Annotated in this window: 53 protein-coding genes and 1 pseudogene (2 of these 54 running past the window's edge); 19 read left to right on the forward strand and 35 right to left on the reverse strand. The window is 73.5% G+C overall.

What is annotated here, in order from left to right; translation table 11 throughout:
- From ACGFSH_RS20215 to ACGFSH_RS20225, 3 genes are all read left to right on the forward strand, one after another.
- Positions 1-575 carry the 3' portion of an MFS transporter gene (locus ACGFSH_RS20215; protein ID WP_393350376.1) on the forward strand. 937 nt of this gene lie to the left of the window's left edge, so 575 of the gene's 1,512 nt are visible here — the last part of the coding sequence; its start codon lies beyond the left edge, outside the window; it ends in the stop codon at positions 573-575.
- 357 nt (positions 576-932) lie between these two features.
- Positions 933-2,759 (forward strand): AMP-dependent synthetase/ligase, encoded by a 1,827-nt coding sequence (locus tag ACGFSH_RS20220; protein ID WP_393350378.1) that lies wholly within the window; start codon positions 933-935, stop codon positions 2,757-2,759.
- 159 nt (positions 2,760-2,918) lie between these two features.
- Positions 2,919-3,755: an aldo/keto reductase gene (locus tag ACGFSH_RS20225; RefSeq protein WP_393350380.1), complete on the forward strand. Its 837-nt coding sequence runs from the start codon at positions 2,919-2,921 to the stop codon at positions 3,753-3,755.
- A gap of 97 nt (positions 3,756-3,852) precedes the next feature.
- On the opposite strand, the gene ACGFSH_RS20230 is transcribed toward ACGFSH_RS20225, so the two are convergent.
- Entirely contained in the window at positions 3,853-4,635 is a 783-nt protein-coding gene (locus ACGFSH_RS20230) for an SDR family oxidoreductase (RefSeq protein WP_393350381.1), read from the reverse strand.
- Positions 4,636-4,761: 126 nt separating this feature from the next.
- The gene (locus ACGFSH_RS20235; RefSeq protein ID WP_393350383.1) at positions 4,762-5,712 is read right to left on the reverse strand and encodes a class I SAM-dependent methyltransferase; all 951 of its coding nucleotides are present in this window, start codon (positions 5,710-5,712) and stop codon (positions 4,762-4,764) included.
- A gap of 124 nt (positions 5,713-5,836) precedes the next feature.
- On the opposite strand from ACGFSH_RS20235, the gene ACGFSH_RS20240 reads away from it, so the two are divergent.
- On the forward strand, positions 5,837-6,607 hold the full coding sequence (locus ACGFSH_RS20240) for a phytanoyl-CoA dioxygenase family protein (RefSeq protein WP_393350385.1): 771 nt from the start codon (positions 5,837-5,839) through the stop codon (positions 6,605-6,607).
- A 130-nt stretch (positions 6,608-6,737) separates the two neighbouring features.
- Here ACGFSH_RS20240 and ACGFSH_RS20245 read toward each other — a convergent pair whose 3' ends face one another.
- Positions 6,738-8,471, reverse strand: coding sequence for a glycoside hydrolase family 6 protein (locus tag ACGFSH_RS20245; protein ID WP_393350387.1), 1,734 nt, complete (start codon positions 8,469-8,471; stop codon positions 6,738-6,740).
- A gap of 225 nt (positions 8,472-8,696) precedes the next feature.
- On the reverse strand, positions 8,697-10,232 hold the full coding sequence (locus tag ACGFSH_RS20250; RefSeq protein WP_393350389.1) for a cellulase family glycosylhydrolase: 1,536 nt from the start codon (positions 10,230-10,232) through the stop codon (positions 8,697-8,699).
- 262 nt (positions 10,233-10,494) lie between these two features.
- Here ACGFSH_RS20250 and ACGFSH_RS20255 point away from each other — a divergent pair, with 262 nt between their 5' ends.
- Positions 10,495-13,410, forward strand: a complete 2,916-nt coding sequence (locus tag ACGFSH_RS20255; protein WP_393350391.1) for a glycoside hydrolase family 48 protein — start codon at positions 10,495-10,497, stop codon at positions 13,408-13,410.
- Between the two features lie 312 nt (positions 13,411-13,722).
- Entirely contained in the window at positions 13,723-16,389 is a 2,667-nt protein-coding gene (locus ACGFSH_RS20260; RefSeq protein ID WP_393350394.1) for a cellulose binding domain-containing protein, read from the forward strand.
- 39 nt (positions 16,390-16,428) lie between these two features.
- Here ACGFSH_RS20260 and ACGFSH_RS20265 read toward each other — a convergent pair whose 3' ends face one another.
- Positions 16,429-17,205 (reverse strand): class I SAM-dependent methyltransferase, encoded by a 777-nt coding sequence (locus ACGFSH_RS20265; protein ID WP_393350397.1) that lies wholly within the window; start codon positions 17,203-17,205, stop codon positions 16,429-16,431.
- 95 nt (positions 17,206-17,300) lie between these two features.
- Entirely contained in the window at positions 17,301-17,606 is a 306-nt protein-coding gene (locus tag ACGFSH_RS20270; protein WP_393350400.1) for a 4a-hydroxytetrahydrobiopterin dehydratase, read from the reverse strand.
- A 162-nt stretch (positions 17,607-17,768) separates the two neighbouring features.
- Between ACGFSH_RS20270 and ACGFSH_RS20275 the strand changes: the two genes are divergently transcribed.
- The 4 genes from ACGFSH_RS20275 (at position 17,769) to ACGFSH_RS20290 (ending at position 21,894) form a co-directional block, all read left to right on the forward strand.
- Positions 17,769-18,662 (forward strand): helix-turn-helix domain-containing protein, encoded by an 894-nt coding sequence (locus ACGFSH_RS20275; protein WP_393350402.1) that lies wholly within the window; start codon positions 17,769-17,771, stop codon positions 18,660-18,662.
- A gap of 110 nt (positions 18,663-18,772) precedes the next feature.
- The gene (locus tag ACGFSH_RS20280; RefSeq protein ID WP_393350405.1) at positions 18,773-19,636 is read left to right on the forward strand and encodes a helix-turn-helix domain-containing protein; all 864 of its coding nucleotides are present in this window, start codon (positions 18,773-18,775) and stop codon (positions 19,634-19,636) included.
- Between the two features lie 135 nt (positions 19,637-19,771).
- Positions 19,772-21,490, forward strand: coding sequence for a right-handed parallel beta-helix repeat-containing protein (locus ACGFSH_RS20285; RefSeq protein WP_393350407.1), 1,719 nt, complete (start codon positions 19,772-19,774; stop codon positions 21,488-21,490).
- A complete protein-coding gene (locus ACGFSH_RS20290) occupies positions 21,487-21,894 on the forward strand; it encodes a hypothetical protein (protein WP_393350410.1) in 408 nt (135 codons plus the stop codon). The genes ACGFSH_RS20285 and ACGFSH_RS20290 overlap by 4 nt, the downstream gene beginning before the upstream one ends.
- Positions 21,895-22,015: 121 nt before the next feature.
- On the opposite strand, the gene ACGFSH_RS20295 is transcribed toward ACGFSH_RS20290, so the two are convergent.
- The 3 genes from ACGFSH_RS20295 to ACGFSH_RS20305 form a co-directional block, all read right to left on the reverse strand.
- Positions 22,016-22,444, reverse strand: coding sequence for an OsmC family protein (locus ACGFSH_RS20295; protein WP_329415193.1), 429 nt, complete (start codon positions 22,442-22,444; stop codon positions 22,016-22,018).
- A 94-nt stretch (positions 22,445-22,538) separates the two neighbouring features.
- Positions 22,539-24,743, reverse strand: a complete 2,205-nt coding sequence (locus ACGFSH_RS20300; protein WP_393350413.1) for a phage holin family protein — start codon at positions 24,741-24,743, stop codon at positions 22,539-22,541.
- Positions 24,744-24,773: 30 nt separating this feature from the next.
- Positions 24,774-25,184 (reverse strand): hypothetical protein, encoded by a 411-nt coding sequence (locus ACGFSH_RS20305; protein WP_393350416.1) that lies wholly within the window; start codon positions 25,182-25,184, stop codon positions 24,774-24,776.
- A gap of 84 nt (positions 25,185-25,268) precedes the next feature.
- Between ACGFSH_RS20305 and ACGFSH_RS20310 the strand changes: the two genes are divergently transcribed.
- Together ACGFSH_RS20310 and ACGFSH_RS20315 are read left to right on the forward strand one after the other, a co-directional pair.
- A complete protein-coding gene (locus tag ACGFSH_RS20310) occupies positions 25,269-26,042 on the forward strand; it encodes an MBL fold metallo-hydrolase (RefSeq protein ID WP_393350418.1) in 774 nt (257 codons plus the stop codon).
- Between the two features lie 2 nt (positions 26,043-26,044).
- A complete protein-coding gene (locus ACGFSH_RS20315; RefSeq protein ID WP_393350876.1) occupies positions 26,045-26,665 on the forward strand; it encodes a DedA family protein in 621 nt (206 codons plus the stop codon).
- A gap of 75 nt (positions 26,666-26,740) precedes the next feature.
- Here ACGFSH_RS20315 and ACGFSH_RS20320 read toward each other — a convergent pair whose 3' ends face one another.
- The 4 genes from ACGFSH_RS20320 to ACGFSH_RS20335 all read right to left on the reverse strand — a co-directional run bounded on the left by ACGFSH_RS20320 (position 26,741) and on the right by ACGFSH_RS20335 (position 31,235).
- The gene (locus ACGFSH_RS20320) at positions 26,741-27,880 is read right to left on the reverse strand and encodes an MBL fold metallo-hydrolase (RefSeq protein WP_393350420.1); all 1,140 of its coding nucleotides are present in this window, start codon (positions 27,878-27,880) and stop codon (positions 26,741-26,743) included.
- Complete coding sequence (locus ACGFSH_RS20325; protein WP_393350423.1) at positions 27,877-29,196, reverse strand: aminotransferase class I/II-fold pyridoxal phosphate-dependent enzyme; 1,320 nt, start codon at positions 29,194-29,196, stop codon at positions 27,877-27,879. Before ACGFSH_RS20325 ends, ACGFSH_RS20320 begins: the two co-directional genes overlap by 4 nt.
- A 247-nt stretch (positions 29,197-29,443) precedes the next feature.
- Complete coding sequence (locus ACGFSH_RS20330) at positions 29,444-30,217, reverse strand: hypothetical protein (protein ID WP_393350426.1); 774 nt, start codon at positions 30,215-30,217, stop codon at positions 29,444-29,446.
- A 223-nt stretch (positions 30,218-30,440) separates the two neighbouring features.
- Positions 30,441-31,235 carry an RNA polymerase sigma factor SigF gene (locus ACGFSH_RS20335; RefSeq protein WP_393350427.1) on the reverse strand — a complete coding sequence of 265 codons (795 nt, stop codon included), beginning with the start codon at positions 31,233-31,235 and terminating at the stop codon, positions 30,441-30,443.
- A 265-nt stretch (positions 31,236-31,500) separates the two neighbouring features.
- Between ACGFSH_RS20335 and ACGFSH_RS20340 the strand changes: the two genes are divergently transcribed.
- From ACGFSH_RS20340 to ACGFSH_RS20350, 3 genes are all read left to right on the forward strand, one after another.
- A complete protein-coding gene (locus ACGFSH_RS20340) occupies positions 31,501-33,339 on the forward strand; it encodes a thiamine pyrophosphate-binding protein (protein WP_393350429.1) in 1,839 nt (612 codons plus the stop codon).
- A 151-nt stretch (positions 33,340-33,490) separates the two neighbouring features.
- The gene (locus ACGFSH_RS20345) at positions 33,491-33,871 is read left to right on the forward strand and encodes a DUF2795 domain-containing protein (protein ID WP_393350431.1); all 381 of its coding nucleotides are present in this window, start codon (positions 33,491-33,493) and stop codon (positions 33,869-33,871) included.
- A 69-nt stretch (positions 33,872-33,940) separates the two neighbouring features.
- Entirely contained in the window at positions 33,941-34,483 is a 543-nt protein-coding gene (locus ACGFSH_RS20350; protein ID WP_393350433.1) for a type 1 glutamine amidotransferase domain-containing protein, read from the forward strand.
- 189 nt (positions 34,484-34,672) lie between these two features.
- On the opposite strand, the gene ACGFSH_RS20355 is transcribed toward ACGFSH_RS20350, so the two are convergent.
- From ACGFSH_RS20355 to ACGFSH_RS20365, 3 genes are all read right to left on the reverse strand, one after another.
- Positions 34,673-35,005, reverse strand: a complete 333-nt coding sequence (locus ACGFSH_RS20355) for a DUF6158 family protein (protein ID WP_393350436.1) — start codon at positions 35,003-35,005, stop codon at positions 34,673-34,675.
- A gap of 239 nt (positions 35,006-35,244) precedes the next feature.
- Positions 35,245-36,864 carry an ABC-F family ATP-binding cassette domain-containing protein gene (locus ACGFSH_RS20360; RefSeq protein ID WP_393350438.1) on the reverse strand — a complete coding sequence of 540 codons (1,620 nt, stop codon included), beginning with the start codon at positions 36,862-36,864 and terminating at the stop codon, positions 35,245-35,247.
- Between the two features lie 80 nt (positions 36,865-36,944).
- Positions 36,945-37,604, reverse strand: a complete 660-nt coding sequence (locus tag ACGFSH_RS20365; protein ID WP_393350440.1) for a histidine phosphatase family protein — start codon at positions 37,602-37,604, stop codon at positions 36,945-36,947.
- A 261-nt stretch (positions 37,605-37,865) separates the two neighbouring features.
- Here ACGFSH_RS20365 and ACGFSH_RS20370 point away from each other — a divergent pair, with 261 nt between their 5' ends.
- Entirely contained in the window at positions 37,866-38,747 is an 882-nt protein-coding gene (locus tag ACGFSH_RS20370) for a class I SAM-dependent methyltransferase (protein WP_393350443.1), read from the forward strand.
- Positions 38,748-38,772: 25 nt separating this feature from the next.
- Here ACGFSH_RS20370 and ACGFSH_RS20375 read toward each other — a convergent pair whose 3' ends face one another.
- From ACGFSH_RS20375 to ACGFSH_RS20440, 14 genes and pseudogenes are all read right to left on the reverse strand, one after another.
- Complete coding sequence (locus ACGFSH_RS20375) at positions 38,773-39,057, reverse strand: gas vesicle protein K (RefSeq protein WP_190151370.1); 285 nt, start codon at positions 39,055-39,057, stop codon at positions 38,773-38,775.
- Entirely contained in the window at positions 39,054-39,242 is a 189-nt protein-coding gene (locus ACGFSH_RS20380) for a gas vesicle protein (RefSeq protein ID WP_054241593.1), read from the reverse strand. The genes ACGFSH_RS20375 and ACGFSH_RS20380 overlap by 4 nt, the downstream gene beginning before the upstream one ends.
- A complete protein-coding gene (locus tag ACGFSH_RS20385; protein ID WP_393350445.1) occupies positions 39,239-40,069 on the reverse strand; it encodes a GvpL/GvpF family gas vesicle protein in 831 nt (276 codons plus the stop codon). The genes ACGFSH_RS20380 and ACGFSH_RS20385 overlap by 4 nt, the downstream gene beginning before the upstream one ends.
- The gene (locus ACGFSH_RS20390; protein ID WP_393350447.1) at positions 40,066-40,437 is read right to left on the reverse strand and encodes a gas vesicle protein; all 372 of its coding nucleotides are present in this window, start codon (positions 40,435-40,437) and stop codon (positions 40,066-40,068) included. Before ACGFSH_RS20390 ends, ACGFSH_RS20385 begins: the two co-directional genes overlap by 4 nt.
- Positions 40,434-41,633, reverse strand: coding sequence for an SRPBCC family protein (locus tag ACGFSH_RS20395; protein ID WP_393350449.1), 1,200 nt, complete (start codon positions 41,631-41,633; stop codon positions 40,434-40,436). The genes ACGFSH_RS20390 and ACGFSH_RS20395 overlap by 4 nt, the downstream gene beginning before the upstream one ends.
- Positions 41,630-42,388, reverse strand: a complete 759-nt coding sequence (locus ACGFSH_RS20400) for a DNA primase (RefSeq protein ID WP_393350451.1) — start codon at positions 42,386-42,388, stop codon at positions 41,630-41,632. The genes ACGFSH_RS20395 and ACGFSH_RS20400 overlap by 4 nt, the downstream gene beginning before the upstream one ends.
- Positions 42,385-42,648 (reverse strand): gas vesicle protein GvpG, encoded by a 264-nt coding sequence (locus ACGFSH_RS20405; protein ID WP_393350453.1) that lies wholly within the window; start codon positions 42,646-42,648, stop codon positions 42,385-42,387. The genes ACGFSH_RS20400 and ACGFSH_RS20405 overlap by 4 nt, the downstream gene beginning before the upstream one ends.
- A gap of 7 nt (positions 42,649-42,655) precedes the next feature.
- Positions 42,656-43,411, reverse strand: coding sequence for a GvpL/GvpF family gas vesicle protein (locus tag ACGFSH_RS20410; RefSeq protein WP_393350454.1), 756 nt, complete (start codon positions 43,409-43,411; stop codon positions 42,656-42,658).
- Positions 43,408-43,839 (reverse strand): gas vesicle structural protein GvpA, encoded by a 432-nt coding sequence (locus ACGFSH_RS20415; protein ID WP_393350456.1) that lies wholly within the window; start codon positions 43,837-43,839, stop codon positions 43,408-43,410. Before ACGFSH_RS20415 ends, ACGFSH_RS20410 begins: the two co-directional genes overlap by 4 nt.
- 76 nt (positions 43,840-43,915) lie before the next feature.
- Positions 43,916-44,188 (reverse strand): annotated as a pseudogene (locus ACGFSH_RS20420) (gas vesicle protein); the annotation flags it as partial.
- 504 nt (positions 44,189-44,692) lie between these two features.
- Positions 44,693-45,643, reverse strand: coding sequence for a non-homologous end-joining DNA ligase (gene ligD / locus ACGFSH_RS20425; protein WP_393350458.1), 951 nt, complete (start codon positions 45,641-45,643; stop codon positions 44,693-44,695).
- Complete coding sequence (locus tag ACGFSH_RS20430) at positions 45,640-47,487, reverse strand: transketolase (RefSeq protein WP_393350460.1); 1,848 nt, start codon at positions 47,485-47,487, stop codon at positions 45,640-45,642. The genes ligD and ACGFSH_RS20430 overlap by 4 nt, the downstream gene beginning before the upstream one ends.
- A gap of 4 nt (positions 47,488-47,491) precedes the next feature.
- On the reverse strand, positions 47,492-47,863 hold the full coding sequence (locus ACGFSH_RS20435; RefSeq protein WP_393350463.1) for a hypothetical protein: 372 nt from the start codon (positions 47,861-47,863) through the stop codon (positions 47,492-47,494).
- 5 nt (positions 47,864-47,868) lie between these two features.
- Positions 47,869-49,227, reverse strand: coding sequence for an NAD(P)/FAD-dependent oxidoreductase (locus tag ACGFSH_RS20440; protein WP_393350465.1), 1,359 nt, complete (start codon positions 49,225-49,227; stop codon positions 47,869-47,871).
- 145 nt (positions 49,228-49,372) lie between these two features.
- Here ACGFSH_RS20440 and ACGFSH_RS20445 point away from each other — a divergent pair, with 145 nt between their 5' ends.
- Complete coding sequence (locus ACGFSH_RS20445) at positions 49,373-50,326, forward strand: LLM class F420-dependent oxidoreductase (RefSeq protein WP_393350877.1); 954 nt, start codon at positions 49,373-49,375, stop codon at positions 50,324-50,326.
- A 92-nt stretch (positions 50,327-50,418) separates the two neighbouring features.
- On the opposite strand, the gene ACGFSH_RS20450 is transcribed toward ACGFSH_RS20445, so the two are convergent.
- The gene (locus ACGFSH_RS20450; RefSeq protein WP_393350467.1) at positions 50,419-50,898 is read right to left on the reverse strand and encodes a phage holin family protein; all 480 of its coding nucleotides are present in this window, start codon (positions 50,896-50,898) and stop codon (positions 50,419-50,421) included.
- Between the two features lie 121 nt (positions 50,899-51,019).
- Here ACGFSH_RS20450 and ACGFSH_RS20455 point away from each other — a divergent pair, with 121 nt between their 5' ends.
- Positions 51,020-51,370, forward strand: a complete 351-nt coding sequence (locus ACGFSH_RS20455; protein ID WP_393350469.1) for a VOC family protein — start codon at positions 51,020-51,022, stop codon at positions 51,368-51,370.
- Positions 51,371-51,459: 89 nt separating this feature from the next.
- A complete protein-coding gene (locus ACGFSH_RS20460; protein WP_393350472.1) occupies positions 51,460-51,807 on the forward strand; it encodes a DUF6204 family protein in 348 nt (115 codons plus the stop codon).
- Here ACGFSH_RS20460 and ACGFSH_RS20465 read toward each other — a convergent pair.
- The 4 genes from ACGFSH_RS20465 to ACGFSH_RS20480 form a co-directional block, all read right to left on the reverse strand.
- On the reverse strand, positions 51,779-52,330 hold the full coding sequence (locus tag ACGFSH_RS20465; RefSeq protein ID WP_393350475.1) for a GNAT family N-acetyltransferase: 552 nt from the start codon (positions 52,328-52,330) through the stop codon (positions 51,779-51,781). The genes ACGFSH_RS20460 and ACGFSH_RS20465 overlap by 29 nt on opposite strands.
- A 189-nt stretch (positions 52,331-52,519) precedes the next feature.
- A complete protein-coding gene (locus ACGFSH_RS20470; RefSeq protein ID WP_393350478.1) occupies positions 52,520-53,443 on the reverse strand; it encodes an LD-carboxypeptidase in 924 nt (307 codons plus the stop codon).
- A complete protein-coding gene (locus ACGFSH_RS20475) occupies positions 53,440-55,455 on the reverse strand; it encodes a S9 family peptidase (RefSeq protein ID WP_393350480.1) in 2,016 nt (671 codons plus the stop codon). The genes ACGFSH_RS20470 and ACGFSH_RS20475 overlap by 4 nt, the downstream gene beginning before the upstream one ends.
- Before the next feature lie 16 nt (positions 55,456-55,471).
- Positions 55,472-55,582, reverse strand: partial view of a M20/M25/M40 family metallo-hydrolase gene (locus ACGFSH_RS20480; protein WP_393350482.1) — the 3' end only. It continues 1,194 nt past the right edge of the window; the window shows 111 of its 1,305 coding nt (coding positions 1,195-1,305); its start codon lies beyond the right edge, outside the window; the stop codon is at positions 55,472-55,474.

A 55,582-nucleotide genomic window follows, 5' to 3' on the forward strand; every position in this document is an offset into this window, starting at 1 on the left:
TCGGCAGGCGGTTGCACGGCGCACCCGCCCGGCTGACCGTGGGCGGCGGGCTCCTGCTGATCGGCGCGGGCTGCTTCTGCCAGGCCGTGCTCGGGGCGGGCTCCAACTGGACGGCGCTGGTGCCCGGGTTCGTGCTGGTGGGCGTGGGAACCGGTTTCGTGGCCCCGACCCTGGCCGGCGCGGCGCTCGCCGCGGTCGAGCCCGCGCGGGCCGGGATGGCGGGCGGGGCGGTGAACGCCGTACGGCAGCTCGGGTACGCGCTCGGGGTGGCGGTCTTCGGCACCGTGGTCACCTCGCGGATGACCGGCGTCCTGCCGCGCGAGGCGTCGCACACGCTGGCGGGCGGCGGCGCGCAGGCGCTGCGCGGGACGTTCTCCGAGCACGCTCTGCGCTCCGCGTTCGCCTCGGGACTGGACGCGGCGCTGGTGGTCGCGGGCTGCACGGGCGTGGTCGCCGCCGCGCTCGTCCTCGTCCTCGTCAGGGAGCCGCGCGCCACGGCCCCGCGGACCGGGGAGCAGGCGGCCGCGCCGCACGCCTCCGGGCCGCCGCGGCAGCAGGCCGCCCCCCGGGCCTGACCCGGCCGGGGCCGGGCCGCGCCCCGGCCCCGACGCGGACGTGGGCGCGTGACCCCCTTCGGCGGGCGCGGGTTCCGTGCGGAGGGGCCGGTCTGCGTGGCGGCACGGAGGTGTGCGGCGGGGGCCGGGGCGGAGGGCGTGGAGGGCGTAAGCGGTGCGGGCAGATTCCGTGGAGATTACGGAACCGAAACTTACTCAACGGTCAGCTTTGTGTCCGACCCTTACCCATGTGCGCCCATTTTCCGCCACCGGCCGGCGCGGACGACAGCATCGGTCGCTTTGTGCCCCTCTCCCGCCCTGTCGCCACGTGGGGTAGCTTTCACGGCGCTGTGGGGGCATGAGAGAAGCGGGGTGCGTTTGCGCGAGTTCACCAACCCTCCGTTGGCGCTGGCGCCGCCGGTGGGCGGTCTGGCCGACGTCGTCTTCCGGCACGCCCAGGAGGACCCGCAGTACATCGCCCTCGGCCGCAAGGACGAGCAGGGCGAATGGCGCGACGTCACCAGCGGTGAGTTCCGCGACGAGGTCCTCGCGCTGGCCAAGGGCCTGCTCGCCCGGGGCATCCGGTTCGGCGACCGCGTCGCCGTCATGGCCCGCACCCGCTACGAGTGGACCCTGTTCGACTTCGCCCTGTGGACCGTCGGCGCGCAGGTGGTGCCGATCTATCCGACGTCCTCCGCCGAGCAGTGCTTCTGGATGCTCTACGACGCCGAGTGCACGGCCGCGGTGGTCGAGCACGAGGACCACGCGATGACGATCGCCACCGTCATAGACCGCCTGCCGCGGCTGCGGCAGCTGTGGCAGCTGGACTCGGGCTGTGTGCAGGAGCTGTACGACGCCGGGGCCGCCATCGAGGACGAGGTCGTGCACCGGCACCGCGAGGCGGTCACCCCCGACTCGACCGCGACGATCATCTACACCTCGGGCACCACGGGCCGCCCCAAGGGCTGCGTCGTCTCGCACGGCAACTTCATGTTCGAGGCGGACACCGTCATCGAGCGGTGGGAGCCGGTGTTCCACTCCAGGAAGGGCGACGAGGCGGCGACCCTGCTGTTCCTGCCGCTCGCGCACGTCTTCGGCCGGATGGTGCAGATCGCCGCGATCCGCGGCAAGGTCCGCTTCGGCCACCAGCCCGAGCTGCACGCGGCCGCCCTCCTGCCGGACCTGGCCGCCTTCCGGCCGACGTTCTTCCTGGCCGTGCCGTACATCTTCGAGAAGGTCTTCAACGCGGCCCGCCGCAAGGCGGAGCGCGAGGGCAGGTCCGGGCCGTTCGAGAAGGCCGTCGAGGTGGCCGTGAACTACGCCGAGGCCCTGGAGGCGAAGGCGTGGGGCATCGGCCCCGGCCCGTCGGCGGGGCTGCGCATGCAGCACCAGCTGTTCGACAAGCTCGTCTACTCCAAGGTGCGCGCCGCGATGGGCGGGCGCGTGCGGCACGCCATGTCGGGCGGCTCGGCCATGGACCGCCGGCTCGGCCTGTTCTTCGCGGGCGCGGGCGTGCTGATCTACGAGGGTTACGGCCTCACCGAGACGACGGCCGCGGCGACCGCCAACCCGCCCGGCCGCACCCGCTACGGCACCGTGGGCCAGGCGATCCCCGGCATGACCGTGCACATCGCGGACGACGGCGAGATCTGGCTGCGCGGCGACAACGTGTTCCAGGGGTACCTCAACAACCCCAAGGCCACCGACGAGGCCCTGCACGACGGCTGGCTGGCCACCGGCGACCTGGGCTCCCTCGACGAGGACGGCTACCTCACCATCACCGGCCGCAAGAAGGAGATCCTGGTCACGTCCGGCGGCAAGAGCGTCTCGCCGGGACTGCTGGAGGAGCGGGTGCGCGACCATCCGCTGGTCAACCAGTGCATCGTCGTCGGCAACGACCGGCCGTTCGTGGCCGCGCTGGTCACCCTCGACCAGGAGGCCGTCGAGCACTGGTTGCAGATGCGCGCCAAACCGCAGCTGACGCCCGTCGAGCTGGTGAGCGACCCCGACCTGGAGGCGGAGGTGCGCCGGGCCGTCGTCGCGGCGAACACGCTGGTGTCGCAGGCCGAGGCGATCCGCACCTTCCGCATCCTCGCCCAGCCCTTCACGGAGGAGCACGGTCTGCTCACCCCGTCGCTGAAGATGAAGCGCAAGGCGATCGAGGGCGCCTACGCGAAGGAAGTCGACGCCCTGTACCGCACATGATCCGGCGCAGGGAGGTGAAACGGTCGTCCGGCGGGCAGGAGAGGGGTCTGAGACAGACTCCTGCGGGAAACCGATCGGCGGGGGCAGGAATGCGGCGCCCGCCGTGATCGTTGACGATGGGAGTACCACTTTGACGGACAACCGAAGGATCAAGAGCTCGTGAGCAGCAAGGTCCCCCAGATCACCCTCAACAACGGCGTGGAGATGCCCCAGCTGGGCTTCGGTGTCTGGCAGGTGCCGGACGACGAGGCGGAGCAGGCGGTCTCCACCGCGCTGGAGGCCGGGTACCGCAGCATCGACACAGCGGCGATCTACGGCAACGAGGAGGGCACCGGCAAGGCCATCGCCTCCTCCGGCGTGCCCCGCAAGGACATCTTCGTCACCACCAAGCTCTGGAACGGCGACCAGGGGTACGACTCGACGCTCCGCGCGTTCGACACCTCCCTGGCCAAGCTCGGCCTGGACTACGTGGACCTGTATCTCATTCACTGGCCGCTCCCGGCCCGTGACCGTTACGTCGACACGTACAAGGCGTTCGAGAAGCTCCTCGCGGACGGCCGCGTGCGGGCCGTCGGCGTGTCCAACTTCCTGCCGGAGCACCTGGAGCGGCTGACCGGCGAGACCTCGGTGGTGCCGGCGGTCAACCAGATCGAGCTGCACCCGCACCTCCAGCAGCAGGCGTCCCGCGAGTTCCACGCGGCCCGCGGCATCGCCACCGAGGCCTGGTCCCCGCTGGGCCAGGGCAAGGGCCTCCTGGAGGTTCCGGCGATCGTCGCCATCGCCCGCAAGCACGAGCGCACCGCGGCCCAGGTCGTGCTGCGCTGGCACCTCCAGCTGGGCAACGTCGTGATCCCCAAGTCCGTGACGCCGTCGCGGATCCAGGAGAACATCGACGTGTTCGACTTCAGTCTGGACGACGAGGACCTCGCGGCCATCAGCGCCCTGAACGAGGATCGGCGCATCGGCCCCGACCCGGCGACGTTCGACGTCGCCTGAGCTGCGACGGGGGTGAACTCCCCCGTGTACATCGAGGGCGCCCCCTTTCCGCAGGGGGCGCCCTCGACGCGTCGGGCCGGCTGTCGGTCGGCAGTCGTCAGTTGGGCTGTCCGACCGGACGGACGACGACGGTGTTGACGTCGACCCCGGCCGGCTGCCGGATCGCCCACACGACGGAGTCGGCGATCTGGTCGGCGGTCAGCAGGGGCCCTAGCGGCAGGTTGCCGTTGCCGTCCCAGAACGGGGTCTCGACCCGGCCGGGCGCGATGAGCGTCACGCCGACGCCCCACTCGGTGACCTGGCGGCGGGTGTTCTCCGCCAGCCCCGTCACCGCCCACTTGGTCGCCCCGTAGAGGTTGCCCGGCGTGTGCACGAAGCCGGCCACGCTGCCGACCAGGACGATCCGCCCCTTCGTCCGCCTGAGGGCGTCGATCGACGCGCGGATGAGCAGGGCCGGTCCGAGCACGTTGGTCAGCACCATGTCGGTCCAGCCGGCCGGGTCGCCCTCCGCGACCGAGTCGTGCGTGGCGGTCCCCGCGTTGGCGACGACCGTGTCCAGCCGCCCGAACCCGTCGAGCGCCCGGTCGACCGCCGAGCGTACGCAGTCGTAGTCGGCGGCGTTTCCGGTGACCGTCAACAGCCCCTCGGGCTCGCCCAGTTCCTCGGCGAAGGCGCGCAGCCGCTTCTCCCCGCGGCCGGTGACGACGACCCGGTGCCCCGCCTCCAGCAGCCGGCGGGCGACGGCGGCGCCGATACCGCTGCCGCCGCCGGTGATCAGCGCGACCGGCGCGTCCGGCGCTGCCGGAACCTGCGGAGTGCCCGGCGCCTCCGGAGTGCTCGCGGCGCCCGAAGTGCCCGGAGTGGCGGATGTGTTGCTCATGACATACCCCCATGACGCTGCCCGCGCGGTCCGCGGTGCGCTGCGCAGTCCATCACTTGGAGCACTCTCCAAGTCAAGCCGAGACAAAGGGACTTGACCGCCCGAACTGAGCTCCGGTTCGGCCTCCTACACCGGCTTCACCGCGGTGTGCACCGTGTGCGCGGCGAGCACGAAGACGTCCGCCCTGCGGTGCACGCCCGCCTCGTCGGCCGGATCGAGCAGCCGGTCCAGCGTGGCGCGGTCGTCGGGGCCGAGGGAGTCGCCGAAGCCGTCCCGCAACCGGGTGAGGGTCTCGGCGATGTAGAAGCGGGCCCGCTCGGAGGCGGGTGCGGGCAGGTCGAGCAGGAAGCTGCGGCTGCGGGCATGGTGCAGACCGGCCGCGCCGAGCAGCGCCGCCCAGTCCTCGGTCTCGCCCACGGAACCGGGCAGGCCGGCCCGCATCCGCGCGAACCACTCCTCCTGGAGGGCGTCCAGCCGGGCTTCCAGTCCGGGCCGCCCGAACCCGAGGTCGCGCGGCAGGAACCGGGACGGCAGACCGCCTTCCATGATCGCCAGCGTGCCGCCGGGAGCGAGCCGCTCCGCGAAGGCGGCCAGGGCGGCACGCTGGTCGCCGAGGTGATGCAGGCTGCGGCCGGCCCACAGGAGGTCGGCCGGGTAGTCCAACTGCTGGAGCGCGCCCGGAAGTTCACCGGCCAGTGTGCCGAAGCGGTCGCCGTGACCGAGGCGTTCGGCGCGCTGCCGTGCGCGCTCCAGCAGCGGGGCGGAGCCGTCGACGGCCATGACCCGCGCGCCGGGAAACGTCTCGGCGAACAGGGTGGAGACGACGCCCGGACCGCTGCCCGCGTCCACGATCAGCCCCGGTTCCGTCACCTCCTTCCCGAGCCAGGACAGGGCCCGCTCGTACAGCGGGGTGAACAGCTCGGCCTGCGCTTCGAGGTGCGGGGCCATGTCGGCCCAGTCGATCTCGGTGTCGTGTCCGTGACCGTGGGCATGGCCGAGGGCGTGACCCTGGCCCGTGGGGTGGCCGTCGTCGGGGGTGTGCGGGTCGCTGTGGGATGCGTTCGGGGGGTGCGCCATGGTGGTCAGCCTCTCGTCCGTGGTGCCGCCAGGGTGCGCCGACGCACCGGGGCGGGGCCATTCCTGTTGCCGAGGCGGCAAAAAACCGGATGCGGACGGCAAGCCGGTTCACCAGGATGGCCCGATGGACGATGCACAGATCGAGCGCTTCCTGCGGGACGGATTCGTGCGGCTCGAGGGCGCCGTCCCCCGGCGGGTCGCCCAGGACTGCGCACGGCTGCTGTGGCGGGAGACGGGGTACGACGCGGACGACCCCGGCACCTGGAAGGAGCCGGTGGTCCGCGTCGGCGACATGGCGCAGGGCCCGTTCGCGGCCGCGGCCAACGCCACGGCGCTGCACGAGGCGTTCGACCTGCTGGTGGGCGAGGGCCGCTGGACGCCGCGCTACTCGCTGGGCACGTTCCCGCTGCGGTTCCCGCACGAGGCGGAGCCCGACGACGCGGGCTGGCACATCGACGGCAGCTATGTCCCGGACGGCGCGACCTGGCCCTGGGCCAATGTGCGCTCGCGGGACCGCGCGCTGCTGATGCTGTTCCTGTTCAGCGAGGTGGGCGAGGACGACGCCCCGACGCGGATCCGGGTGGGCTCGCATCTGGACGTGCCCCCGCTGCTGGAACCGTACGGCGAGCAGGGCGTCTCGATCCTGGAGATCGCGCCGCTGCTCGACCGGACCACGGCGCACCGTCCGGTCGCGTACGCCACCGGCCGTCCCGGGGACGTCTATCTCTGCCACCCGTTCCTGGTGCACGCGGCGCAGCCGCACCATGGGAAGCGTCCCCGTTTCCTGGCCCAGCCACCGCTGAGTCCGGCCGCCCCCTTGGAACTGGAGCGGCCGGACGGCGACTACTGCGCGGTCGAGTTCGCGATCCGCCGGGGGCTGGCCCGGGAGGGCTGAGCTCCCCGGCGGATCACCGTCGCCGTCCCTCGGACGCGGCCGCTTCGGACGCGGCCGCCCGCGGGCCCGGCAGGGGCCCCCGGCGGCGGACGGTCGTCGGCGCACCGCGGCCGGGGGCCGGCGCGGCGGCCTACAGCGGCGGGTAGGCGTTCTGCATCAGCTGCTGGAACTGGGCGGAGAACCAGTGTCCGGACAGCGGGGCGTTCGGCAGGGCGCCGGACATGCTGTTGCCGTTGCGCGCGTTGCCGGTGTAGGTCGGGTCGCACATCCGGTCGAAGCCCTTGCCCTCGTCGTTGGCGACGGCAGAGCTGGCGCCGTCCGACTCACCCGGCGGCTTCATCCACACGTAGGCGTCGATCCCGGCGGCCGGCGCCGCCTTGGGACGCTCACCGAGGCCCGCGCCGGACTGGTTGCACCAGTTGCCGACGTGGATCCGGCGGTCGTAGCGGCCGCCTTCGACATAGGTGTCCACGCTGGTCGAGGCGCCCGGGCCGGTGGGCCGGGCACTGCCGCCCCAGCCGTTGCGGGAGGTGTCGATCAGCATGCCGATGTTCGACCTGAAGCCGGTGGTCACCAGCTGGTTGCGGAAGGCCTGGGCGTACGACAGCTCGTCGACGTAGCGGTTCCAGTCCACCCACTTGGACTCACGGACCGACTTGCCGCCCACCGTGTCGTTGATGGTGAAGTTGTTCTCCTTCAGGGCGCTGTAGTTCGCCGTGTTGGTGATGAAGCCGTGCACGTCGTCGACGGTCGCGCCCTCGGAGGTGGCGGCCTGGTACATGATCTGGGCGGACGGTACGAAGTTGTCGTCCCAGCCGAGCCAGCCGTGGTGTCCGGCGTCGATGTAGTTGTAGACGTTGGGGATCGCGCCGAGCTTCTTCAGCGCGTAGCCGACGCCCTTCACGTAGTTGCCGTTGGCCTTCATGGTGTCGCACGCCGGGGTGGCGGTGGCCTTGCCGCCGGTGTTGGTGACGAGGTTGGGCAGGGAGTCGATCTCGACGGTGGTGACGATCCGCAGGCCCGCGTACTTGCTGTCCGCGAGGATGGCCGCGATGGGGTCGATGAACTGGGTCTTGTACTTGTCGATCTCCGTCGGGCCGAGCTCGCCGTTGGAGGCGAGGGCCGAGCAGTCACGTCCGGGAAGGTCGTAGACCACCAGCTGGACGACTTCCTCGCCGCTGCCCTTCTGGGCGAGGGCCGCGTCCAGGTGGGCGCGCAGACCCATGTGGCCGTTCGCGCCGTTGATGGCGGCGATGCGGTCGAGCCAGACGCCGGTGGGCTGGTTGGAGACCCGGCTGCCGCCCGGCTCCGCGGCGGCCAGCGCCGACCATTCCGGGTTCACGTACACCTTGGCGCCGGCGTAGGGGTTGTCGACCTTGGTGCCCGGGGTGCCGGGGTCGGTCGGGCCCGGGTCGGTGGGACCGGGATCCGTGGGACCGGTGCCGCCGTCGACGTTGCAGGTCACGCCGTCGAGGGTGAAGGTGGCCGGGACGGCGTTGGTGCCGCTGTAGGTGCCCTGGAACCCGAAGCTGACCGAACCGCCGGTCGCCAGCGTCCCGTTGTAGCTCTCGTTGGCGGCGGTGACGCCCGTCCCGGACTGGGTGACCTTGGCGTTCCAGGCGTTGGTGACCTTCTGGCTGCCGGCGTACGTCCACTTCACCGCCCAACTCGACTTGGCGGCCGAGTTGTTGGTGACGGTGACGGCCGCGGTGAATCCGGAGCCCCAGTCGTTCTGCACCTTGTAGTCGACGCTGCACGGGATGGCGGCGATGCCCGAATCGCCGGGGACGACCGCGAGCGCCGTCCCGGAGGCGCCGGCGACCAGCGCCAGCGCGGCGAGTACCGCTGTTCTGCTACGGCTCATGAGTGCGGGTTTCCTTCTTGGTTGCGGGATGCTGTCCGTTTCCTCGGTGGTTCGGTTCGGCGTCACCGGTCGACGATCCCGGCCGGCGTCCCCGAACCCGTGTCGCTGTGCGGTGTTTCGCATGCGGTGGTCCGCGTGCGGTGATCGTGCTGGGCGCACGTGTTCGGTGCGCGTGTTCGGTGTTGCCGCCGGTGGCCCCTCGTCGGCGGGTCCGGCTCGTGGCGCCTATCCCTGGAGTCGTCCCCGGAGTGCGCGCAGATGGTCGCGCAGCCCGGTGCCGTACGCCGTGGGGGTACCGTCGTACCCCTTGATCAGGGACGGCCCCGAAGAGCAGTCCCAGGTGTTCCACGTCCAGCCCAGATAGGACAGGCCGTGGTCGTCGAACCACTTCATGACCTGGTCGACGAAACCGTGCGAGCAGGTGTTCTCCCCGATCTCTCCCGCGACGAGCGGCACACGGGCGGCCACGGGCGCGAGCGTCGAGTTCCAGCAGCCGGCGTCGGCGCAGCTGTTGAAGTTGTAGACGTGGTACGCCGCCCCGAGATTGCCGGCCGGGTCGTCGGGGCGGTGGGCGAGCCACTGGGTGAGGTCGTTGGAGTAGGCGAGGCCGCCGGCCAGGATCACGTTCCGGGCGCCGGTCGCCCGTACCGAGTCGACGAGGTCCTGCATGCCGGCGACCTGGTACCCGATGCCGGGGCAGGTGCCTCCGTCGCGCCAGCACGTCCACGCCTGGGCGGCCGTGGCGGCGGCGCGGTCCGGGTAGGGCTCGTTGAACAGGTCGAACACGACGGCCGGGTCGTTCTTGAAGGTGTTCGCCACCGACGTCCAGAACGACGGTGTGTACCGCATGTCGGGCATCGGCTTCTGGCAGGTGGCGTGCACGTCGGGGCAGCCGGCCGAGTTGCCCGTGTACTGGCCGTAGGTCCAGTGCAGTTCGACGACGGGCGTCATGCCGTGCGCCTCGACGCGGGTCACGAGCTGCTTGACCGCGTCGACGTAGTTCGCTCCGCCGTAGGCGGGGTCGATGTTCGAAAGGCCCAGCCAGCACTCCTCGTTGAGCGGGATGCGGACGGTGTTCACCTGCCAGTCCGCGATCGCCGCGACGGCCGCGTCGTCGACCGGGCCGTCCCAGATGCCGCGTCCCTGGACGCACATGAACTCGCCGCCGGAGCGGTTCACTCCGAGCAGACGGCGGTTTCCGCCGCCGGCGTCCACGAGCCTGTTGCCCGACACGTGCAGCGCGGGCGGCCCGTCACCGGGGCCCGGCGGATCGGTCGGGGGAGGAGCGGTGGGCGTGGGGGTGGAGGTGGGTGGAGAGGTGGGCGTAGGGGTGGGTGTCGGGGTGGAATCGACGTTGCAGGTCGCTCCGTTGAGCCTGAACGTCGTCGGTACGGCGTTCGCCCCCGACCTGGAGGCGACGAAACCCGCGCTGACACCAGCGCCGGAGCCGAGGGAGCCGTTCCAGCTCTCGTTCGCGGCGGTGGCCGTCGTGCCGGACTGGGACCACTCGGCGCTCCAGCCCTGGGTGATCTTCTGTCCGTTCGCGAAGTCGAAGGCGAGGCTCCAACCGTTCACGGCCGCCGCGTTGTTGGTGATCTTCACGGAGGCCTGGAAGCCGGCGTCCCACTGACCGGTGACGGAGTACTCCACCGTGCAGGCGGGCGCGGCTCCCTGCGCCGTGACGACCGGCAGCAGGGCGCCCGCGACGAGGGCGGCCGTGCCGGCGACGGCTGAAAACACTGAACGCGGGGGGTGTCGCATGAGCGAGTCCTTGCAGCTCAGGCGCGTCGTGACGGACGCGTCGACTGATGGAATCGCTCCCACTGGTGTTCCGAAGCTAGCGCCAAGTGCTGGCAAAGAACAGAGGCTCGGCTGACTTTCCATCAACTTGACGTGTCGAATCTTTTCGACTCTTCAAGCGTCTTGACCGCGTTCACACCCATCCCCACTATGGGAGCGCTCCCACTGGTTCAAGGCTTGTTGCTCCTCCCCCACTTCTCCGAGCCGCAAGGAGGACCAGCACATGGATCCCTCACGCAGACGCCGCCGGGCGCGGCGCCTGTGGACCGCCGTCACGGCGGCCCTCGCACTCCCCTTCGCCATGCTGAGCACGAGCACGACTCCCGCCCAGGCGGCAGGAGTCCAGTGCAACGTGGACTACAAGACCAACGACTGGGGCTCCGGCTTCACCGCGGATCTGACGCTCACCAACCGCGGTACGGACGCCATCAACGGCTGGACGCTCACGTATTCCTACGCGGGCAACCAGAAGCTGTCGAACGGCTGGAACGGCAGCTGGGCGCAGTCCGGTCAGCAGATCACGGTGACCAACGCCTCGTACAACGGGACCATCGCCGCGGGCGCGGCGGTCAGTACGGGCGCGCAGTTCACCTACAGCGGCGCCAACGCCGCCCCCGCCTCGTTCTCGGTCAACGGCACCGCCTGCGTCGGCGCGCACCAGCCGCCGGTCACGGTGCTGACCAGCCCGACCGCGGGCGCCGTCTACACCCAGGGGGACGCGGTGCCGCTCGCGGCGACCGCCGCGGCCGCCGACAACGCGACCATCACCAAGATCGAGTTCTACGACGACACGACCCTGCTGGGCACGGACACGAGCGCGCCGTACACGCTGTCCGCCTCCGGCTTGTCCGTGGGCAGTCATTCGCTGGTGGCGAAGGCCTACGACAGCCTGGGCGCGTCCGCGTCGTCGACACCGGTCGGCGTCACGGTGGCCTCGGGGCCGGCCGTGGTCTCCTCCTCCAACCAGCTGGCCGTGCAGCAGGGCAAGACGGGCACCTACTCGCTGAAGCTGTCGACCCAGCCGTCGGCGAACGTGACCGTCACGACCGCCCGGACCACGGGCAACACCGGTCTCACGGTGACGGGCGGGGCGAGCCTCACGTTCACGCCGTCGAACTGGAACACGGCCCAGAACGTGACCATCACCGCCAACGCCTCGGGCACGGGCGCGGCGACCTTCGAGTCGACGGCCGCCGGGCACGCCAAGGCGTCGGTCACGGCCACGGAGATCCCCGGCGCCAAGACGTACGACGCCCGGTTCCTGGACCTCTACGGCAAGATCACCAACCCGGCGAACGGCTACTTCTCCCCCGAGGGCATTCCGTACCACTCGGTGGAGACGCTGATCGTCGAGGCCCCGGACCAGGGACACGAGACCACGTCCGAGGCCTACAGCTACCTGCTGTGGCTCCAGGCGATGTACGGCAAGATCACCGGCGACTGGACCAAGTTCAACGGCGCCTGGGACATCATGGAGAAGTACATGATCCCCACCCACGCCGACCAGCCGACCAACTCGTTCTACAACGCGTCCAAGCCGGCCACCTACGCGCCGGAGCTGGACACGCCGAACGAGTACCCCGCGAAACTGGACACCGGCGTCTCCGTGGGCACGGACCCCATCGCGGGTGAGCTGAAGAGCGCCTACGGCACGGACGACGTCTACGGCATGCACTGGCTCCAGGACGTCGACAACACCTACGGGTACGGCAACGCGCCCGGCAAGTGCGAGGCCGGCCCCGCGGACACCGGACCGTCCTACATCAACACCTTCCAGCGCGGTGCGCAGGAGTCGGTGTGGGAGACGGTGCCGCAGCCGACCTGCGACGCCTTCAAGTACGGCGGCAGGAACGGCTACCTGGACCTGTTCACCGGCGACTCCTCCTACGCCAAGCAGTGGAAGTTCACCGACGCCCCCGACGCCGACGCGCGCGCCGTGCAGGCCGCCTACTGGGCGGACCTGTGGGCCAAGCAGCAGGGCAAGGGCGGCGAGGTATCCACGACGGTCGGCAAGGCCGCCAAGATGGGCGACTACCTGCGCTACGCGATGTACGACAAGTACTTCAAGAAGGTCGGCAACTGCGCCGGGCCGAGCACCTGCCCGGCCGGGACCGGCAAGGACGCCTCGCACTACCTGCTGTCCTGGTACTACGCCTGGGGCGGCGCCACCGACACCAGCGCGGGCTGGGCATGGCGCATCGGCTCCAGCCACACCCACGGCGGCTACCAGAACCCCCTGGCCGCCTACGCCCTGAGCAACAACGCCGACCTCAAGCCGAAGTCGGCGACCGGGCAGGCAGACTGGGCCAAGTCGCTGGGCCGTCAGCTGGAGTTCTACCGCTGGCTCCAGTCCAGCGAGGGCGCCATCGCGGGCGGGGCCACCAACAGCTGGGCGGGACGCTACGCGACTCCCCCGGCCGGCACGTCGACCTTCTACGGCATGTACTACGACCAGCAGCCCGTCTACCACGACCCGCCGTCCAACCAGTGGTTCGGCTTCCAGGCGTGGTCGATGGAACGCGTCGCCGAGTACTACCAGCAGACGGGGAACGCGAGCGCCAAGGCGGTCCTCGACAAGTGGGTCGACTGGGCGCTGTCCAAGACCACGATCAACCCGGACGGCACCTTCCGCATCCCCTCCACCCTCCAGTGGTCGGGCCAGCCCGACACCTGGAACGCCTCGAGCCCCGGCGCCAACACGGGACTCCACGTCACCGTCGCCGACTACACCGACGACGTCGGAGTGGCCGCCGCGTACGCCAAGACCCTGTCGTACTACGCCGCCAAGTCCGGTGACGCGGAGGCGAAGACGACCGCCAAGGCGCTCCTGGACGGGATGTGGGCCAACAACCAGGACGCCCTCGGCATCGCGGTCCCGGAGACCCGCACCGACTACAGCCGCTTCAACGACAGCGTGTACGTCCCGAGCGGTTTCAGCGGCAAGATGCCCAACGGCGACGCGATCAACTCGTCCTCGACCTTCGCCTCGCTGCGCTCCTTCTACAAGAACGACCCCGCCTGGTCGAAGATCCAGGCCTATCTCGCGGGCGGCGCCGCCCCCGTGTTCACGTACCACCGCTTCTGGGCCCAGGCGGACATCGCCCTGGCCATGGGCTCGTACGCGGAGCTTCTCGAATAGCCCCCGCCGAGCACTCCGCGGTGCGGGCGGTGTTCGTCCGCGGGCCGGCCCCGGCCGGCCGTGCGGCACCCCGCGCCCCCGGCCCGCCCCGCGGGACCCGGGAGCACGGGGGGACGCCGCCCCACGGCGGAGTCGCTCGAAGGCTCCGCGTACGTGGCTCCGTCACCTGACGACGGGGCCCAGGCCGGGCGGCCCCCATCCGCACAGGGGGCCGCCCGGCCGTCGCACGTCCCGCACCTGCTCCTGCGCCCGCACCGATCTTTCCGCACCGATCTCCTCCCCCCCATGCGTTCCGCGAGGAAGGACCCCACCGTGCGAAGAACCCGCATACTCACGGCCGTGCTGGCGCTCGCCGCCGGCCTGATCGCGGGCAGTCCGCCCGCGCTCGCGTCGGACGGACCCCGGACGACGCTCGCCGCCGAGTCGTACACCTGGAAGAACGCCCGCATCGACGGCGGCGGCTTCGTGCCGGGCATCGTCTTCAACCGCAAGGAGAAGAACCTCGCCTACGCCCGCACCGACATCGGCGGCGCCTACCGCTGGCAGGAGTCGAGCAAGAGCTGGACGCCGCTGCTGGACTCGGTCGGCTGGACGGACTGGGGGCACACCGGCGTGGTGAGCCTGGCCTCGGACTCCGCCGACCCGGACAAGGTGTACGCGGCGGTCGGCACGTACACCAACAGCTGGGACCCGGGCAACGGGGCCGTGCTGCGCTCCGCCGACCGGGGCGCGAGCTGGCGCAAGACGGACCTGCCCTTCAAGCTCGGCGGCAACATGCCCGGCCGGGGGATGGGCGAGCGGCTCGCGGTCGACCCGAACAAGAACAGCGTGCTGTACCTGGGCGCCCCCAGCGGCAGGGGCCTGTGGCGGTCGGCCGACTCCGGCGTCACCTGGTCGCAGGTGACCGCGTTCCCCAACCCCGGCAACTACCAGCAGGACCCGTCCGACACGAGCGGGTACGCCTCCGACAACCAGGGCGTCGTCTGGGTCACCTTCGACGAGTCGACGGGTACGGCCGGCACCGCCACGAAGACTGTCTACGTCGGCGTGGCGGACAAGGACAACGCCGTCTACCGCTCGACGGACGCGGGCGCGACCTGGACCCGGCTGGCCGGGCAGCCGACGGGATACCTGGCGCACAAGGGCGTGCTGGACGCCGTCAACGGCTACCTGTACATCGCCTACAGCGACAAGGGCGGCCCCTACGACGGCGGCAAGGGCCGGCTGTGGCGGTACGCGACGGCCACCGGGACGTGGACGGACATCAGCCCGGTGGCGGAGGCCGACACGTACTACGGCTTCAGCGGGCTCACCGTCGACCGGCAGCGGCCGGGCACCGTCATGGCCACCGCCTACAGTTCCTGGTGGCCCGACACGCAGATCTTCCGGTCGACCGACAGCGGCGGCACCTGGACGAAGGCGTGGGACTACACGTCGTACCCCGACCGGGCGAACCGCTACACCATGGACGTCTCCGCCACGCCCTGGCTGACCTGGGGAGCGAACCCGGCCCCGCCGGAGCAGACGCCCAAACTGGGCTGGATGACCGAGGCGCTGGAGATCGACCCGTTCGACTCCGGCCGCATGATGTACGGCACGGGCGCGACGATCTACGGCACGGAGAACCTCACCCAGTGGGACAGCGGGGGCAAGTTCACCCTCAGGCCGATGGTGCGAGGGCTGGAGGAGACCGCCGTCAACGACCTGGCGTCTCCCCCGACCGGCGCCCCGCTGCTCAGCGCGCTCGGCGACATCGGCGGCTTCCGCCACACGGACCTGACGAAGACGCCGTCGATGATGTTCACCTCCCCGAACTTCACGACGACGACGAGTCTGGACTTCGCCGAGAAGAACCCCGCCACGGTGGTGCGGGTCGGCGACCTCGACTCGGGCCCGCACGTGGCGTTCTCGACGGACAACGGCGCCAACTGGTTCGCCGGGACCGACCCCTCGGGCGTCAGCGGCGGCGGGACGGTCGCCGCGGCGGCCGACGGCAGCCGGTTCGTGTGGAGCCCGGCGGGCGCGCCCGTGCAGTACACCACCGGCTTCGGCACCTCGTGGCAGGCCGCGAGCGGCATCCCCGCGGGCGCGGTCGTCGAGTCGGACCGGGTCGACGCCAAGGTGTTCTACGGCTTCAAGTCCGGCCGCTTCTACACGAGTTCGGACGGCGGCGCGACGTTCACCGCGTCCGCGGCGACGGGACTGCCGAGCGGCGACAGCGTGCGCTTCAAGGCACTGCCCGGCGGGCGGGGCGACGTCTGGCTGGCGGGCGGGGCGAGCGACGGCGCCTACGGGCTGTGGCACTCGACCGACGCCGGCGCGACCTTCGCCAAGCTGTCCACCGTCGAGCAGGCGGACACGATCGGGTTCGGCAAGGCGGCGACGGGCGCGTCGTACCAGACCCTCTACACCAGCGCGAAGATCGCCGGAGTGCGGGGCATCTTCCGCTCGACGGACAAGGGGGCGACCTGGACCCGCGTCAACGACGACGCCCACCAGTGGGGCTGGACGGGCGGGGCGATCACGGGCGACCCGAGGGTCTACGGGCGCGTCTACGTCTCGACGAACGGCCGGGGCGTGATCTACGGCGACACCTCCGACACCGGCGGCGGGGACGGCGGAGGCGGGGGCACCGACCCCACCGACCCCACTCCGACGGGTGCCTGCGCGGTGACGTACACCATCACCAACCAGTGGTCGGGCGGCTTCCAGGCGGACGTGAAGCTCACCAACACCGGCACGAGCGCGTGGTCCGGCTGGAGCCTGGGCTGGACGTTCCCCGACGGGCAGACGGTCTCCCAGCTGTGGAACGCCGACCACACCCAGTCGGGCGCGGCGGTCACGGCGAGGAACATCGCCTGGAACGGCAATGTGGCGGCCGGTTCGTCGGTCGGCTTCGGCTTCACCGGGAACTGGTCGGGCTCGAACACGAAACCCGCCGCGTTCAGACTCGGCGACCGCAGCTGCGCGGTGGGCTGACCCGGGAAGCCGGACCCCGCCCCTGCCGGGTCGGGGACGTCACCCGGCCCGGCGCGCGCCCGCGAGCGGGCCGGGAAGCGGTCTGCGGAACGCCCTGAGCGTGAAGACGGGGTCCGGGCGGGGCCGGTCCTGGTCGGGCAGGGCCGCGAGGCGGGCGGCGAAGCCGTCGGCGAGCGGGTGTCCGGGCGGGAGGGTGACGAACCATCCGCGCCGCAGGTCCGCGATGGCCCGGCGAGGGCTGCGGCCCTGCCCCCGGCCGGGGAAGCGGGCCTCCCCGGCCGGGACCAGGCCGCACTCCCGGGCGTAGGACTCCACCACCTCGGGGGCGTCCGGGGCCGGCCGGGGCGGACGGGCCGCCAGGACGACATCGATGTCGCTGCCCACGTTGTGCGAGGCGCCCTTGTCGACCGTGGTGACGTAGACGCCGCCGGGCCGCAGCACCCGCGCGCACTCGGCGACGATCCGCCGCGCGTGCGCGGGGTCCTCGACGAGATGGAGCAGCCACACACTGCTCACGGCGTCGAACTCCGCGTCCCGGAAGGGGAGTCGGCGAGCGTCCGCGAGGACGACGGCGCCGGGCAGCCGGGCGGCCGCGTGTGCGGCCATGGCGCCGACGCGGTCCACGCCCGTCACCCGCAGCCCCTCCCGGCCGGACGCGAGCCGCCGGGTCACGCTGCCCGTGCCGCAGGCGACGTCCAGCAGGCTGCGCGCCCCGGCCGGCAGGAGGCTCAGCACACCCTCCGCGGCGGCCGCCGCGCGGGGTTCGCCGCCGCGCGAGACGTCGTACCGTTCGGCTTCCTCGTCGTAGTCCAGCATGCCGGTTCCCCGTTCCCCGTTCGGTCGCCGCCGTCGTCCGCCCCGCGCTGCACCCGTCGTCCGCCCAGCCGTGCCGCCTGCCCCGGACCGCCCGCTCAGCGCGCGCCGTGCGCGGAGGCCGCGGCCTCCACCCGGCGGGCCAGCTCCACGTCCAGGCGGGTGACGGCGCCTCCCGCGCTGTGGGTGTGCACCGCGAGGGACACCGTGTGGTAGCCCAGGGTCAGGTCGGAGTGGTGGTCCAGTTCCTCCTGGATCCGTGCGACATGCACCACCAGGGCCGTGGCGGCGAAGTGGGAGTCCAGCCGGTACGAGCGGGTGAGGCTGTCGCCGTCGAGGGACCAGCCGGGCAGCTCGGACAGCCGCTCCTCGATCTCCTTCCGCGACAGCGGTTCGACGGACATGTCCCGGCTCCCTTCCTGGATGTCGCGCACCTGTCCAGCGTGCCACAGGAACGCCGTACCGGCCCTGGTCATAGCCGCGCCCGCGGCCGGCGCACCGCGCTCCTTGACGCCGGGCAGCCTCGGCCGCGCACCGCGCCGCCCTCCTGGACTACGGTCGTGACCATGACGACCGCCGCGACCGGTACGAACGCCGTCCCCGCCGTCCCCGCCGACCGCGGTGTCGGGCCGCTGCTGCGGGCCTGGCGGGAGCGCCGCCGGATGAGCCAGCTGGAACTGGCGCTCGGCGCCGACTCCTCGGCCCGCCACATCAGTTTCGTGGAGACCGGCCGCTCCCGGCCCAGCGAGGAGATGGTGCTGCGGCTCGCCGAACGCCTGGACGTGCCCGTACGGGAACGCAACGCGCTCCTGCTGGCCGCCGGGTACGCCCCGCGCTACCCGCAGACCCCGCTGGACGATCCCGCGCTGGACGCGGTGCGCTCCGGCCTGGAGCGGCTGATCCGGGGCTACGAGCCCTACCCGGCGCTGATCATGGACGCGCACTACGACGTGGTGGCGGCCAACCGGGGCATCATGATGCTGCTGGACGGCGTCCCGGAGTCCCTGCTCGCGCCGCCGCTGAACGCGATGCGCCTCACGCTGCACCCCGAGGGTCTCGCGCCGCGCATCCGCAATCTGCGCGAGTGGCGCGGCCACCTGCTGGCGCAGATGGAGCGGCAGATCGCGCTGTACCGCTCGGCGCCGCTGCGGGAGCTGTACGACGAGGTTGCCGCTTATCCCGTCGCCGACGGGCTGTGCGGCCCGGCCCCGGCCACCCGGACCGACGAGACCGGGAGGGGCGAGGAGAGCGCGGAGAGCGCGGAGGGCGAGGAGACCGAGGCGGTTGCGTATTTCGCGCTGCCGCTGCGGATCGAGCACGAGGGGCGGGTCCTCTCCTTCATCTCGTCCGTCTCCACCTTCAACACCCCCATGGACGTGACGGTCGCCGAACTCGCCGTCGAGACGTTCCTGCCGGCCGACCCGGCCACGGCGAAGTACCTGCATATGACTACGAACTGACGCTCAGTCATATCTGTGGGGTGAGGAATGTTCGGCTCCGTTCCCGTCGGCCGGAGGCCCGGAACGTGACACACTGGCCGGTGTGCCCGAACGCTTAGGGGAGACGTGGCGTGAGTGAACGGCGGCCCGCGCCCACGGTGGGGCAGGTGGTGCTCGGCAGACGGCTCCAGGAGCTGCGCGAGGCGGCCGGCCTCAGTCGCGAGGAGGCGGCCCGCTCCCTGCGCGTCGCTCCGGCGACGGTGCGCCGGATGGAGACGGCCGACGTCGCGCTGAAGGTCCCGTACGTACAGGTGCTGCTGGAGGCCTACGGCGTCCCCGAGGCGGAGACGCAGGCGTTCGTCTCGCTCACCGAGGAGGCCAACCGGCCCGGCTGGTGGCAGCGTTACCACGATGTGCTGCCGGAGTGGTTCAGCCTGTACGTCAGCCTGGAGGGCGCGGCCCGGCTGATCCGCTCGTACGAGCCGCACTTCATCCCCGGGCTGTTGCAGACGGAGGACTACGCGCGGGCGGTGCTGGAGGCGGGCACGGTCGGGCGGACCACCCCGCGGTCCATCGAGCGCCACGTGTCGCTGCGGATGGCTCGCCAGCGCCTGCTGGAGAGCGAGGACCCGCCCCACCTGTGGGTGGTGATGGACGAGACGGTGCTGCGCCGCCCGGTCGGCGACGACCCCGCCGTGATGACCGGACAGCTCGACAGGCTGGTGGAGTTCGCCGAACGCGACCGGATCACCCTCCAGATCTCCGAGTTCGCGACGGGACCGCATCCGGGGACGTCCGCCCCGTTCTCGCTGTTCCGCTTCGCCGAGCCCGAACTGCCCGACATGGTCGTCGCCGAGTACCTGACAGGCGCCCTGTACCTCGACGACCGCAAGGAGGTCTCCGCCCACCTGGAGGTCCTCGACCACATGACGACGCACGCCGCGTCCGCGTCGCGCACCGAGGAGATCCTGCGGGAGGTCCGCGCCGCCCTCTGAACCGCGGCCCGCCCGCCCGGCCGTCGGGGTGTGTGAAGGCCTCGTGCGGCCCCGCCGTCACCCGGGCGGCCCCGGTAGCATCGGTGACCGCGAGTCGACGGCGGTTTCACGATCGGTGCGGCGGGGGCAGCGGGCATGGTCAAGAAGTACGTCGTGTCGCCGCACGGGGGACGCGGCGGACACCGGGACATCGGGTCCGCGCTGCGCGCCGCCGCGGCGCGCGGGCGGCCGGCGCGCGTGGAGATCGCGCCCGGCCACTACGAGGAACACCTCGCCGTGCGCGGGGAGATCGAACTGGTCGCGCTCGGCGAGCCGGGCACCGTGGTGGTGAGCGGCCCCCGGGGCACCGTGCTCGACGCTCTCGGCCAGGTCGTGGTACGCGGGCTGGTCCTGGTGGGGCGGGACGCAGCCGCCGGCGTCGTCGACTGCCAGGGCGGCTCCCTCGTGCTGGACAGCGTGGAGGTGCGGGCCCACGACGGGGTGTGCGTGCAGGTGCGACCGCGCGCCGCGGCCACCCTGACCGACTGCCGGTTCCGTTTCGGCCGGGTTGTGTTCGCCGGCTCCGCCGGGCACGTCGAACGGTGCCGTTTCGCGGACTGCGCCGACAACGCGCTCGCCGTGATCCAGAACGCCCGGGTCACGGTGCGGGCCGCTCACGTCGACGGCGCCCGCATCCACGGCGTGCGGGTCAGCGACGCGTGGGCGCACCTCGCCGGGTGCGAGGTCACCGGGACCGAGAAGGCGGCTCTCATGGCGGACACCCGCGCCGAGATGGTCGTGGAGGACTGCCGGGTCGACGCCGTGCACATGGCGGCGCTCGCGTACGTCGAGCAGTCCCGCGGCTCGGTACGCGGCACCCGTGTCACCGACGCCGAGAACGGGGTTCTGGTGGCGAGCGGCGCCGACCCCTCGGTGCACGGCTGCGTGTTCGCCGACTGCCGCGACACCGGCGTCCACGTCCAGGACGCGGGCCGGGGCGCCTTCGAGGACTGCGAGATCCTCGGCGCGGGCAACGTCGGGATCCTGTCCACCCGCGGCGGCGCCCCCCGCGTCACCGGGTGCCGCGTCACGGGCGGCAACGTCGGCATCGCCGTCACCGACAAGGCCCGCGGCCGCTTCACCGGCACCACCGTCTCGGACCTGACCGGCGTCGCGCTGCGGGTCTGGGACGAGAGCAAGGCCGTCTTCGAGCGGATGGGCGTCGAGCGCTGTCCGTTCGGCCTGGAGACACGCGGAAACGGCGGGACGGCGGCCGAGCTGACCGACACGGTGATCCAGGACTTCGACATGGCGGCCGTGGCAGCGGTCGGCCAGTCCCGGGCCGTCGTGAAGAAGCTCCGCGCGGAGCGCGGGCTGGTGGGCTTCAGCGTCGGCGAGGAGGCTCAACTGCACCTGCACGACTGCGAGGTCACGGCGATGACCACCGGCGGGGCGCTCGCGCACGGCTCGGCGCGGCTGGTCGCCGTGAACCTCGGCGTCACCGACGCCCAGTCGTTCGGGCTGTGCGCGACGGACTCGGCGTACGTGGACGTCGCGCACAGCCGTTTCGACGGCTGCGGGGCCACCGGCATGCGCTTCGACGGCTCCGGCGGCGGCCGGCTCGTGGAGTGCTCGGTGACGGGCACGGGGGCCACCGCCGTCCAGCACAACGACCGCGTCGACCTGACGACGCTGCGCACCACCCTGCCGGTCGTGCGGATCGCCGAACCCGCCCCCGCGCCGGTGTCCGTCGTCAACAACTACTACGGTCCGGTGTTCCACCAGGCGGTCCACCACGCCCAACTGGCGTGGAACAACAGCACCGTCGTCCAGCGGCAGACCAATCACGGCGATGAGGACGGAGTCGGCGGATGAGCGACCCCCAGCAGGTGAACAACTACGACGGGCCGGTGTTCCACGGCGGCGTGTCCAGCTCCCAGTTCGCCTGGAACAACGAGACGGTCACCCAGAACCAGCAGCTCAACGGCCCCGTGGCGCCGGGCCACGAGGCGCTCGCGGCGCTGGTGGGCGAGCTGCTGCGGCAGCTTCCCGGCGCGGGCCTCCCCGACCGCGAGCGCGAGGACGCCGAGGCCGCCGCGCAGGAGGTGCTGGCGGAGGTCACCACCGGGCAGGATCCGGAGCCGGGCCGGCTGCGCCGCGCGCTGAACGGTCTCAGGGGAGCCCTGGCCCCGGTGGCGACAGGGATCGCGGCGGGCACGGCGGTGGGGGCGCAGGAGTGGGCGCAGGAGGCGATCAGGGGCCTCAGCGCCCTGGTCTGACCCTGGCTCGGCTGCTCCCCCGCCGCGCTGCCGTCCCGGTTCCCCGACCCGGCCCCGGGACCGCTTCCGCTCGGCGTCGGCGGACGCGGCCGGGGCCGGGGCCGGGTGGCTGCGGGACCGCTCAGGCGAGCTTGGCCGAGAGGGTGATCGGGACGGCCTTGAGGGCCTGGCTGACGGGGCAGCCGACCTTGGCCTGCTCGGCGGCGGCGACGAACGCCTCCTCGTCGAGGCCGGGGACCGAGCCCTCGACGGTCAGATGGATGCCCGTGATGCCCTCACCCGGCTGGAAGGTGACGTCGGCGGAGGTCGTCAGCCTGGCCGGCGGGGTGCCCGCGCCGGCGAGGGCGTGCGAGAACGCCATGGAGAAGCAGCTGGAGTGGGCGGCCGCGATCAGCTCCTCGGGGCTGGTCTTGCCGTTCGCCTCCTGGGTGCGGGCGGCCCACGTCACGGGCTGCTGGTCGATGGCGCCCGAGGAGTCGAAGGTCACGACCCCGTTGCCCTCGATCAGGTTGCCTTCCCAGACGGTGTGTGCGGAGCGCGTGGTGGCCACGGTGGTTCCTTTCGCATGAGTGTCCCGTCGGGGGACGGGTCTTCCGTACCCCCATCCGATCACACTCTCGCGCACCGCACCCGGAACACGGGCCTCAGGCGACGTGCTCCTCGGGCGCCGACTCCGTGTCCGTCGCCGGCTCCCTCGTGGTCTGCGGTTGCGGCTCCGTGTCGCGGTGCGGCTCCAGGGGCACCTCGGGGCCGTCGGACTCGCGCAGCCAGCGCCGCAGGATCCGGTGGACGTCCTCCGCGCCCGCCGGCTCCGCGCCGTCCTCGACGGGCGCGGACAGGGCGAGCGGGGAGAGCAGGAAGGGCCTGGCCTGCGCGCCGCCGAGGCCGCCGTGGGAGCCGATCTGCTCCTCGAAGGCGAGGACCTCGCCGTCGGCCGGGTCGTGGAAGGAGTTGACCATGATGTCGGCGGTGTGCGGGAAGGTGTGGGTGCGGCGGACGGCGTCGGCCGCACCCGGCCCGAACACGGCCAGCGGGCCGGGGTCCTCGTCGAGCCGGTCCAGGGGTATCTCCGCGCCGTACGCGCCGAGGACGACGCCGCCGTGCCGCTCGCTGCGCACGAGGAGGAAGCCGATGCCGGGATGGTTGGCCAGCGTGGACAGCAGCGCGGGGTGACGGGCGTCGATCTCCTCCTTGCTCATCCGGTGCGGCACATCGGGGAACGAGACGAGCCCGAGGTTGCCCGAGGCGAGCACGATCGGCTCGCAGTCGCGGCCCGCCGGGCTCCGCCGCCCGCCGCCCTCCTCGACCGGCCGGCGCAGCGCCGCGCGGACGGCCGCACGGGCCTCCGCGCCGCTGTGGGTGCGCTGGGCCCGGCGCGGGACGGGCAGTCCGCAGCCCGCCCGGACCAGGTCGCCGAGGGTGAGGCCGTAGCGGGCGTGGAACGTCTCGCCCGGGCTCTGGCCGTGGTCGGACAGGACGACGATCCGGTAGGGGCGGGGGGCGTGTTCGGCGACGCCCTCGACCAGCGCGAGCGCCCGGTCGAGCCGCCCCAGCACCTGCTCGGTGTCCCGGCCCAGCGGCCCGGAGTGGTGCGCGACCTCGTCGTAGGCCACGAGGTCGGCGTAGACGGCGGTGCGTCCGGCGAGCATGTCGCCGGTGACGGCGGCCACCACGACGTCCCGTTCGACGACGGTCGCGAAGGCGCGCACGAGGGGGTAGAGGCCGCCGCGTCCCACCCGCGGGCGCTCCTTGCGCAGCCGGGCCCGGGTGGACTGGGCGATCTCGCGGACCACCTCGGCGACGAACGACAGGGCCGTGCGCACCGCGTTGGCCGGGTCGGAGAAGTAGGCGAAGTAGCCGGCCCGCGACCGGTTCTCCCGGCTGCGCCGGCGCACGGCGATGGACAGCACGAGCGCCTGCTCGTCGGCGCCGCCGCTGAAGAGGTTGCCGCGGCTCGCGCCGTCGGCGGACAGCAGCCCTCCGTCACCGGTGCGTTCGACCGCCCGGCGCTGGAGTTCGGCGGCGCTGGTGGGGCGGTTGCTGACCATGACCTCCCCGCTGTCCTTCTCGTACCAGCGGAAGGCGGGCACGTCGTGGTTGCTGCCGTGCAGGATGCCCAGTTGGCTCGCGCCGGTCTGGCTCGACCAGTCGGTGCGCCAGGGGGTGAGACGGTGCGTGGCGGCGCCGTCGGCGCCGGGCGTGCGGCCCAGCCACCTGGCGACGGTCGGCATCAGCCCTTTGCGCACGGCCGCTTCGAGGACGTCGTGGCCGACGCCGTCGAGCTGGAGGAAGACGGTGCCGGGCGTGCCGGGACAGGCGGGGCCGCCTCGTCGACGGCGGTCGGCGAGCCGGTACAGGTGGCGGCGGTAGGCGTCGTCGTCGCGTACCGCGAGGGCGCCTCCGGTGGCGGAGGCCACGGCGGACATCACGGCGGCGACGATGACGGCGGTCTCGGGCGCCGCCTCGCTCTGTCCGGACGGGTTCAGCCGCAGGGCGAGCAGCAGCAGCGAGCCGTTGAGGAAGAACACCAGCAGGCCGAGGACCAGGGCCGGCACCAGCAGCAGCAGACGCACCAGCAGCGGCCACACCAAGGCGGACAGCACGCCGAACACCCCGGCGCCGACGGCCGCGGTCACGGCGATGGTGGTGGAGCTGTCGCCGTCGGCGGACTGCAACCGGAAGTCCGGCAGGATCCCGGCCAGCACCAGCATCGTCAGCGTGGAGACGCCCCACACCGTGATGCTGCGCCCGGCCTGGCCGACGGCCCGCCGCCATCGCACCCCACGCACGCCCCGTACACCTCGCGTTCCGGCCCCGACGCCCGTGGAGGCCGCCCTCCACCCTGCCATACGGTCGTACCGGTCACCTCGGGGCGGCGGCTACTGTCCGTCGTAGCCGGCCGTCGGCATGGACAGCCTGCGGTGCACCCGGGCCTTCATCTGCGCGTCGTAGGCCGGCTCGGCGCAGCCGACGGTCTCCACCCGCACCCCGCGGCGCGCGCACTCCGCGGAGAACTCCTCGACGGACGACAGCGCGCTCTCCAGCACCCGGCGGCTCGGCGCGACGAACAGGTCGTACCCGGGCCGGACGCCGTCCCACAGCACGCAGTGGTCGGCGCGCACCCCGCGCACCAGCAGTTCCCGGCCGACGACGTATCCGCGTTCCGCGGCCCACCGCGCGCACATCGCGTGCTGGCTGCGGGAATCCACCAGGAAGGGATCGGCGTCCAGTTCCTCGAGCGGCGTCAGACTCGCGATCGCCGTGACCCGCATGACCCGCGACGGTCCCATGGCGTCCCCCTCACCTCCGGGTTTCGCCGCCGACCCTACTCCTGCCCGTAGGCTTCGGGGGAGTCGCGCGAAGGAGGCAAAGAGGTGCCGGTGGAGATCACGTGGTGGGGTCACGCCACCTGCACGGTCGAGGATTCGAACGTGCGCGTGCTCACCGACCCCCTGTTCGCCCGGCGGCTCGCCCATCTGCGCCGCCGCCGGGGCGCGCTGCCCCCGCCCGAGGCCTGGCAGGCGGACGTGGCGCTCGTCTCCCATCTGCACGCCGACCACCTGCATCCGCCCTCGCTGGCGCGCCTCGCGCCGGGCACGCGCCTGCTGGTGCCCCGGGGCGCTCCGCGCGCCGTGCCCGCGCTGCGCCGGCTGCGTCATCTGCGGCTGAGCGAGGTGGCGCCGGGTGACGAGACGACCGTCGGCGACCTGCGGGTACGGGTCGTGTCCGCGCGGCACGACGGGCGCCGGCTGCCGGTCGGCCGGCACCGCTCCCCCGCCCTCGGCTATGTGATCGAGGGCCGGGCGCGGACGTACTTCGCCGGGGACACCGGCCTGTTCGAGGAGATGGCCGAGGAGGTCGGGCCGGTCGACGCGGCGCTGCTGCCGGTGGGCGGCTGGGGGCCGTATCTCGGCGAGGGGCACCTGGACGCGGGGCGCGCGGCCGAGGCCGTGCGCCGGCTGGCGCCGCACAGCGCCGTGCCGGTCCACTACGGGACGTACTGGCCGATCGGGATGGACGCCGTGCGCCCCCATGAATTCCATGCGCCGGGCGAGGAGTTCGTGCGCCTGGCGGCGGAGCGTGCGCCGGGGGTCGCGGTGCACCGGCTCGGGCACGGGGAGAGCGTGCGCCTGAAGGCCGACCGGTGACCGTGTCCGCCGTGGCCGCGGCGGTCATACCCACGCAGGCCACGCAGCAGGCGCTCGGCTATCCGTCGTTGTTCCTGCTGGTGCTGATCGGGGCGCTGGTGCCCGTGGTGCCGACGGGGGCCCTGGTGAGCACGGCGGCCGTGGTCGCGTTCCACCAGAAGGCGCCGTTCTCGCTGGCGCTGGTGTTCGTGACGGCGTCGCTGGCGGCGTTCTGCGGGGACGCGGCGCTGTACTGGCTGGGGCGGCGCGGGATGCGGTCCAGGAACGGCTCGCGCTGGCTGGAGGCGATCCGCTCACGTGCGCCCGAGGAGCGGCTGGCGCAGGCCCAGGAGAAACTCGCCGACCACAACGTGGCCGTCCTGGTGCTGTCGCGGCTGGTGCCGGCGGGCCGGATACCGGTGATGCTGGCCTGTCTGATGGCGAAGTGGCCGCTGCGCCGCTTCGTGCGGGGCAATCTGCCCGCCTGTCTGGCGTGGGCGGTGACCTACCAGGTGATCGGGATCCTGGGCGGGTCGCTGTTCCCGGAGCCCTGGGAGGGCGTGGTCGCCGCCGTCCTGCTGACCGTGGCCGTCAGCACGGCCCCGAGCCTGTGGCGCCGGCTCCGACGGCCCCGCACCGCCTGAGCCCGCAGGGACGTCCACGCCCTCCGCCGTCGCGAGCCGCGGAGTCCTTCGCCGCAACGACCGCCTCGGTCCTGGTCACTCCAGCACGCGTGAGCCTCCCACGGGCAGGTCCCACAGGTCGTCCCGCTCCAGGCCGGCCTTCTCCCAGGCCGCCCGTACCCGGGTCAGGGGTTCGAGCACCGGTTCCGCGGACAGCACGAACGTGCCCCAGTGCATCGGCGCCATCCGCCGGGCGCCGAGATCGAGGGCGGCGCGGACCGCCTCCTCCGGGTCGCAGTGGACGTCGCTGAGCCACCAGCGCGGGTCGTAGGCGCCGATCGGCAGCAGGGCCAGCTCGATGCCCGGGTGGCGCTCCCCGATGCGGGAGAACCAGTGGCCGTACCCGGTGTCCCCGGCGAAGTAGACGCGCCGTCCGTCGGGCGCGGTCAGCACCCAGCCGCCCCACAGGGTGCGACAGGTGTCGACGAGGCTGCGCTTGGACCAGTGGTGCGCGGGCACGAAGTCGAAACGCACGCCGGACAGTTCGGCGCACTCCCACCAGTCAAGCTCGGTGACGCGGGTGAACCGGCGGCGCAGGAACCACCGGCCGAGCCCGGCCGGCACGAACACCGGTGTGTCGCGCGGCAGTCGGCGCAGTGTCGGGGCGTCCAGGTGGTCGTAGTGGTTGTGGCTGATGACGACGGCGTCGATCCTCGGCAGCTCCTCCCAGGGCACGCCGACCGGGGTGATGCGGGCCGGGGTGCCGAGGATGCGGCGGGACCACACCGGGTCGGTCAGGACGGTGAGGCCGCCGATCCCCACCACCCAGCTGGCGTGTCCCGCCCAGGTGACGGCGATCGTGCGGGCGTCGACGCGGGGCGCCGGGGCGGGGGCGACGGGCAGCCGGGGGATGTCGGCCAGCCCTTCCCTGCCGGGCCGCACCGCGCCCTCGCGGGCGAACCGGGCGAGCGCCTTGAGGCCGGGCAGCGGGGAGGTCAGCCGGTCGTGGAAGCTGCGCGGCCACACCCGCCGCTCCCCCAGCGGCCGCGGCTCACCGAGCGGCGCAACGGCCGGCGCGAGCGGCGACGACGGGGGGCGGGCGGGCGCGGGGGTCAGCGGGGGCAGGGTGGACAGCGGGGCCGGGGCGTCGTCGCCGCGGGCGGTGACCGGGGCGTCGGCGGTGGCGGCCTCCTGGGCGGCGACCGGGCCGGCGGCGGTCTCGGACTGCTGCGTCATCGAGGAGGCTCCCATCGCTGAGCGTCGTCACGGAGATCGTCGAGGACGGACTTCAAGCGCGCCAACGCGCGTTGCACGTGCGGCAGTTCCCACGGCGTGGGCGAGGTGAGGCATTCCGTGCGCTGTGCGTCCGTCCCGTCCAGGAGCATGCCGGTGGACAGCCGGACCCGCAGTGCGCCGAGGTCGTCCCCGAAGCGGTGGCCGCCCGGCGCGGGCATGCCGAGCCGGGCGGAGAGGAAGTCCTCCAGCTCCTGCGCGTCCGTGACCCCGTGGACCGCGAGCGCCTCGCGCAGCGGGCTCAGGTCGGCGTACAGGTGGCGGCCGGCCCTGGGCGGCCGCGCCAGCCCGCCCGCGCCGACCACGGCGGAGTGCAGCGCCTCCGCCACGCGCGCGTGCAGACGCACGGCGGCCGCGACACGCGCGGTCACGGGCTCCGGCTCGGCCAGGGCGTAGGCGGCGGCCGCCGCCACGGGGGCGGCCACGCGCGCGTCGAGGGCGGTGAGCACGTCGAGCACGCGCGCGTGCAGGTCGTCGCCGGCCGCCGACGCGGGGAACCGGGCGACCGCCGCGGGCCAGCCCGCGGGGAGCAGCGCACCGGCGAGGTCGCTGACGACGGTGACCCGCTCGGGCAGCATCTCCGCCGGACCGACCAGCACCGTCTCGTGCGGGCTGTGCACCGTGTCGCGCCAGGTCTCGTCGCTGACCAGGTGCAGGCCCTCGCCCGCGGCTGCCTCCACGACCTCGTGCAGCACCTCGGGGGGCGCGACGGTGGCGGTGGGGTCGTCGGCGACGGACAGCACCAGCAGCCGCGGGTCGCCGCCCTCGTCGCGGACCCGGCGCACCGTCTCCAGCAGCGCGAAGGGGTCCGGGACGCCGCCGCACTCGGCGGGCGTGGCCACATGGAAGACGGGCCGCCCCAGCAGCCGTGCGTACGGCGCCCACCAGGCCGCGCAGGGCCGGGGCACCAGGACGTCGCCGCCGAGGGCGGCGGTCAGCGCGAGCAGCAGGGACGGGGCGCCGGGGCCGGCCGCGACCCGGCCCGGCCCCGCGGGAGCGCCGCGCCGGGACCAGTAGCCGCGGGCCGCGTCGAGGAGTGCGGGGCCGCCGCCGACCGGTTCGCCCTCGGCCCGGCCCGCCGCGCGGGCCAGCACCGCGGCCAGTTCGGGCAGCACCGGCAGTGCGTCCGTGGGAGGCGGCGGGCCGTAGCGGACGGGTCCGTGTCCCCGCCCGAAGGCGAGGTCCGGGGCGGGGGCGTCGTCCGGCGGGCGGACGTGATTCCGGGAGGGCTCGCTCTCCCCCGGTTCCGTCCGTCGCATCGCGTCCTCCGCGCAGTCCGTCCCTGCTGCCGTGCCCGGCGACCCGTGCCGTCCCGGCGGCGGGACCGCGCGCGGGGCGCGTGGTGCGTGACGTCCCGTACGGGACTCGGCGCTCGCGGGGGGCCGGATCCTCGTACGAGGCGGGTCGTGCCTCTGGGGGGTGAGTACCCGGTGGGGCAGCCCCTCATGACCGCCCGCGCGCGTTGCGCCTGTCACACCGGGGGGCGGGCCGGGCCGGGAGCCGCGGTCAGGCGTCACCCGCGGGGTCCCGGCGGCGCAGTCGGTGCACGGCGGCGCCGAACGCGCCCGCGATCAGCAGCGCGCCGGCGGCCAGCGCGGGCACGGAGTCGGTGAACGCGCCGCCCTCGCCCGCCCGGACGCCGTGGTCGACGGCGGCGGGGGTGCAGGAGGCGTCCGGGGAGGCGGCCCCGCGCTGCTGCGGCTCGGGCCGGGCGCACGGGCGGGCGGTGGCGCAGGAATCGGGGTGGGGCCGTGCGGCGCCCGGAGCCTGCGCACACGGCCGGGCGGTGGCGCACGACTCGGTCGCGGCCGGTGTCGCACAGGGCTGTGACCAGCCGTTCGCGATCTCCACAGTGGCGCTCCAGGGCTTGCCCTGGGCGCCGGGCGCGGCCGGGCAGGTGCCGTCGACGGTCCACCCGGCGGCCGCTGCGGCCGCGCCCGCCGCCACGGTCGCGGCGGCCGGGTCCGGGCCCGCCTCCAGCTCGTCGGCGGGGGCGATCCGGGCGGTGCCTCGGTAGGCCGTCCCGGCCTGCGGGTCGTCGCCGGGGACCTTGCTCAGTTCGACGGTGCCCCCGGCGAAGGCCTGCGAGGTGGCCTCGAGGCTCTCGGGCACGGGGGCGGTGAGGGGGCCGCAGGCGACCGACACGCTGACGCTGTCGCCGGGGGCGGCGCTGCCCGGGCTGACCTCCGCCGACGGGTCCGCGGAGGCGGCCGGACCGGCGACGGCCAGGACCGTGCCGGCCAGGGCCAGAGCGGAGAGGAAGTGGGCGGTGCGACCCATGGGACGGCTCCTTCGGCCGGTGGCTGCTGCGGGGCGGGGCGTCGCCGCCCCACGGCCATCACAGCCCCGGAGGGCCCGGACCGCGCGCGGCCGGACGCCATTGGCGGGACGGACACCCCCGTGCGGGTGACCTCCGGGCCCCGCCCCCGGCACCGGGCCCGGTCGCCCGAGGCGCGCTCTCCGCCCCGGCTCCCGCCCCTCACCGGTCGCGGCGGGAGCCGGTTCAGCCCGCGTCGTTCAGGATCTGCTCCCGCAGCCGGTCGCAGCACCGGCTGATCAGCCGGGACACGTGCATCTGCGAGATGCCCAGCTGCTCGGCGATCCGGCTCTGCGTCATGTCCCCGAAGAACCTCATGTACAGGATCGTCCGCTCGCGCTCGGACAGCGCGGCCAGCTCGGGCCCGACGGCCACCCGGTCGACGACCGTGTCCAGCGCCGGGTCCGCCTCGCCCATCGTGTCGGTGAGGGAGTACCCGCCGTCGCCGCCCGGCAGCTCCGCGTCCAGCGACAGCGCGCTGAAGCTCTCCAGCGCCTCCAGTCCGGTGCGGACCTCGTCCTCGCTGAGCTGCGCCCGTTCGGCGAGTTCGGCGACGGTGGGCCGCCGGCCCGAGGCGGTCCCGGCGAGTTCCTGGCCCGCGCAGCGCACCCGGTTGCGCAGCTCCTGGACGCGGCGGGGCACGTGCAGGGTCCACATGTGGTCGCGGAAGTGCCGCTTGATCTCGCCGGTGACGGTGGGCACGGCGTAGCTCTCGAAGGCGTGCCCGCGCGCGAGGTCGTAGCGGTCGACGGCTTTGACCAGGCCGAGCGCAGCGACCTGGCACAGATCCTCCAGGTTCTCGCCGCGGTTGCGGAAGCGGCCGGCGAGCCGGTCGGCCATCGGCAGCCAGGCCTCGACGATGCGGGCCCGCAGGGCGTCGCGCCGGGGTCCCGGAGGAAGGGCGGCCAGCCTGCCGAAGTCGGCGGCGGTGTCGGGGGTGTCGTCGTGCGGATGGTGCTTCGTGTGCGCTCGGTTCGGCATGAGACGCAGCAACTCCCTGGAGCCTGCTTCGGATTCGGCCGGTCTCCGTGGGAGCGGTCGCGGCCCGGCCGGCCCGCCTCGTGGGGCCCAGGAGGCCGGGGCCCGCCACGGACGTGCCTCCGGTCCGAAGCACTGTGGCCGCGCCTGCCCCGGGCGCACGCCTCCAAACACCGCCGAGGTTTTCGGACGGGCTTCGCGGTCACCCGTGCCGGTGCACGCCCCGCCCCCGAATTTCCGCCTTTTCCCCGTCAGGGAGGTCCCGTTCATGGCCGCCACGGTCTCCGAACACCTGGTGAGACGCCTGCGCGAGTGGGGTGTCGAGCACGTCTTCGGCTGCCCCGGCGACGGAGTCCACGCGCTGCTCGCCGCCTGCGACGGCGCCGGCGACGCGCCACGCCTCGTGCGCTCGCCGCACGCCCGCACCTCCGCGTTCCGGGCGGCGGGCGACGCCCGGTTCGGCGGACGTCCGGGAGTGTGCGCGGCGGCGTCGGGACCGGACGCGGTGCACCTCCTGGACGGCCTGTCCGACGCGAAGCAGGACCGCGTGCCCGTCCTGGCGGTCGTCGGCCACCGTCGCACGGACCGAGACGGCCCGCACGGGCCGGACGCGGACCCGCGCACGGATCCGTACACGCTGTTCCGGGACGTCGCCCCCGACTTCCTGGAGACGGTGACGGCCCCTCAGGACCTGGCGGACGTCCTGGACCGGGCGCTGCGCACCGCGTACGCCCGCCGCTGTCCGGTCGTGGTCGTGGTCCCCGAGGACGTGATGGAACTCGACTGCCCCGAACCCCCGGGGCCCCCGCAGCCCCCGGCCGACATGGGTGCGGCGCCGGACGGTACCGGCCGGGACGGGCGGACGGCGTCCCCCTCCGCGGAGGCGCTGGAGCGTGCCGCGGAGATCCTCAACTCCGGTGACAAAGTGGCGATCCTGGTCGGACCGGGCGCCGCCGGCGCGGGCGAGGAGGTGCGCCGGATCGCCGGACTGCTCGGCGCCGGCGTGGCCGAGGAACTGCCCGGCAAGGGCGTCGTGAGCGACGAACTCCCCTATGTCACCGGCCCGGTCGGCCCGCTGGGCACCCGTCCGTCCTACGAGCTGATGCGCGACTGCGACACGGTGCTGGCGATCGGCTCCTCGGTCACGCACCCGCGGTTCCTCCCGGACCTGGGCGGCGGTGTGCGCAGCGTCCGGATCGACGTCGAACCGGCTGCGTCGCAGGTGGCACAGGTGTCGGGCCAGGCGTCGAGCGCCTCCTCCGGAACGCCGGACGAGCCCTGCGAGTCCGGCGAGCCCGAGCCCTACGACGTGGAACTCGTCGCGGACGTGCGCGAGACGCTCAGCCGGCTGATCCCGGCGATCCGGAGCGGGGAACGCGGCCGCGAGTGGCTCGACACCGTATGCGACAACGTGCGGCGCTGGGAGGAGGTGCTGGACCGCCGCGCGCGGCTGTCGGCCGACCCCGTCAACCCGGAGCTGGTGGCCCGCCTCCTGGACCCGCTGCTGCCGCCCGACGCGATGCTGACCTGCGAACCGGGCAACCTGGCGGCCTGGTACGCCCGCCATCTGACGCTGCGGTCCGGCATGCGCGGCGCCCTCTCCACCGGCTCCGGGGCGAAGGGCTGCGCCGTGCCGTACGCGATCGGCGCCAAGTTCGCCCGCCCGGACCGGCCCGCGATCGCGCTGGTCGACGACGCGGCGATGCGGCTCGACGGGCTCGAGGAGCTGTCCGCCGCGGCGGGGCACCGGCACCTGTGGCAGGACCAGCGGCTGGTCGTCGCGGTGTGGAACGACCACGGCCCCGACCGGGGAGCAGGTCCCGCGTACGCGGAGTTCGCGCGCTCCCTGGGGCTGACCGGCGTGCTGGTGGAGACGCCGGAGGAGGTGGAGGCGGGCTGGCGCACGGCCCTGGCGGCGGACGGCCCGGCGGTCGTGGAGTTCCTCACCGATCCGTCCGTGCCGCCGGTGCCGGCGCACGCCACCTGGGAGCAGCTGGGGGCCGCGGCCGCGGCGGTCCTGAAGGGCGAGCCCGACGCGGGCTCGGTGGTCCGGCACGCCTTCAAGGCGAAGATGCAGGAGTTCCTCCCGGCCCCGGAAGCGGGCTGACGCCAAGCGCGACGCGGGACGGCGGGATGCGGGGCTGTGGGCTGCGGGACGCGCAGGTCGGGAGGGTCTCCCGAAGTGCCCGGCGTGGATCCCGTGTCGGCCTCTCCTCCTCGGGTACGCGGTGGCCACCCGAAGATCTGGAGGGCGAACCATGCAGCGAGGCAGTGACCGGCTGAGCGTGCACCGGGACGACGAGATGAAGCACGAACTGCAGGGCCTGCTGAGGTCCGGACACCCCACCCGCACGGAGGAGTGGCACGACCCGGAGCCGTCCGCCGAGGACGACCCCGAGGTGTGGGGCGGCCCGGTGGTGCCGGGAAGCCCTCTGGCGTCGCTGGCGGTGGTCCGTCTGGAGCTCGCCCGCTTCCTGGGACGCGGCTCGTTCCCCGCCGGGCCGGGCGCGCTGGTGGTCGCGCTGCGCCGCGAACATGCTCCGGACGCGCTCGTGGACGCGGTCCGGGAACTCCCGCACACGCAGCGTTACGGCAATGTGCAGCAGCTGGCCGAGGCGCTGGTCGACGCCCGCCGCTGATGCGGCCCGGCACCGGCCACGCGGCCGTTTCCCCCCACCCCTGATGACACGGAAAGGACGTTGAACCCCATGCGCATCGCGTTTCTGACGGCACCGGAAGGCGTCGAGCAGGTCGAGCTGACCGAGCCCTGGCAGGCGGCGGTGGACGCGGGTCACGAACCCGTCCTGGTGTCGACCGACCCGGGCAAGGTGCAGGCCTTCAACCACCTCGACAAGGCCGACACCTTCGCCGTGGACGAGGTGGTCGGCGAGGCCTCCGCGGAGTCCTTCGGCGGGCTGGTCCTGCCGGGCGGCGTCGCCAACCCCGACTTCCTGCGCGCCGACGACAAGGCCGTCGCGTTCGTCAAGGCGTTCTTCGAGCAGGGCCGCCCGGTCGCCGCGATCTGCCACGCCCCGTGGACGCTGATCGAGGCCGACGTCGTCCGGGGCCGTGTGCTGACCTCGTGGCCGAGCCTGCGGACGGACGTCCGCAACGCCGGCGGCGACTGGGTCGACGAGCAGGTGCGGATCTGCGAACACGGCCCGAACAAGCTGGTCACCAGCCGCAAGCCGGACGATCTGCCGGCGTTCTGCGAGGCCTACCTGCGGGTGTTCGCCGCGGAAGGCGACTGACGGACGAGCGGGGCGATCAGGAAGACCGGATCGTCCAGGCCGCAGACGCCGCCGCGGAGGACGTCGAGGCCGTCGAAGAGGACCGGGAAGAGGCGCCGGCGAGGGCACACCCCTCGCCGGCGCCTCCTCGCTCTCGTCGCGTCCGCGCCCTCGTGCCGTCCCGCACCGGCCGGGCCTCGCGGGCGCGCGTCACGCGCCGCCGGCGCCCGCCGCCGTTCCCGGTCCCCACTTGCCGACGGGGGCGCCGGCCGGGCCGCGCCCGTTCGCCCCGGCGGTGCGCTCCCGGGCGCCCTCGCGGGTGCGGCCCGGTGAGACGAACCGGCTCGGATTGCGGCGCAGGTACTCGCCCTCCAGCCGGGCCATGCGGTCGTTGTGGGCGCGCAGCGCGTCGTTCGAGCCGTAGAGCAGCGTGTCGTGGCGCGTGCGGTGGATCGTCTCCAGCTCTCTCATGAGCTGCTGGTCGTCCAGCCGGTCCGGGTCGACTCCGGTCATCGTGGTGCCCCGCTCGTCGTGTTCGTCCATACGCTTCGGGTACCCGCCCCCGGACCGTCCACCGGCACCGCCCGGGCGGGCAGGAGCCGGGAGGCAGCCTTGGATCTCGCCTTCCGGCCTCGGGCCTCGCGGCCTTCCGGCCTCTTGCAATCCACTGTACGAACATTCCGGCTGCCGGGCCTCGCCGAGGAGTGCGCAAGCCGGCGAGGCCCAGGACGGGCCGTCCCGGGCCCGAGCGGTTCCGGGACGGCCCCAGGTCGTGTTTCGCCCTAGCGGGCCCGCTCCACGCGCCGCTCGTCCCAGACCGGCTCCGGGGTCTCCCGGACTCGGCCGTCGCTGCCGAAGACCAGGTAGCGGTCGAAGGAGCGGGCGAACCAGCGGTCGTGGGTGACGGCCAGCACCGTCCCGTCGAAGGCCTCCAGCCCCTCCTGGAGCGCTTCGGCCGACTCCAGGTCGAGGTTGTCGGTGGGCTCGTCGAGGAGCAGCGCCGTGACGCCCTGCAGTTCGAGCAGCAGGATCTGGAACCGGGCCTGCTGGCCTCCGGACAGCCGGTCGAAGGTCTGTTCCGCCTGCTGGGTCAGCTCGTAGCGGCGCAGCCGGGACATGGCCGCCCCCCGGTCCTGGGAGTGCTCGCTCCACAGGATGTCCAGCAGGGTGCGGCCCTGTAGCTCGGGGTGGGCGTGGGTCTGGGCGAAGTGGCCGGGCACCACGCGCGCGCCGAGCTTCCACATGCCCGTGTGCGCCACGCTCTCGCCGGCCAGGAGCCGCAGGAAGTGGGACTTGCCCGAGCCGTTGGAGCCGAGGACGGCGACCCGCTCGCCGTAGAAGACCTCCAGGTCGAAGGGCTTCATCAGGCCGGTGAGTTCGAGCCCCTCGCAGGTGACGGCGCGCACGCCGGTGCGGCCGCCCTTGAGGCGCATCGTGATGTCCTGCTCGCGCGGCGGCTCCGGCGGCGGACCGGCCTCCTCGAACTTGCGCAGCCTGGTCTGGGCGGCCTGGTAGCGCGAGGCCAGCTCGTGGCTGATGGAGGCCGCCTGGCGCAGGCTCAGCACGAGTTTCTTCAGCTGGGCGTGCTTCTCGTCCCAGCGGCGGCGCAGTTCCTCGAAGCGGGCGAAGCGTTCGCGGCGCGCCTCGTGGTACGTGGCGAAGCCGCCGCCGTGCACCCAGGCGTCGGCGCCGGCCGGGCCGGGCTCGACGGAGACGATCTTCTCGGCGGCGCGGGACAGGAGTTCGCGGTCGTGGGAGACGAACAGGACCGTCTTGCGGGTCTCCTTCAGCCGCTCCTCCAGCCACCGCTTGCCGGGCACGTCGAGGTAGTTGTCGGGCTCGTCGAGGAGGAGCACCTCGTCGTGCCCGCGCAGCAGCGCCTCCAGCACGAGCCGCTTCTGCTCGCCGCCGGACAGGGTGCGCACGAGGCGGAACTGGGCCTTGTCGTAGGGGACGCCCAGGGCGGCCGTGGTGCACATGTCCCACAGCGTCTCGGCCTCGTAGCCGCGTACCTCGGCCCAGTCGGAGAGGGCCTGCGCGTACTGGAGCTGCGCGGCCTCGTCGTCGACGGTCATGATCGCGTGCTCGGCCTCGTCGACGGCCCGCGCGACCTCGCGGATGCGGGGCGGGGCGACGGACACCAGCAGGTCACGGACGGTCGTCTCGTCCCGCACCGAGCCCACGAACTGGCGCATCACGCCCAGGCCGCCGCTGACCGTGACGGTCCCGCCGTGCGGTTTCAGCTCGCCCGAGATCAGCCGCAGCAAGGTGGTCTTGCCGGCGCCGTTGGGGCCGACCAGGGCCACGACGGCCCCTTCGCCCACCCGGAAGGAGACGTCGCCGAGCAGCGCCCTCCCGTCGGGGAGGTAGTACTCGAGGTGCGCGGCTTCCAGATGTCCCATGAGGACGCATTCTGCGGGCCGCCCGCCGCCCGCGGCAAACCGATATCGGTGCAGGCCGGGGAAGCGGCCGGCCCCGGCGGTCAGCCGCCGGCGTGCTTCACGGGCTGTCCGGCCGGTCCGCCCTCCCCGGCGGGGGCGACCGTGGCGCCGGCCCAGGACAGCGCCTTCCAGCCGTCCACGGGCGAGCCCTCCAGCACGACCGTGCCGGTGTTGGCGAGGCGGTGCTCGGCGGCGAAGGGGACGTCGACGTTGTGGGCACGGGCCGCCGCCCAGGTGCGGATCGCGGCGCCGTGGCTGACCAGCACGGCGGTCCGCGCGCCGCTCGCCGCGACCTCGGCGACCACGGTGTCGTAACGCGCGAGGAACTCGGTTCCGCTCTCGCCGCCCGGCATGCGCAGGTCCCTCTCGCCCGCCGCCCAGGCGAACGCCGTGCGCATGTACAGGGCGCCGTGCTCCGTGTCGCCGGGCAGTGCTTCGAGGTCCCCGGCGGAGATCTCCCGCAGTCCGTCGCGCACCAGGACGTCGAGGCCGCGGGCGGCGGCCAGCGGGGCGGCCGTGAGCTGGGTGCGGACGAGGGTGGAGGCGTAGAGGGCCTCGACGTCCTCGTCGGCCAGGGCCTCGGGCAGGGCGGCGGCCTGGCGGGCGCCCAGCTCGGTGAGTCCGGGGCCGGGCACGGCGGTGTCGAGGAGGTAATCCACGTTGGCGGGGGTCTGGCCGTGACGGACGAGCAGCAGGCGCATGCGGGGGAGCCTCCGGTGTCGAGGCCGTCTCCGCGCCGGAAACGGCCACCTCAGCGTACTCGGCGCCCTCGTGGCGGCTGCTCCCGGGCTGCCGCCCCGCCGCCGCGGCGCAGGGCCGCACCGTCCGCACGGCGGTGAGTGGCTGACACACCGTCAGTCCACATCTCAGAATGATCTGTCTCACCATGCGGCTGTCGGCGTAGCGTGGAATCACCGGGGGCCGGGCCGGCCGGACCCGGCCCGTCGAGAAGGGGAGCCGTCATGCCGAAAGCGCAGGAGACCGCCGTCTACACGCACGGGCACCACGAGTCCGTGCTGCGTTCGCACACCTGGCGGACCGCCGCCAACTCCGCGGCCTATCTGCTCGGCTCGCTCAAGCCCCACATGCAGATCCTGGACATCGGCTGCGGCCCCGGCACCATCACCGCCGACCTGGCCGCCCTGGTGCCCCAGGGGCACGTCACCGGCGTCGACCACGCGCCGGGGATCCTGGAGCAGGCCCGCGCCACGGCCGACGAGCGAGGCCTGGCCAACGTCGGCTTCGAGGTCGCGGACGTGCACGCCCTGCCCTACCCCGACGACACGTTCTGCGTCGTCCACGCCCATCAGGTGCTCCAGCACGTCGGCGATCCGGTGCAGGCGCTGCGGGAGATGCTGCGGGTGACCAGGCCCGGCGGCTACGTCGCGGTCCGCGACTCGGACTACGCGGCGATGACCTGGTACCCCGCCGTGGCGGGCATGGACGACTGGCTCGGGCTCTACCGGCGGGTGGCCCGCGCCAACGGCGGCGAACCGGACGCCGGACGGCGGCTGAGGTCCTGGGCGCTGGCCGCCGGGTTCACCGACGTCACGGCCACGTCGTCCACCTGGACCTTCAGCACTCCCGGGGAGCGCGCCTGGTGGAGCGGTCTGTGGGCCGACCGCACCGTGGCCTCGGCCTATGCGGACCTCGCCACCCGGGGCGGGCACGCCACGGCGGAACAGCTGCACGCCGTGGCGGCGGCCTGGCGGGAGTGGGGGCGGCGGGAGGACGGCTGGTTCGCCGTCCTGCACGGGGAGATCCTGGGCCGAAAGCCCGGCGGGGACGAGACCGGTGAGGCGGAGGGCGAGGAGCCGGAGGCAGCGGCCGGGAGCGCCGCCTGACCTCGTCCGTTCCCGCCCGGCGGGTTCACTCCCGGGGAAGCAGCGGTCCCAGGGGCCCGAGGTCCAGGTTGAGGTCCTCGGGCCGCAGCCCGTACCGCTCGCGCAGCTCGGTCATGCGGTCGTCCAGCAGCATCAGGGTGAGCCCGATGCGCTCCTCCTGCTCCTCGCTCAGGTCGCCCTGGTCGAAGCGGCGCAGCGCCTGCCGTTCCATCAGCTGGCGCAGCAGCTCCACCACGGTCAGCACCAGTTTGACCAGGTCGCGCTCGACGGTGTCGGGCTCCAGGTCGATGTGGTTGCGTCGGTCCGTCACGGTGACTCCCCCCAGGGCGACGGCACCTGCTCGTTCACCGAGCTGATCAGGGCGTTGAGGTCGATGCGGACGAGGTCGACGTCCGCGATGCGCAGCGTGATGTCGCCCGTGATGACCACTCCCCCGGCGAGCAGCCGGTCGAGCAGGTCCACCAGGGCGACCTCGCGGCGCTCCACGACGGTCATGAGCCCCCCTCGCCGAGGTCGGCGCCCGCCGGAGCCGACGGGGGATCCTGCGCCGTCGTCGCGTTCCCGGCGTCGTCCACGAAGGAGTACGCGGCCCAGGGTCCGGTGAGTTCGACGCGCAGGCCGGGCTCCTCGCCCTTGGTGCCGTCGACGAGTTCCACGAACTCCTCGGACCGGCCGCGCGGCACCAGGTAGGCGGCGTTCAGGACGTTCTGTCCGGACGCCTTGGAGAGCGCCGGGTTCTGCGGCGCGTGCAGCCGGGCCCCGTCTGCGTGCGCGGACAGTTCGGCGTGCAGCCGGCCCGCGAACTGCTCCGCACGCTGCCAGCTGTCCTCGTGCGCCCGGCTCTCCATGCGCCGCCGGCGCAGGTAGTCCCGGCCCGAGGCGGGCTTCGCCGCCGTCTCGGCGGAGGCGGCGGGAGCGGCGGGCTCCCGCTCCACGTAGACCTTCACGCCCCACTCGACGCGGCCCTCCAGCCGGTCCAGCGTGCGCAGGAAGTCCGCCTCGCGCTCCTCCATCATCACGCGGACGCCGCTGTCGTCACGGAACACCGTGGCGAGCCGCAGCGGCAGCGGCGTGGTGACGGCCGTCAGCGCGTCGATCACCTGCTGGTGGGCCCTGGCGGTGTCGGTCAGCCAGTCGAGGTCCTCCAGGTGCCGGTGCAGGGGCGCCTCGGCGAAGTCGGCCTCGGGGACATGGCTGACGACCGCGATCAGACCGCGGTGGGCGAGCAGCCGGGGCGGATCGCCCGCCACACCCTTCAGGGCCGTCTGCAACGGCGCGCCGAAGGGCCGGCAGACGGCGTAGACGTACCGCAGTCCCGTCACGGCGACTCCTTCCTGACGTCACGGGAGGCGGACTCCCGGGCATCCTCCGGGGCGCGACCCAGCTCCAGTTCCTCCAGCCGGGCCAGCCGTTCACGCAGCTCGGCGTTCTCCCGCGCGAGTTCGTCGCGACGGGCGCCGGAGGACAGCGCCGGGTCGGTCTCCCACCAGTCGATGCCCATCTCCTTCGCCTTGTCGACGGACGCGACGATGAGGCGGAGCTTGATGGTGAGCAGCTCGATGTCGAGCAGGTTGATCCGGATGTCGCCCGCGATCACGATGCCCTTGTCGAGAACGCGTTCCAGGATGTCGGCGAGGTTGGCCCCGCCGCCCTGGCCGTACGGCTCCGGCAGCCGGCTCGACATGGTCATCTGCGGCTCCCGCCCTTCGCGTCCTCGTACTCGGGCTCGGCCTCCTCCTCGGGCTCACCCTCTTCCTCTTCCTCCTCGTACTCGCCCTCGGGCTCCTCCTCGGTCTCTTCCTCGGGCTCGCCCTCCTCGTCCTCCTCCTCGTACTCGCCCTCGGCCTCCTCCTCGGGCTCGTACTCCTCATCGTCCTCCGGGGCGTCGTCCGCGGCATCCCGCGCCTCGGCGTCCTCGTCGGGCTCGCCGTTCTCCCCGTTCTCGTCGGAGTCCTCGGCGTCCTCGGCGTCCTCGGACTGCTGGTTCTCCTCCTCCTCGGCGATCGCGTCGTCGTGGGAGCGGACGACCTCGCCGTCACGGATCTCGCCGCGCCAGCTGTCCTGCGCCTCACCCTTGATGGTGATGAAGCGGGCGAAGTTCTTCAGGTCGAGGCGGGCACGGCGGCCCTGGGCGCGCCAGATGTTGCCGGTCTTCTCGAACAGGCCCGTCGGGTAGTACTCGATGACCAGCAGGATGCGGGTCAGGTTCTCGCCGAGCTCGTGGAAGGAGACGACGCCCTTCGTGGTGCCCTTGGCGCCCTCCGACGTCCAGGCGATCCGGTCGTCCGGCACCTGTTCGGTGGTCTTCGCCTTCCAGCTGCGGTTGGACCAGAAGACCTTCGCCTGCCAGTCGCTGGTGGTGTCGTCGGCGCGGTTCGCGCTCTTGACGCCCTTGGCGAAGGTGCTGAAGTCCTGGTACTGCGTCCACTGGTCGTAGGCGGTGCGCAGCGGCACGCCGACGTCGATCGTCTCCATGATCACGGTCGGCTTCTTGCCGGCGCTCTTCTTGCCCTTGCCGCCCTTGCCGCCGCCGATGTTCTTCAGGGCGCCGGTCACCTTGTCCTTGGCGCGCGAGGCGCCCAGCTCCAGGGCGGAGCGGACCGGGCCCTTGCCCTCGGCGATCTTCTTGCCGCCGTCCAGGGCGAGTTTGGCGAACCCGGGGCTGTTGCCCTCGGCGATGTCGTTGAGCTTGTTCGTGGTCTCGCCGAGCTTGTTGCCGACGCCGGTGAGCAGACGCGTGGCCTGCGCGGCGAGGTACTCCTGCACCTCGCCCTTGAGCCGGTCGGCCGCCTCGCTCTGGGCCAGGCCCGAGAGGGGGTTGCCGTTGCCGGACGCCTTTCCCGCGGCGGAGGTCGCGGACTTCGCGGATCCGAGGGTGTCGGTCATCGGTCACCGCCTCCCTTCGAGCGCCGGGCGCCGGAGCCGCCGCCGGAGGCCGGCCTGGACGCCGTCTTCGCGGCCGTCTTCCCGGCCGACGCGGTCTTCTTGGCGGCCGTCCTGCGGGCCGGGGTCTTCTTGGCCGGCGCCTTCTTCGCGGGGGCCTTCTTGGCGGGCGCCTTCTTGGCCGTCTTCTTCGCCGCCGGCTTCCTCGGCGGTTCCTCGTCCTGCGAGTCCTCCTCGTCCTGCGAGTCCTCCTCGTCCTGCGAGTCCTCCGCCCGCTCGGGCTCGTCCTCGTCGTCCTCGTCGTCCTCGTCGACGTCCTCGGCGTCCTCGTCCTCGGTGTCCCGGGGCTCGTCGTCCTCCTCGTACTCCTCGTCCGCCTCCAGGTCGTCGTCCTGCTCGTCGTCCCGGTCGTCGTCCTTGCTGCGGCCCTTGCCGGGCACGGCGCCGGCGAGCTGGTCGCGCACCTCGGCGGTGCGGCCGTGCAGCCGGTCCGCGAGCGCGTCGATCTGCCGCTCGACCATGGCGCCGGAGGCGGCCTTGCCGACTCCGCGCAGGTCCTGCCGCAGCTGGTCGCCGATCTCCTTGAACTGCGGGTTGTCCCGCAGCTGCTGGGAGACCAGATCGGCGATGCCCTTCGGCGTCAGGTTGAGCCGCTTGCCGGCCACCAGGGATCCGACGGCCACCGCCATTTTCAGTTTCTTGGTGCGGCCGAGCAGATATCCGGCCCCGACAGCGAGGCCCAGTCCCATTCGGTTCATCTTGCTGTCCCGTCGTCCGATTGCGTGGTGCCGCGTGCGCTGGTCTCCAGCCGGTCCAGGAGCTCGTCCTCCTGTCGGTCGAACTCCTCCTCCGTGATCTCCCCCGCCTCCAACTGCTGTTCGAGGCGGGAGAGTTCAGCCCGGATCGTGGAAGGGTCGTAGTAGATCCGTTCGGCCTCGCGGAGCACCTGCTTGATCACCCATCCACTGCCCCGGACCGGAGCCAGCGGCAGCAGGAAAACCTCTCCGAGCAGTCCCACGACGCACCTACTCCCCGGTGATCGTCTCCGCGGGCTCGGACGGTCCGGGCTCGACGAAGCTGTAGGGCGGAAGCGGCCCGTTGAGGCGCACGTCGAGGTGCGGATGAGCCTGGCGCAGCTCGTCCACCGCCTCCGCGAACCGGGCGGCCTCGTCCCTGGCGACCAGGAACGACACGTTGGCCAGCCAGCCCGTGGACTCGGGGCCCTGCGCGACGGCGGCCGCGAGCGGCTCCAGCGCCTGCTGGACGACGCCCGCGTCCTCGGCCTCCTGGGCCTTGACGGCGGCGGCCACCATCTCGCCGAGCTGGATCTTCTGCTCGTAACTGCCGCCTCCCGCCTTGCGGTTGGCCTCGGCGAGCGCACGCAGCTCGGGGCTGCCGGCCATGACGTGGTGCAGCACGGCCTCCTCGATGTGCGTCGCCTTGACGTTGTACTCGACCTTGCCGTCGAGAGCCCTCAGCCGCTCGTGGTAGTGCTCGGCGCGCTCCGCCAGCACACCGGTCACGGCGCTGTCCTCGGGGGCGACGCTGCCGAACCGCATGGGCAGCACGCAGCCGCCGGCGCCCGCCTCGGCGAGCACGTTCTGGTGCGCGAGCAGCTCACGCCGCTTGGGGCGCAGTCCCTCGGGCGCGTCGCTCACGATGGCCGCCAGGTCGCCCTCCTTCAGCACCCGCACGGGCATGGCCGGGTCACCGACGCCGCCCAGGCCCTCGGGAAGGGCAGGGTGCGAGCCCGCGGTGATGCCGTAGACGTAGGTGCTCACTCCTGCTCCTCCTTCCGGCGCGAAGCCGTGCTCTTGCGGGCGCGCGGCCTGGACTCGCGCTCCGCGGAACCGTCGTCACGCGCCTGCTTGAACGCGTCGGATATGGTCTCCGCGGCACCGGACAGGGCGCCCTTGGACTTGCCGCGCGCGCCCGACTCGGTGACCTCGCCGACGATCTCGGGCAGGCCCGGGCTCTTGTTGGGGCCGGACTCCAGGTCCAGCCGGTTGCACGCCTCGGCGAAGCGCAGATAGGTGTCGACGCTGGCCACGACGACACGTACGTCGATCTTGAGGATCTCGATGCCGACCAGGGAGACCCGCACGAACGCGTCGATCACCAGCCCCCTGTCGAGGACGAGCTCCAGAACGTCGTAGAGACCGCTCGAGCCGCCTCCGCCACCGGACTGCTGTGCCGGGACTACGGTCATGCCGACCGCACCTCCTTGCTTCGTGATGGATGATCGGGAATCAGAAGGGATCTTCGGTTGAGTGTTCGGGGGCGGCCTAGCGGCCGCCGGCCCGGTGCGCGTCGGCCCGCCCGCGCTCATAACGGCGAACGCGCCGATAGCCGGTGAGCTGTCCGTCCGGGTCGAGCTCGACCTGGTAGGTCGCCATGAGGCTCATGGTGTCGGGGACCCGTTCCAGTTCGAGCACCTCGACCTCCAGGGACCAGCCGTCCTCCGTCTGCGCGAAGGAGGACACGCTCTCGGCGGTCATGCCGGTGAGCTCCGCCAGCTGGGCACGCGCCTCGCGAAGCACCTCCATGGGGCGCGGCCGGTCGTTCGTCACGATGTGGTCCTCGCCCTTCATGTCGTTGTCCTCGTCGGCTTCGTCGGCCTCGTCGGCTTCCGGCCCGTCGTCCTCGGACTCGTCGTCCTCGAGTTCCTCGTCCTCGAGGTCCTCGAGTTCCTCGTCCGCCTGTTCGCCGGTGTCCAGCTCTTCGCTCTCCGCCTCTTCGGCGTCCTGCTCTTCCCGCTCCTCGCCTTCGAGTTCCTCGGCGTCCGCCTCTTCGGCGTCCGCCTCGGCCTCCGCTTCCTCCGCACCGGCCTCTTCGGCGTCGGCGTCCTCCGCGTCGGTCTCCTCGGCTTCCAGCTCTTCGGCGTCCTGCTCCTCCCGGTGCGCGGAACGGCCGCGCCGGGACGTCTCGCTCGCGGGCCCTTTCTTCCGGGTGTTTCGTGAAGTCCGCGCACTCGATGTGTTCTCTGTGGAGCGCGCTGTGTTCTTTGTGTTCGCCATGGCCACCTCTCCTTCCGTGTGGCCGTAAGCCTCATGGCCAAACCTTCACGAGCCGTCCAGTGCGCGAAGCCGCCGCCGGGCCGGGTTCAGGGAGCGTCCGCGGCCGGTCAGCGCGGCCCAGGGGCGGGAGCGGGCCTGCTCCATGGCGTCGGCGACCGTCCAGCGGCGCGGGCCCAGCTCGGGATCGTCGAGCTGGGCCCAGCTGATCGGGGTGGCGACGGGCGCGCCGGGCAGGGCGCGCACCGTGTAGGGGGCGACGGCGGTCTGCGCGTAGGCGTTGCGCTGGATGTCCAGGTAGAGCCTCTCGCCGCGGTCCTTCTTGCGGGCGGCCGTGGTCAGCCGGTCCGGGTGCTCGGCCACGAGCCGCTCGGCGACGTCCCGGGCGAACGCGCGCACCTCGTCGAAGTCCTCGCCGCCGTCGACCGGCACGACGACGTGCAGCCCGCGCGAGCCCGTCGTCATTGGCCCGGAGGGCAGCCGCAGCTCGTCGAGGAGCTCGCCCAGCCACCGGGCGGCCTCGCGGACGGCGGCGAAGGAGGCGTCGTCGGCCGGGTCGAGGTCGAAGACCAGCAGGTCCGGGCGGTCGACCCGGTCGGCCCGCGACAGCCACCGGTGCAGGGTGAGGCACGCCTGGTCGGCCAGGTGGACGAGGGTGGCGGTGTCGTCGCAGACGGTGTGGCGGACCGTGCCGTCCTCCTTGGCGACCTCGGTCCGCCTGATCCACTCCGGATAGTGCTCGGGGGTGTTCTTCTGCATGAACCGGGGGCCCTCGATCCCGTCCGGATGCCGTTCCAGCATCAGCGGGCGGCCCCTCAGGTGCGGCAGCATGAACGCGGCGACGGACCGGTAGTAGTCGACGACGTCGGCCTTCGTGTACCGCTCGTGCCGCTGGGCTCCCTCGCCGGCCGGGAAGAGCACCTTGTCCGGCCGGTGGACCTCGACGGTGCGGCGGCCCGCACGCACCGTCCGTACGCCGCCGCCCGCCTGTGCGCTCACGGCGCGATCGCCTGCTCCACCAGCAGCCGGACGGACGCGGCGATCGACTCGGCGTCGATCCCGGCGGCGTGCAGCTGCTCGTCGGGGGCGGCCGACCCCGGCATGGTGCGGACGGCGAGACGCACCAGGCGGGGCGTGGGCCGTCCGTCGAGGAAGGCGTCGAGGACCGCGTCGCCCAGGCCGCCCTGCTCGTGGTGGTCCTCCACGCTCAGCAGGCAGCCGGTCTCCTCCGCGGCCCGCCGCAGCGTCTCCCGGTCGACGGGCTTGACCGAGTACAGGTCGATCACCCGGACCGCGATGCCCTCGCCGTCGAGCGCCTCGGCCGCCTTCAGCGCCTCGTGCACGGTGACACCGGCCGCGACGACGGTCATCCGGTCCCGTTCCGAGGAGCGCAGCACCTTGCTGCCGCCGACCGGGAACTCCTCGTCCGGGCCGTACAGGGCCGGGGCCTTGCCGCGCGAGGTGCGCAGATAGCGGACGCCGTCCAGGCCGGCCATCGTGGCGACGAGCCGGGCGGTCTGGTTGGGATCGCACGGGTACAGCACGGTGGAGCCGTGCACGGACCGGAACATCGCCAGGTCCTCCAGTCCCATCTGCGAGGGGCCGTCCTGGCCGATGGCGGACCCGGCGTGCGAGCCGACCAGGTTCACGCCGGAGCCGCTGACCGCGGCCATGCGGACGAAGTCGTGGGCCCGGGTCAGGAAGGCGGCGAACGTGGAGGCGTACGGCACCCAGCCGCGTGCCGCGAGGCCCACCGCGGCGGCGACGAGCTGCTGCTCGGCGATGTAGCACTCGAAGAACCGCTCGGGATGCTCCTTGGCGAAGACCTCGGCGCGGGTGGAGTCGCTCACCTCGCCGTCGAGCGCGACGACGTCCTCGCGGGCGCCGCCGAGTGCGGCCAGCGCCTGGCCGTAGGCGTCCCGGGTGGCCGCCTCCTCGCCCTTCTCCCAGCGCGGCAGGTCCAGGCGTCCGGTCGGCACGGAGTGCAGCATGCGCGTGTCGGCCGGTTCGCGCACCTGCACGCGCAGGTCGCGCACGCCGCCCAGCTCCTCGATCGCCTCGTCGGCGTCCGGGAGCGGCTTCCCGTGCAGTCCCTCGCGGTCCTGGACGGCCTCCACGCCCCGGCCCTTGAGGGTGCGGGCGAGGATGACGGTGGGCTGGCCCTTGGTGGAGGCCGCCTCGCCGTACGCGCGGTCGATCGCGTCCACGTCGTGGCCGTCGACCTCGACCGTGTGCCAGCCGAACGCCTGGAAGCGGCGGGCGTAGGCGTCGAGGTCGTGGCCGTGCCGGGTCGGGCCGCGCTGGCCGAGCCGGTTGACGTCGACGATGGCCGTGAGGTTGTCGAGGTGCTCGTGGCCCGCGTGCTCGGCGGCCTCCCACACCGAGCCCTCGGCGAGTTCGCTGTCCCCGCACAGCACCCAGACGCGGTAGCCGGTGTGCTCCAGCCGCTTGCCGGACAGCGCGATGCCGACGCCCACGGGCAGGCCCTGGCCGAGCGAACCCGTGGCGGTCTCGACCCACGGCAGCCGCCGCGGGGTGGGGTGCCCTTCGAGCCGGCTGCCGAGCTTGCGGAAGGTCAGCAGCTCCTCGTCGTCGACGGCCCCGGCCGCCTTGTAGGCGGAGTACAGCAGCGGGGAGGCATGGCCCTTGGACAGGACGAAGCGGTCGTTGCCGGCGTGGGCGGGGCGGTCGAAGTCGTAGCGGAGGTGGTGGGCGATGAGCACGGCCATCAGGTCCGCGGCGGACATCGACGAGGTCGGGTGCCCGGATCCCGCGGCGGCGGAGGCGCGCACGCTGTCCACCCTCAGCTGCTGTCCGAGTTCGATGAGTTCGGCGGTGTCCATCGGGTCACCGGTCTCCTTCCGCACGCTCGCCGGCGTTCCCGGCGGGCTCGCCGCCCGGCTGGTTCCTCGCCGGCTCGCCGCCCGGCTGGTTCCTCGCCGGCTCGCCGCCGGGCTGGTTCTTCGCCGGCTCGGCCGGCTCGTCGCCGCCCGGGGCCGCCGGTCCGGTGCTGTGCTGCCCGACCTCCGGGGTGGGCGCGGTGATCGACTGGGAGCCGTCCTCGGGCGACGACTGCCCGGTGCGGGGGCCGTCCTTCCCGCTGGTGTGCCGCCCCACCTCGGGGGTCGGCGAAGTGATCGACTGGGAGCCGTCCTCCGGGGAGGGGCGCCGTCCGCCGGACCCGCCGGTCGTCTGGTTCTCGTCGTTCACGTGGTTCACGTAGCTCACCTGGTCTCTGTCGTGGTGGGTGTTCGGTTCGTCCGCGTCGCCGGCGTCGTCGCGCCGGGCCGGAAGGTTGTCGGTGGACGCCCGCGGGCGTCCGGGAGCGGGGCGGGCCCGGGCGGCGCGGAGTGGCGGGGCGCCGGATCCGGCCGCGCGAGGCCCGGCCGGCCGACCGTGTCGCGGATCCGTTCGCCGGGCATCGCGGCGAGCCGGCGGGCACGTGCGGCCGCCCCCGCCAGGGGGCCGGGCAGACGCACGCCGAGCGGGCCGGCGGTCGCCCGCGTCCCGCCGAGATCGACGGCGCACCCGGGCTCCCGGTGCCGGTACGGCCGCGGACCGCCCGGGCCGCCGAGGGACGCGGCGACGTCGAGTCCGGCGACCTTCCCCTGCCGCCACGCGTGCCACGCGGTCGCCGGCGTGTACTCCCCCGGCCGGTCGAGGTCGGGCACGGCGGCCGCGTCGCCGCAGGCGAACACCTCGGGACGGCCCGGCGCCTGGAGCGTCGGCTCCACGAGCAGCCGGCCCCGCTCCAGAGGCAGTCCGAGCGACCGCGTCAGGGGACCGGGCCCCGCGCCCACGCACCACACCAGCGTGCGGCTCTCCACGAACTCGCCGTCGCTCAGCAGCACGCCCTCGGGCGTGGCCTCGACGACCGAGGTTGCGGTGCGCACCTCGACGCCGCGGGCGCGCAGCACCCGTTCTGCGGCGCGGGAACAGGGTTCCTCCAGTCCGGGAAGGATGCGGTCGGCGTCGTCCAGCAGCAGCCAGCGCGGCCGGACGTCCGTGCGGGCGGCAAAGTCCCGCACCAGCGCATCGGTGAACGGCTTGCCCCGCGCGGCGACCTGGACGCCGGTATGACCCGCGCCGGCGACGACGAACGTGCACCGCGCCACCCGGTCGGCCGAGTCGGCGCCGGAAGCGGCCGACTCCACCTGACGCACGAGGTGATCGCGCAGGGCGAGCGCCTCCGTCAGATCCCGGCACCCGTGGACGTGCCCGGCGGCTCCCGGGACGGGCGCGGACCCGCCGCCGCCCGTGGCCAGCACGAGCCGGTCGTAGCCGACGGCGAACTCCTCGCCCTCGGGGCCGGTGCCGCGCACGGTGCGCGCGTCCAGGTCCACGCGGTCCGCCGCGCCCAGTACCAGGCGGACGCCGCGCAGGCCGTGCGACAGCGGCACGAAGGCCCGGCGCGGTTCCAGCGCGCCGGCCGCCACCCTGGGCAGCAGGGGCGGGTACAGGAAGCGGCCGTCCGGGTTGAGCAGGGTGACGTCGGCCCGCCCGTGAACCGCCCGCACGAGGGTGCGGGCCGCCCGGAACCCGGCGGGGCCCGCTCCGACGATCACGATGCGGGGTCGACTCACGCTGGCCTCCGGCGGGATTCGGACGGTTGTCGTACGAGGGCTTCCGCGTCCCCCTGGCGGGGTCGGCCAAACGTGCGCCGGTTTCCCGTCCGGGCGTCGGGTACCCGGTGCGGGACCGGAGTCACCCATGTCGGAGGTACCCCCCATGCCCGAGTACGGCTACTTCCTGTCCTGCGAGGAGTTCGGCCCCGCGGACCTGATCGAACAGGCGCGGATGGCCGAGCAGGCGGGCTTCCAGGCGCTGTGGATCTCCGACCACTACCACCCGTGGAACGACGCGCAGGGGCAGAGCCCGTTCGTCTGGTCGGTGATCGGCGCGTTGTCGGAGGCGGTGTCGCTGCCGATCGAGACGGCCGTGACGTGCCCGACCGTGCGGATGCACCCCGCCGTGGTGGCCCAGGCCGCCGCCACGGCCGCCGTGATGACGAACGGCCGCTTCCGGCTCGGCGTCGGCTCGGGCGAGGCGCTCAACGAGCACATCCTGGGCGACGTCTGGCCGCCCGCGAACGTGCGCCTGGAGATGCTGGAGGAAGCCGTGCAGGTCATGCGGCGGCTGTTCACCGGCGAGGAGGTCAGCCACTACGGCACGCACTACAAGGTGGAGAACGCCCGCCTGTACACCGTGCCCGACGAGCCGGTCCCGATCGACATCTCCGGGTTCGGACCGAAGGCGACGTCGCTGGCGTCCCGGGTGGGCGACGGCTACATCACGATGATGCCCGAGGAGCCGATGGTGGAGCAGTTCCGCAAGGGCGGCGGCGGCGCGAAGCCGGTCAGCGGCGGTACGAAGGTCTGTTACGGCGCCGACCGCGAGGAGGCCGTGCGTACGGTCCACCGGCTGTGGTCGAACCAGCTGCTGCCCGGGGAGATGGGCCAGATCCTGCCGACCCCGCGCCACTTCGAGCAGCTGGAGCCGCTGATCAGCGAGGAGATGGTCGGCGAGAACACGGTCTGCGGCGACGACGTGGACGAGCACGTCGCCGCGCTGACCGCCTTCGCCGACGCGGGCTTCGACCGGATCTACGTGAACCAGATCGGGCCGGACCAGCGCGGCTTCTTCGACTTCTACCGCACCAAGGTGCTGCCCCGCCTCCAGTGAGCCCCGGCCTATGCGCAGGCCCCGCGGCAGTGCTGCCGCGGGGCCTCGGTCGTGCGGGGGGCGGGTCGTGCCGCGGGGTCCCGGACGCCCGGTCAGCCGTGCGGGTGCGGGTCCCGCGGGTCGACGCCGTGCCCGTGCGGGGCCTCGCCCCGCCGCGGCAGCGGGGCGCCCGGCGCGACCGGCGGCATCGGCGGAACCGGCGGGTACGGCCGCGCGGCGCCGGACGGCCCGGACGGCGCGCTCCCGGCGAGGGGCCCCTGGGCCCCGCCCGGCCGGGCGGGGTGCGGCCTGGCCGCGCGGCGCACCAGGTAGGCGGCCACGCCGAGGACCGCGGCCGTGATCAGCGCGGCGGCCCAGTCGGGCAGACCGATGCCGAGGGCCAGGCCGGCCGCGACCGCCACGGCGGCGCCGGCGTAGAGGGCGAGTGCGCCGGAGGCGGCGTACAGCATCGCGGTGCGGCGCTGCTTGCGCGTCTGCTCCCGCAGCTCCTCCCGGATCGTCTCGCGCGCCACCTGCGTCAGTTCGTCGACGAGTTGCCTGTCCAGATGCTCCATGTGGTCGATGCGCTCCATGGGCGTCGGGTACCCGCGGTGACGAGGCCTCACGCCCGCCCGGCGGCGGGCGCCGTGCGGGCGGCGCAGGGATCGCGTGAAGGATCACCGGGTCGCCGCCGCCCCAACCAGGCTCGTGCGCATGGACATTCTGGGAGCCACACTGCGTGTCTGCGTCGACGACCTGGATGCCTCGGTCGCCTTCTACGAGCGGCTGGCCGGCACCGCCGCGCAGCGCTTCGAGCGGGGCGGGGTGCGCGTGGCCGCGGTCGGCTGCTTCCTGCTGATGAGCGGGCCGCCGGCCGAGCTGGAGGTGCTGCGCAAGGTGGCCGCGACGATCGCCGTCACGGACGTCGACGAGACCCTCGAGATCCTCACCGGGCTGGGCGCGGACGTCATCGCGGGCCCGGTGCCGACACCGGTGGGCCGCAACCTGATCGTCCGGCACCCGGACGGGGCGGTGTACGAGTACGCAGACCGCCGCGGACGGTGAGCCGTGCGGCGCGCGCCGGAAATTCCGGGCGCGCGCCGGCCGCCCGCACGTACAGTCGCTCCTTCGACGGCCGACGCGAAGGAGCGACAGTGAGTGAGCAGCACACCTACCGGGTGATCGTCCGCGGTGCATGGGACGGTCTCACCGAGGAGGCCCGTGCCCGTCTGCTCGCCGAGGCCGACGACCACGGCCTGACGAGCATGCGGTTCACCGAGGAGGGCACGCTGTCGTACCAGCGGTCGCCGCTGAAGCACTTCTCGATGCGTTTCGTCGTGGTCTCGGACGCGGCCGACGGCGACGAGATGGCGGGCGCGCTCGCCGAGGAACGCGCCGAGACGGCGCTGCGCGCGCTGGGCTGCGGCTTCACCGGCCTGAGGTCGACGGTCACCGACCTCGACACGATGAAGATCAACCGGAAGTCCGCATCTCGGCGGTGATCGCCCACCGCTCGTGGTCGCGCCACTCCCCGTCGATGTGGATCATCTTCGGGGAGAACCCCTCGTGCCGGAACCCGCAGGAGCGGGCCAGGGCGATGGAGGCCGTGTTGCCGGGCTGGGCGTTGATCTCCAGCCGGTGCAGTCGCATCGGCCCGAAGGCGTGGCCCACCACCAGATCGAGTGCCTCGCGCATCAGGCCCCGGCCGGCGGCGTGCGCGAAGGCGCCGTAGCCGAGCGCGCCGCACTGGAACGCGCCCTGCACGATGTTGTTGATGTTGACGAACCCGGCGATCGCCCCGTCCTGCCGGGAGCACACGAGGAAGCCGGCCTTCGACGGGTCCTCGATCAGCCGGCTCGCGTAGGCGGTGTACGCGTCGGCGGTGGACGGCGGGAACAGCCACGGGCGGTGCAGGTCCACGCTCTCTCGGGCCCGGGCGGTGAACTCGGGCCCGTCCGCGAGGGTGAAGTGGCGCAGCCCCACGCGGGGCCCCTCGGCGAGGTACGCAGATCCGGTGTGCGGCATCGGGCCAGCGTACGACGCGGCCGCTTCCGGCGGGTTCCGGGCCCAGGAGCCGCCGATGGATCACCGCGCGGGCGCGGGGGGGGGCCGGCGCGCACGGCCGCGCCGGTCGGGCGGCCCCACGACGGGGACGAGCAGCCGGATGCCGGTGGCGCGGTGGGGCGGGGCCGGCCTCCGGGTGACGCGGCGGCGTCAGCGCAGCGCGGGGGCGTCGAGGGTGAGCGTGCCCTCGTCTGCGTCGAGTACCGCGCCCACGCCGAAGGGCACGGTCAGCGCCCCCTCGCAGTGCCCGAAGCCGAGTTCCTCGACCACGGGGACGCCGAGGCCGCCGAGCCGGTCGGCCAGGACGGGGCGCAGCGCCTCGTAGGGGCCGCACCGGTCCCAGGAGCCGAGCGCGACGCCCGCGACGCCGTCCAGCCAGCCGGTGCGCAGGAGCTGGGTCAGGGCGCGGTCGACGCCGTAGGGCGGTTCGCCGACGTCCTCGATCAGCAGCAGTCCGCCGCGGGCGCCGGACCGGGAGTGGGGGGTTCCGTAGCCGGTGGCGAGCAGTGTCAGACAGCCGCCCAGGGTGACGCCCCGCGCGCGGCCCGGCGCCAGCGGGACGCCGGCGGAGCGCAGGGTGCGGACGGTCTCGGGGGCGAAGAGGGTGGCCCGCAGATGGTCCTGGGCGCGGGCGCTCTTGATGAAGTCGATGCCCGCGGCCACCGGTCCGTAGAGCGTGGTCAGGCCCAGGCGGACGGCGAACGCCTCGTGCAGTGCGGTGCTGTCGCTGAAGCCGACGAACACCTTCGGCCCGGCCGCCGCCATGGCGTCCCAGTCGAGCAGGTCGACCAGGCGCTGGGCGCCGTAGCCGCCGCGGGCGCACAGCACGGCGTCGACGCGGGGATCGCACCAGGCCTGCTGAAGGTCGGCCGCGCGGTCGGCGTCGGCGCCGGCGAGGTGGGGCAGGGTGCGGTGCCGGTCCAGCACATGGGGGGCGACGACCGGGTCGAGGTCCCAGCCGCGCAGCAGGTCGAGACCGGCCTGAAGCCGTTCCTCCGCCACCGGCCCGCTGGGCGCGACGACGGCGATCCGGGCGCCGGGGGCCAGCCGCGACGGCCGTACCAGTTCCTTCACCGCACAAGCTCCAAGTTCGCCGCACCGGGCGGGTTCAGCCCGAAGACCTGAGCGTACAGCGACAGCTCGGCCTCCAGGGCGCGGACCGTCGTCGAGGCCCGCCGGAAGCCGTGCCCCTCGCCCTCGAACGCGAGGTAGGCGTGCGGGACGGGCCGCCCGGCGGGCCGGGTGAGGCGTTCGAGGAACCGTTCGCACTGGGCCGGCGGGCAGATCACGTCGTCGAGACCCTGGAGGAGCAGGAACGGGACGGTGATCCGGTGGGCGTGCTCGACGGGCGAGCGCTCCGCGTACCGGGCGGGCACGTCGGCGAGGCGTCCCACGAGGCTGTCGAGGTAGTGCGACTCGAAGTCGTGGGTCCCGCCCGTCGCCCAGCCCACCAGGTCCAGCACGGGGTAGCGGATCGTGCCGCAGGCGTAGACGTCGGTGCCGGCCAGGGAGGCGGCGGCGGTCCAGCCGCCCGCGCTGCCGCCGCGGATCGCCAGCCGGTCGCGGTCGGCGGCGCCCTCGTCGGCGAGGGCCAGGGCGACGGCCGCGCAGTCCTCCACGTCGACGACGCCCCACTGCTCGCGCAACCGCTCCCGGTAGCGCCTGCCGTACCCGGTCGACCCGCCGTAGTCGACCTCCGCCACCCCGATGCCCCGCGAGGTGAAGTAGGCGATCTCCAGGTCCAGGACCAGCGGGACGCGGTCGGTGGGCCCGCCGTGGGCCCGCACGACGTACGGCGGCAGTTCATGGCCGGGGGCGACGACGCCGGGGTGGTGGGGCGGGTAGACGTGCGCGTGGACCTCGCGGCCGTCGGGCCCGGTGAAGGTGCGGATCCGGGGCTCCGGGTAGTGGACCGGGTCCACCGCGTCGTCGTGCGCGGCGCCGATCACCCGGGCCCGGCCGGTGCGGGCGTCCAGCTCGACCACCTCGTAGGCGCTGCGCGGGCTGGCCGCGACCGCGACGACGGCCTCGCCGCGCACCGCGAGGGTGGGGGCGAACTCGGTCCACGGTCCGGCCGCGTCGACGAGTTCGCCGCTGTGCGGATCGAGGACGCCCAGCGCGGTGGACCCGCGGCCGTGGACGACGGCGACCAGGCCGTTGTCCAGCGGTGCGAACCAGCTCTGCCCGAGCTTCCAAAGGGCTCCGCCGAACTCCTCCGCGCGCGGGCACAGGGGTTCGTCGTCGCGGTACAGGTTCCACCAGCCGCTGCGGTCGCTCGTGTAGAGCAGGCCCTCGCCCGTCGTGCGCGCCGCCGCGTCCGCCGGCCACTGCCCGCCGCTCGCCGGCCGGGTCCAGTCGACCTGGGCGATCGACTCCCCCGGCCCGCCCGCCACCACGCGTGCGTCGCTCAGGCGGCCGTCGGCCGTGACGTCGGCGACGACGACGTCCGTCCCCTCCCACGGCATCAGCGGATGGTCCCAGGCCAGCCAGGCCGCCCGCCGCCCGTCGGGCGAGAGGCGCGCGCCGGTGACGAAGCGGCGGCTGTCGTCGGTGAGTTCGCGCACGGCCGTGCGGTCGCCGGCGGCCCAGCCGTCCAGCGGCACGGCGGCCAGCACGCGGCGCAGGTCGGTGGGTCCGTCGCCGGTGAACTCCTCCAGCACACACCAGATCTCGCCCCGCTCGGGCAGCAACCGCGGTTCCGCCCAGCGCAGTCCCCCGCCCACGGCGGACACGGGCGTGAGCGGACGCGGCTCGCCGCCGCGGCCGGGCTCGTACGCGTACAGCCGCTGGTCGTCGAAGTGCGTGAACACCACGAGGGGCCGGCCCGCCGCGACCGTGCCGGCCCAGGGATGGCCGCCGTACTCGACGACGCGGCTGCGGACGTTCCAGGGAGCGGGCAGGACCGACTCCTCGACGCCGTCCACGCGCCGCCGCATCAGGGTGCGGCGCCCGTTCTCGGCGGGCCGGGGCGCGGTCCACCACACCTCGTCGCCGACGAAGCCCACATGGTCGGGGCGTCCGTCGTGGGCGGCGGCCAGGGCCGCGTCGATCGGCGACGGCCAGGAGCCGTAGGGCAGGACCCGCACGTCGTCCCCCTTCCGCCTAGGCCGACCGCAGGAACCGGTCGAGGACGCGGACGCCGAAGTGCAGCGCCTCGACCGGGACCCGTTCGTCCACGCCGTGGAAGAGCGCCTGGTAGTCGAAGCCCTCGGG

The sequence above is a fragment of the Streptomyces sp. NPDC048481 genome, assembly GCF_043200075.1.
In the GTDB taxonomy this organism is placed as follows: domain Bacteria; phylum Actinomycetota; class Actinomycetes; order Streptomycetales; family Streptomycetaceae; genus Streptomyces.

Excerpts from the sequence above, each read along its gene's own strand:
- ACGFSH_RS20230 (WP_393350381.1), bottom strand. The coding sequence starts at position 4,635 with ATGAGCAACACATCCGCCACTCCGGGCACTTCGGGCGCCGCGAGCACT.
- ACGFSH_RS20235 (WP_393350383.1), bottom strand. The coding sequence starts at position 5,712 with ATGGCGCACCCCCCGAACGCATCCCACAGCGACCCGCACACCCCCGAC.
- ACGFSH_RS20240 (WP_393350385.1), top strand. The coding sequence starts at position 5,837 with ATGGACGATGCACAGATCGAGCGCTTCCTGCGGGACGGATTCGTGCGG.
- ACGFSH_RS20245 (WP_393350387.1), bottom strand. The coding sequence starts at position 8,471 with ATGAGCCGTAGCAGAACAGCGGTACTCGCCGCGCTGGCGCTGGTCGCC.
- ACGFSH_RS20250 (WP_393350389.1), bottom strand. The coding sequence starts at position 10,232 with ATGCGACACCCCCCGCGTTCAGTGTTTTCAGCCGTCGCCGGCACGGCC.
- ACGFSH_RS20255 (WP_393350391.1), top strand. The coding sequence starts at position 10,495 with ATGGATCCCTCACGCAGACGCCGCCGGGCGCGGCGCCTGTGGACCGCC.
- ACGFSH_RS20265 (WP_393350397.1), bottom strand. The coding sequence starts at position 17,205 with ATGCTGGACTACGACGAGGAAGCCGAACGGTACGACGTCTCGCGCGGC.
- ACGFSH_RS20270 (WP_393350400.1), bottom strand. The coding sequence starts at position 17,606 with ATGTCCGTCGAACCGCTGTCGCGGAAGGAGATCGAGGAGCGGCTGTCC.
- ACGFSH_RS20275 (WP_393350402.1), top strand. The coding sequence starts at position 17,769 with ATGACGACCGCCGCGACCGGTACGAACGCCGTCCCCGCCGTCCCCGCC.
- ACGFSH_RS20285 (WP_393350407.1), top strand. The coding sequence starts at position 19,772 with ATGGTCAAGAAGTACGTCGTGTCGCCGCACGGGGGACGCGGCGGACAC.
- ACGFSH_RS20290 (WP_393350410.1), top strand. The coding sequence starts at position 21,487 with ATGAGCGACCCCCAGCAGGTGAACAACTACGACGGGCCGGTGTTCCAC.
- ACGFSH_RS20300 (WP_393350413.1), bottom strand. The coding sequence starts at position 24,743 with ATGGCAGGGTGGAGGGCGGCCTCCACGGGCGTCGGGGCCGGAACGCGA.
- ACGFSH_RS20305 (WP_393350416.1), bottom strand. The coding sequence starts at position 25,184 with ATGGGACCGTCGCGGGTCATGCGGGTCACGGCGATCGCGAGTCTGACG.
- ACGFSH_RS20320 (WP_393350420.1), bottom strand. The coding sequence starts at position 27,880 with ATGACGCAGCAGTCCGAGACCGCCGCCGGCCCGGTCGCCGCCCAGGAG.
- ACGFSH_RS20325 (WP_393350423.1), bottom strand. The coding sequence starts at position 29,196 with ATGCGACGGACGGAACCGGGGGAGAGCGAGCCCTCCCGGAATCACGTC.
- ACGFSH_RS20330 (WP_393350426.1), bottom strand. The coding sequence starts at position 30,217 with ATGGGTCGCACCGCCCACTTCCTCTCCGCTCTGGCCCTGGCCGGCACG.
- ACGFSH_RS20335 (WP_393350427.1), bottom strand. The coding sequence starts at position 31,235 with ATGCCGAACCGAGCGCACACGAAGCACCATCCGCACGACGACACCCCC.
- ACGFSH_RS20340 (WP_393350429.1), top strand. The coding sequence starts at position 31,501 with ATGGCCGCCACGGTCTCCGAACACCTGGTGAGACGCCTGCGCGAGTGG.
- ACGFSH_RS20345 (WP_393350431.1), top strand. The coding sequence starts at position 33,491 with ATGCAGCGAGGCAGTGACCGGCTGAGCGTGCACCGGGACGACGAGATG.
- ACGFSH_RS20350 (WP_393350433.1), top strand. The coding sequence starts at position 33,941 with ATGCGCATCGCGTTTCTGACGGCACCGGAAGGCGTCGAGCAGGTCGAG.
- ACGFSH_RS20355 (WP_393350436.1), bottom strand. The coding sequence starts at position 35,005 with ATGGACGAACACGACGAGCGGGGCACCACGATGACCGGAGTCGACCCG.
- ACGFSH_RS20360 (WP_393350438.1), bottom strand. The coding sequence starts at position 36,864 with ATGGGACATCTGGAAGCCGCGCACCTCGAGTACTACCTCCCCGACGGG.
- ACGFSH_RS20365 (WP_393350440.1), bottom strand. The coding sequence starts at position 37,604 with ATGCGCCTGCTGCTCGTCCGTCACGGCCAGACCCCCGCCAACGTGGAT.
- ACGFSH_RS20370 (WP_393350443.1), top strand. The coding sequence starts at position 37,866 with ATGCCGAAAGCGCAGGAGACCGCCGTCTACACGCACGGGCACCACGAG.
- ACGFSH_RS20380 (WP_054241593.1), bottom strand. The coding sequence starts at position 39,242 with ATGACCGTCGTGGAGCGCCGCGAGGTCGCCCTGGTGGACCTGCTCGAC.
- ACGFSH_RS20390 (WP_393350447.1), bottom strand. The coding sequence starts at position 40,437 with ATGACCATGTCGAGCCGGCTGCCGGAGCCGTACGGCCAGGGCGGCGGG.
- ACGFSH_RS20395 (WP_393350449.1), bottom strand. The coding sequence starts at position 41,633 with ATGACCGACACCCTCGGATCCGCGAAGTCCGCGACCTCCGCCGCGGGA.
- ACGFSH_RS20400 (WP_393350451.1), bottom strand. The coding sequence starts at position 42,388 with ATGAACCGAATGGGACTGGGCCTCGCTGTCGGGGCCGGATATCTGCTC.
- ACGFSH_RS20415 (WP_393350456.1), bottom strand. The coding sequence starts at position 43,839 with ATGACCGTAGTCCCGGCACAGCAGTCCGGTGGCGGAGGCGGCTCGAGC.
- ACGFSH_RS20430 (WP_393350460.1), bottom strand. The coding sequence starts at position 47,487 with ATGGACACCGCCGAACTCATCGAACTCGGACAGCAGCTGAGGGTGGAC.
- ACGFSH_RS20445 (WP_393350877.1), top strand. The coding sequence starts at position 49,373 with ATGCCCGAGTACGGCTACTTCCTGTCCTGCGAGGAGTTCGGCCCCGCG.
- ACGFSH_RS20450 (WP_393350467.1), bottom strand. The coding sequence starts at position 50,898 with ATGGAGCGCATCGACCACATGGAGCATCTGGACAGGCAACTCGTCGAC.
- ACGFSH_RS20455 (WP_393350469.1), top strand. The coding sequence starts at position 51,020 with ATGGACATTCTGGGAGCCACACTGCGTGTCTGCGTCGACGACCTGGAT.
- ACGFSH_RS20465 (WP_393350475.1), bottom strand. The coding sequence starts at position 52,330 with ATGCCGCACACCGGATCTGCGTACCTCGCCGAGGGGCCCCGCGTGGGG.